Annotated in this window: 49 protein-coding genes (2 of these 49 cut by a window edge); 25 read left to right on the forward strand and 24 right to left on the reverse strand. The window is 40.3% G+C overall.

Annotated elements, in window-relative coordinates; all coding sequences use genetic code 11:
* The 4 genes from HH219_RS05220 to HH219_RS05235 all read right to left on the reverse strand — a co-directional run.
* On the reverse strand, window positions 1–241 hold the beginning of the coding sequence (locus HH219_RS05220) for a helix-turn-helix transcriptional regulator (RefSeq protein WP_169326836.1). 563 nt of this gene lie to the left of the window's left edge; only the first 241 of its 804 coding nucleotides appear in the window; it begins with the start codon at window positions 239–241; the stop codon falls past the left edge of the window.
* Between the two features lie 8 nt (window positions 242–249).
* Window positions 250–1,038: a type I methionyl aminopeptidase gene (map, locus tag HH219_RS05225; protein ID WP_054204918.1), complete on the reverse strand. Its 789-nt coding sequence runs from the start codon at window positions 1,036–1,038 to the stop codon at window positions 250–252.
* Window positions 1,031–1,237, reverse strand: coding sequence for a ParD-like family protein (locus HH219_RS05230; RefSeq protein WP_054204917.1), 207 nt, complete (start codon window positions 1,235–1,237; stop codon window positions 1,031–1,033). Before HH219_RS05230 ends, map begins: the two co-directional genes overlap by 8 nt.
* A gap of 113 nt (window positions 1,238–1,350) precedes the next feature.
* A complete protein-coding gene (locus HH219_RS05235) occupies window positions 1,351–1,626 on the reverse strand; it encodes an accessory factor UbiK family protein (protein ID WP_169326837.1) in 276 nt (91 codons plus the stop codon).
* Window positions 1,627–1,739: 113 nt separating this feature from the next.
* Between HH219_RS05235 and rep the strand changes: the two genes are divergently transcribed.
* On the forward strand, window positions 1,740–3,758 hold the full coding sequence (gene rep / locus HH219_RS05240; protein WP_054204953.1) for a DNA helicase Rep: 2,019 nt from the start codon (window positions 1,740–1,742) through the stop codon (window positions 3,756–3,758).
* A 30-nt stretch (window positions 3,759–3,788) separates the two neighbouring features.
* On the opposite strand, the gene HH219_RS05245 is transcribed toward rep, so the two are convergent.
* The 3 genes from HH219_RS05245 to elbB all read right to left on the reverse strand — a co-directional run bounded on the left by HH219_RS05245 (window position 3,789) and on the right by elbB (window position 8,159).
* Window positions 3,789–6,368, reverse strand: coding sequence for a diguanylate cyclase (locus tag HH219_RS05245; protein WP_169326838.1), 2,580 nt, complete (start codon window positions 6,366–6,368; stop codon window positions 3,789–3,791).
* A gap of 197 nt (window positions 6,369–6,565) precedes the next feature.
* Complete coding sequence (locus HH219_RS05250) at window positions 6,566–6,955, reverse strand: cytochrome c5 family protein (protein ID WP_054204914.1); 390 nt, start codon at window positions 6,953–6,955, stop codon at window positions 6,566–6,568.
* Between the two features lie 553 nt (window positions 6,956–7,508).
* Window positions 7,509–8,159: an isoprenoid biosynthesis glyoxalase ElbB gene (gene elbB, locus HH219_RS05255; RefSeq protein ID WP_054455775.1), complete on the reverse strand. Its 651-nt coding sequence runs from the start codon at window positions 8,157–8,159 to the stop codon at window positions 7,509–7,511.
* A gap of 804 nt (window positions 8,160–8,963) precedes the next feature.
* Here elbB and polA point away from each other — a divergent pair.
* Complete coding sequence (polA, locus tag HH219_RS05260; RefSeq protein ID WP_169326839.1) at window positions 8,964–11,699, forward strand: DNA polymerase I; 2,736 nt, start codon at window positions 8,964–8,966, stop codon at window positions 11,697–11,699.
* 61 nt (window positions 11,700–11,760) lie between these two features.
* Here the strand turns inward: polA and HH219_RS05265 are convergent, their stop codons facing one another.
* Both HH219_RS05265 and HH219_RS05270 read right to left on the reverse strand, forming a co-directional pair.
* Window positions 11,761–12,567, reverse strand: a complete 807-nt coding sequence (locus HH219_RS05265; RefSeq protein ID WP_082379026.1) for a lipase secretion chaperone — start codon at window positions 12,565–12,567, stop codon at window positions 11,761–11,763.
* 3 nt (window positions 12,568–12,570) lie between these two features.
* On the reverse strand, window positions 12,571–13,491 hold the full coding sequence (locus HH219_RS05270) for a triacylglycerol lipase (protein WP_054204910.1): 921 nt from the start codon (window positions 13,489–13,491) through the stop codon (window positions 12,571–12,573).
* 444 nt (window positions 13,492–13,935) lie between these two features.
* Here HH219_RS05270 and HH219_RS05275 point away from each other — a divergent pair, with 444 nt between their 5' ends.
* Window positions 13,936–14,520, forward strand: a complete 585-nt coding sequence (locus HH219_RS05275) for a YceI family protein (protein WP_169326840.1) — start codon at window positions 13,936–13,938, stop codon at window positions 14,518–14,520.
* Window positions 14,517–15,041 (forward strand): DUF1285 domain-containing protein, encoded by a 525-nt coding sequence (locus HH219_RS05280; protein WP_054455769.1) that lies wholly within the window; start codon window positions 14,517–14,519, stop codon window positions 15,039–15,041. Before HH219_RS05275 ends, HH219_RS05280 begins: the two co-directional genes overlap by 4 nt.
* A 19-nt stretch (window positions 15,042–15,060) precedes the next feature.
* On the opposite strand, the gene yihA is transcribed toward HH219_RS05280, so the two are convergent.
* Window positions 15,061–15,726 carry a ribosome biogenesis GTP-binding protein YihA/YsxC gene (yihA, locus tag HH219_RS05285; protein WP_054204907.1) on the reverse strand — a complete coding sequence of 222 codons (666 nt, stop codon included), beginning with the start codon at window positions 15,724–15,726 and terminating at the stop codon, window positions 15,061–15,063.
* A gap of 280 nt (window positions 15,727–16,006) precedes the next feature.
* Between yihA and HH219_RS05290 the strand changes: the two genes are divergently transcribed.
* From HH219_RS05290 to HH219_RS05300, 3 genes are all read left to right on the forward strand, one after another.
* Window positions 16,007–16,639: a c-type cytochrome gene (locus tag HH219_RS05290; RefSeq protein ID WP_054204906.1), complete on the forward strand. Its 633-nt coding sequence runs from the start codon at window positions 16,007–16,009 to the stop codon at window positions 16,637–16,639.
* Window positions 16,640–17,393: 754 nt separating this feature from the next.
* A complete protein-coding gene (gene yihI, locus HH219_RS05295; RefSeq protein ID WP_054204905.1) occupies window positions 17,394–17,981 on the forward strand; it encodes a Der GTPase-activating protein YihI in 588 nt (195 codons plus the stop codon).
* Window positions 17,978–18,493 (forward strand): DUF2489 domain-containing protein, encoded by a 516-nt coding sequence (locus HH219_RS05300; RefSeq protein ID WP_099458989.1) that lies wholly within the window; start codon window positions 17,978–17,980, stop codon window positions 18,491–18,493. The genes yihI and HH219_RS05300 overlap by 4 nt, the downstream gene beginning before the upstream one ends.
* 65 nt (window positions 18,494–18,558) lie before the next feature.
* On the opposite strand, the gene hemN is transcribed toward HH219_RS05300, so the two are convergent.
* Window positions 18,559–19,932, reverse strand: coding sequence for an oxygen-independent coproporphyrinogen III oxidase (hemN, locus tag HH219_RS05305; RefSeq protein WP_169326841.1), 1,374 nt, complete (start codon window positions 19,930–19,932; stop codon window positions 18,559–18,561).
* A 114-nt stretch (window positions 19,933–20,046) separates the two neighbouring features.
* Window positions 20,047–22,074 carry a methyl-accepting chemotaxis protein gene (locus tag HH219_RS05310; protein WP_054204902.1) on the reverse strand — a complete coding sequence of 676 codons (2,028 nt, stop codon included), beginning with the start codon at window positions 22,072–22,074 and terminating at the stop codon, window positions 20,047–20,049.
* 129 nt (window positions 22,075–22,203) lie between these two features.
* On the opposite strand from HH219_RS05310, the gene HH219_RS05315 reads away from it, so the two are divergent.
* Complete coding sequence (locus HH219_RS05315; protein ID WP_054204901.1) at window positions 22,204–22,974, forward strand: NADP-binding protein; 771 nt, start codon at window positions 22,204–22,206, stop codon at window positions 22,972–22,974.
* Here the strand turns inward: HH219_RS05315 and hutH are convergent.
* From hutH to hutC, 3 genes are all read right to left on the reverse strand, one after another.
* Entirely contained in the window at window positions 22,971–24,503 is a 1,533-nt protein-coding gene (gene hutH / locus HH219_RS05320) for a histidine ammonia-lyase (RefSeq protein ID WP_169326842.1), read from the reverse strand. The genes HH219_RS05315 and hutH overlap by 4 nt on opposite strands.
* A 2-nt stretch (window positions 24,504–24,505) precedes the next feature.
* A complete protein-coding gene (gene hutU, locus HH219_RS05325; protein ID WP_054204899.1) occupies window positions 24,506–26,179 on the reverse strand; it encodes a urocanate hydratase in 1,674 nt (557 codons plus the stop codon).
* A gap of 81 nt (window positions 26,180–26,260) precedes the next feature.
* Window positions 26,261–26,968: a histidine utilization repressor gene (gene hutC, locus HH219_RS05330; protein ID WP_054204898.1), complete on the reverse strand. Its 708-nt coding sequence runs from the start codon at window positions 26,966–26,968 to the stop codon at window positions 26,261–26,263.
* Window positions 26,969–27,078: 110 nt separating this feature from the next.
* Here hutC and hutI point away from each other — a divergent pair, with 110 nt between their 5' ends.
* Together hutI and HH219_RS05340 are read left to right on the forward strand one after the other, a co-directional pair.
* Window positions 27,079–28,326, forward strand: a complete 1,248-nt coding sequence (hutI, locus tag HH219_RS05335) for an imidazolonepropionase (RefSeq protein ID WP_169326843.1) — start codon at window positions 27,079–27,081, stop codon at window positions 28,324–28,326.
* A gap of 130 nt (window positions 28,327–28,456) precedes the next feature.
* Entirely contained in the window at window positions 28,457–30,115 is a 1,659-nt protein-coding gene (locus HH219_RS05340) for a GGDEF domain-containing phosphodiesterase (protein WP_169326902.1), read from the forward strand.
* On the opposite strand, the gene HH219_RS05345 is transcribed toward HH219_RS05340, so the two are convergent.
* Both HH219_RS05345 and rraA read right to left on the reverse strand, forming a co-directional pair.
* Entirely contained in the window at window positions 30,112–31,170 is a 1,059-nt protein-coding gene (locus HH219_RS05345; RefSeq protein WP_169326844.1) for a formimidoylglutamase, read from the reverse strand. The two genes, HH219_RS05340 and HH219_RS05345, sit on opposite strands and share 4 nt — an antisense overlap.
* Window positions 31,171–31,172: 2 nt before the next feature.
* Window positions 31,173–31,670, reverse strand: coding sequence for a ribonuclease E activity regulator RraA (rraA, locus tag HH219_RS05350; protein WP_054204895.1), 498 nt, complete (start codon window positions 31,668–31,670; stop codon window positions 31,173–31,175).
* Window positions 31,671–31,886: 216 nt separating this feature from the next.
* On the opposite strand from rraA, the gene HH219_RS05355 reads away from it, so the two are divergent.
* From HH219_RS05355 to HH219_RS05370, 4 genes are all read left to right on the forward strand, one after another.
* On the forward strand, window positions 31,887–32,420 hold the full coding sequence (locus tag HH219_RS05355) for a phosphatase PAP2 family protein (protein ID WP_054204894.1): 534 nt from the start codon (window positions 31,887–31,889) through the stop codon (window positions 32,418–32,420).
* Window positions 32,417–33,445: an MJ1255/VC2487 family glycosyltransferase gene (locus HH219_RS05360; RefSeq protein WP_054204893.1), complete on the forward strand. Its 1,029-nt coding sequence runs from the start codon at window positions 32,417–32,419 to the stop codon at window positions 33,443–33,445. The genes HH219_RS05355 and HH219_RS05360 overlap by 4 nt, the downstream gene beginning before the upstream one ends.
* Before the next feature lie 122 nt (window positions 33,446–33,567).
* A complete protein-coding gene (locus tag HH219_RS05365) occupies window positions 33,568–35,448 on the forward strand; it encodes a methyl-accepting chemotaxis protein (RefSeq protein ID WP_169326845.1) in 1,881 nt (626 codons plus the stop codon).
* Between the two features lie 489 nt (window positions 35,449–35,937).
* On the forward strand, window positions 35,938–36,351 hold the full coding sequence (locus tag HH219_RS05370) for a hypothetical protein (RefSeq protein WP_249118457.1): 414 nt from the start codon (window positions 35,938–35,940) through the stop codon (window positions 36,349–36,351).
* A gap of 327 nt (window positions 36,352–36,678) precedes the next feature.
* Here the strand turns inward: HH219_RS05370 and HH219_RS05375 are convergent, their stop codons facing one another.
* From HH219_RS05375 to priA, 5 genes are all read right to left on the reverse strand, one after another.
* The gene (locus tag HH219_RS05375; protein WP_169326847.1) at window positions 36,679–37,053 is read right to left on the reverse strand and encodes a gamma-butyrobetaine hydroxylase-like domain-containing protein; all 375 of its coding nucleotides are present in this window, start codon (window positions 37,051–37,053) and stop codon (window positions 36,679–36,681) included.
* 70 nt (window positions 37,054–37,123) lie between these two features.
* Window positions 37,124–38,452, reverse strand: a complete 1,329-nt coding sequence (gene hslU, locus HH219_RS05380; protein ID WP_054204889.1) for an HslU--HslV peptidase ATPase subunit — start codon at window positions 38,450–38,452, stop codon at window positions 37,124–37,126.
* An 11-nt stretch (window positions 38,453–38,463) separates the two neighbouring features.
* Window positions 38,464–38,982, reverse strand: coding sequence for an ATP-dependent protease subunit HslV (gene hslV, locus HH219_RS05385; RefSeq protein WP_145238496.1), 519 nt, complete (start codon window positions 38,980–38,982; stop codon window positions 38,464–38,466).
* 80 nt (window positions 38,983–39,062) lie between these two features.
* Window positions 39,063–39,593, reverse strand: coding sequence for an SPOR domain-containing protein (locus HH219_RS05390; RefSeq protein ID WP_054454770.1), 531 nt, complete (start codon window positions 39,591–39,593; stop codon window positions 39,063–39,065).
* Window positions 39,594–39,611: 18 nt separating this feature from the next.
* Window positions 39,612–41,798, reverse strand: coding sequence for a primosomal protein N' (gene priA, locus HH219_RS05395; RefSeq protein WP_064435814.1), 2,187 nt, complete (start codon window positions 41,796–41,798; stop codon window positions 39,612–39,614).
* A gap of 234 nt (window positions 41,799–42,032) precedes the next feature.
* Here priA and rpmE point away from each other — a divergent pair, with 234 nt between their 5' ends.
* Together rpmE and HH219_RS05405 are read left to right on the forward strand one after the other, a co-directional pair.
* Entirely contained in the window at window positions 42,033–42,245 is a 213-nt protein-coding gene (gene rpmE, locus HH219_RS05400; protein ID WP_054204885.1) for a 50S ribosomal protein L31, read from the forward strand.
* Window positions 42,246–43,108: 863 nt separating this feature from the next.
* Complete coding sequence (locus tag HH219_RS05405; protein ID WP_054204884.1) at window positions 43,109–44,350, forward strand: malic enzyme-like NAD(P)-binding protein; 1,242 nt, start codon at window positions 43,109–43,111, stop codon at window positions 44,348–44,350.
* A 101-nt stretch (window positions 44,351–44,451) separates the two neighbouring features.
* Here HH219_RS05405 and metJ read toward each other — a convergent pair whose 3' ends face one another.
* Entirely contained in the window at window positions 44,452–44,772 is a 321-nt protein-coding gene (gene metJ, locus HH219_RS05410) for a met regulon transcriptional regulator MetJ (protein WP_054204883.1), read from the reverse strand.
* Window positions 44,773–44,969: 197 nt separating this feature from the next.
* Between metJ and metB the strand changes: the two genes are divergently transcribed.
* Both metB and metL read left to right on the forward strand, forming a co-directional pair.
* Window positions 44,970–46,232 carry a cystathionine gamma-synthase gene (metB, locus tag HH219_RS05415; protein ID WP_054204882.1) on the forward strand — a complete coding sequence of 421 codons (1,263 nt, stop codon included), beginning with the start codon at window positions 44,970–44,972 and terminating at the stop codon, window positions 46,230–46,232.
* A gap of 6 nt (window positions 46,233–46,238) precedes the next feature.
* Entirely contained in the window at window positions 46,239–48,584 is a 2,346-nt protein-coding gene (gene metL / locus HH219_RS05420) for a bifunctional aspartate kinase/homoserine dehydrogenase II (RefSeq protein WP_169326848.1), read from the forward strand.
* 88 nt (window positions 48,585–48,672) lie between these two features.
* Here metL and HH219_RS05425 read toward each other — a convergent pair whose 3' ends face one another.
* Window positions 48,673–51,189, reverse strand: coding sequence for a PBP1A family penicillin-binding protein (locus HH219_RS05425; RefSeq protein WP_169326849.1), 2,517 nt, complete (start codon window positions 51,187–51,189; stop codon window positions 48,673–48,675).
* 132 nt (window positions 51,190–51,321) lie between these two features.
* On the opposite strand from HH219_RS05425, the gene HH219_RS05430 reads away from it, so the two are divergent.
* The 7 genes from HH219_RS05430 to aroB all read left to right on the forward strand — a co-directional run.
* Window positions 51,322–52,401 (forward strand): pilus assembly protein PilM, encoded by a 1,080-nt coding sequence (locus HH219_RS05430; RefSeq protein ID WP_169326850.1) that lies wholly within the window; start codon window positions 51,322–51,324, stop codon window positions 52,399–52,401.
* Window positions 52,389–52,955, forward strand: a complete 567-nt coding sequence (locus tag HH219_RS05435) for a PilN domain-containing protein (protein ID WP_054204878.1) — start codon at window positions 52,389–52,391, stop codon at window positions 52,953–52,955. Before HH219_RS05430 ends, HH219_RS05435 begins: the two co-directional genes overlap by 13 nt.
* A complete protein-coding gene (locus HH219_RS05440; protein WP_169326851.1) occupies window positions 52,952–53,572 on the forward strand; it encodes a type 4a pilus biogenesis protein PilO in 621 nt (206 codons plus the stop codon). Before HH219_RS05435 ends, HH219_RS05440 begins: the two co-directional genes overlap by 4 nt.
* Window positions 53,569–54,105, forward strand: coding sequence for a pilus assembly protein PilP (locus HH219_RS05445; protein WP_054454778.1), 537 nt, complete (start codon window positions 53,569–53,571; stop codon window positions 54,103–54,105). The genes HH219_RS05440 and HH219_RS05445 overlap by 4 nt, the downstream gene beginning before the upstream one ends.
* Entirely contained in the window at window positions 54,092–56,179 is a 2,088-nt protein-coding gene (locus tag HH219_RS05450; protein ID WP_169326852.1) for a type IV pilus secretin PilQ family protein, read from the forward strand. Before HH219_RS05445 ends, HH219_RS05450 begins: the two co-directional genes overlap by 14 nt.
* A gap of 454 nt (window positions 56,180–56,633) precedes the next feature.
* Entirely contained in the window at window positions 56,634–57,152 is a 519-nt protein-coding gene (gene aroK, locus HH219_RS05455) for a shikimate kinase AroK (RefSeq protein WP_054204874.1), read from the forward strand.
* 25 nt (window positions 57,153–57,177) lie between these two features.
* A protein-coding gene (gene aroB, locus HH219_RS05460) for a 3-dehydroquinate synthase (RefSeq protein ID WP_169326853.1) crosses the window boundary here: on the forward strand, window positions 57,178–57,671 show its beginning. 577 nt of this gene lie beyond the right edge of the window; only the first 494 of its 1,071 coding nucleotides appear in the window; it begins with the start codon at window positions 57,178–57,180; its stop codon lies beyond the right edge, outside the window.

The raw sequence follows: 57,671 nt of genomic DNA on the forward strand, positions 1-57,671 counted from the left end.
AGGTTTTTGCAAGAGTATGGCGATTGAACGTGAAACTAACGATTGGCGTATCATGGCTAAAATCAATGGTTAAGCTTGCGCCTGCATCTGGGTAGAGTTTTTCGTCAAACAATTGCGCTGTTTGCGCGCCCGAAGAGCCAATTTTCCAGTAACACTGCACCCAATCAGCTAAGCGTTGATCGGGCGAGAATTTTTCAAAGCTCAGGTGAGACAGTTGATTATTTACCAATAAAGTGGGCATTGTTTAGTTTAGTCTACACAATCGTTGGTGAGCTCTTCTTCTCGCAAGGTTAGTACTTCATAGCCATCAGCAGTGACAACAATAGTATGTTCCCATTGTGCAGAGAGTTTCTTGTCTCGGGTGATCACAGTCCAGCCATCTGGTTTGGTTTTTACCTTTGCGGCACCTTGATTGATCATTGGCTCAATAGTGAAGGTCATCCCTTCTTTTAGTTCAACCCCGGTGTTGCGTTTTCCGTAATGCAAAACTTGCGGTTCTTCATGCATTTGCTCACCAATGCCATGGCCGCAGTATTCACGAACAACACTGTAACCATTAGTGTGGGCAAAGTTAGCAATGGCGTTGCCAATATCGCCTAACCTTATTCCAGGCTTAACAAGTTTGATCCCTTGCCACATTGCCTCATAGGTTTTCTCAACTAAGCGTTGCGCTAGCGGTGAGACTTCACCAAGCATATACATTTTACTGGAATCAGCGATATACCCATTTTTTTCAAGAGTAATATCTAGATTAACAATATCACCCGACTTTAATGCTCGTTTAGCGTCAGGAAAACCATGGCATACAACTTCATTTACAGAACTATTTAATACATAAGGGTAATCGTATTGACCTTTACTGGCAGGGCGAGCGGCGAGTTCGTCAACAATATAGCGCTCGACTAAATCGTTTATTTCCATCGTTGTGATGCCGATTTTTACCTGCTCGTCTAAATAAGCAAAGACCCGAGCGAGCAAACGACCAGACTCTCGCATCAGTGCAATTTGTGCGGGCGTTTTAATAATTATCTCACTCATGTAAATTTTCTCCCACTGTTACATTGGCATGTGCGAGTTGTTGTTTGATAATTTCGGCGTAGGTCATGGTTGGATTAAGCTCGGCCAACATGCCAATTTTTATCCAGTATTCAGATTGAGAGTTAATTGAACGCACCATAGTGGTACTAGCTTTACGAATTTCTTCGTGGAGTTGATCGCTGATTTTTACAATGCCCATGCGCTTGCCAATATATAAAACGTATACACATCGTATATAGGCAAGGATGTAAATGCAAGAGCTAAAACAAATCAGGCAGCCGAAGCTGCCTGAAAAAATAATTTTGGGCGTTATTATACTTGCGAGTCATTGTTGTCATTGCTGCTAGTGAGTTGCTGCTCTAATAAGGCAACTTTGGCTTCAAGCTCGGTTAGCTTTTCACGGGTGCGAATAAGTACTTGGCTTTGCACATCAAATTCTTCGCGGCTGACAAAGTCCATCTCAGCAAGCTTATTTTGAATAGCTTGTTTGGTTTTTGCTTCAAACGTATCGGCAAGGTTTTTAACACCTTGTGGCATGTTGTTAGAAATTTGCTTGGCAATTTCTTCAAGTTTTGCTGGGTTGATCATGTCTGTCCCTTACTCTCGCGTAAATGATAATGACCAATATTACCTTATTGGCTAGGCGTATTGTAGTGATTACGTTAAAATTGCCTGTCTTTAATGCAATCTCTTTGGTCGATATGAAACTCAATCCTAAACAAGATGAAGCGGTAAAATATATTAGTGGTCCATGCCTAGTGCTGGCAGGGGCTGGCTCAGGGAAAACCCGTGTAATTACTAATAAAATCGCTTACTTAGTACAAAAATGTGAGTATCAAGCACGTAATATTGCAGCGGTAACCTTTACCAATAAAGCGGCAAAAGAGATGCGTGAGCGCGTTTTTCAAACCTTAGGTAAAAAAGAGTCTAAAGGCTTGTGGGTTTCTACGTTTCATACCCTAGGGCTTGAAATCATTAAAAAAGAGCTAACAACACTGGGATTTAAACCAGGTTTTTCACTGTTTGATGATCAAGATACCAGCCAGCTGATTGCTGATTTAACCGAAGAAGAGCTCAAAAAAGACAAAGATTTACTCAACTTATTAAAAATGCAAATAGGTAGCTGGAAGAACGAATTAATTCTACCAGAGCAAGCCATTCGCGAAGCGCGAGATCCACAAAAAGCGTTATTTGCACAGTTGTATGCGCGTTATCAAATTCAGCTACGTGCTTACAACGCGCTGGATTTTGATGATTTGATTATGATCCCAACGTTGCTGCTTACCAATAATGCAACGTCGCGTGAGCGCTGGCAGCAACGGTTCCGTTACCTGTTAGTGGATGAATATCAAGATACTAACACCAGCCAATATCAATTAGTTAAGCTGTTAGTTGGTGAGCGTGCGCGTTTTACAGTGGTAGGTGATGATGATCAATCTATTTATTCATGGCGTGGCGCTCGGCCACAAAACTTAGTACTCCTTAGCAAGGATTACCCAGGTTTAAGGTTAATCAAGTTAGAGCAAAATTATCGTAGTGTGAAGCGCGTTTTAAAAGCGGCTAATATTCTGATTGCCAATAATCCTCATGAATTTGAGAAAAAGCTGTTTAGTGATTTAGAAAATGGTGAGCCGTTAAAAGTAATTGGTTGTCGTGATGAAGAGCACGAATCAGAGCGCGTTGTTGCAGAAATTATCTCGCATAAATTTATGAAGCGCACCAGTTACAAAGATTACGCTATTTTATACCGTGGTAATCATCAGGCGCGTGGTTTTGAAAAATCACTCATGAGTAACCGCATACCGTATAAAATTAGTGGCGGTATGTCGTTTTTCTCACGTTCAGAAATTAAAGATATTATGGCGTACCTACGCTTATTGGTTAATCAAGATGACGATAACGCATTTTTACGTATCGTAAATACCCCGCGACGTGAAATTGGTACAGTGACGCTTGAAAAACTGGGCACTTTGGCCAATGAAAAGCATGCGAGCTTATTTGCTACTTGTTTTGATAATGACTTGGGTTACCGTTTAAAGGGACGAGGTTTGAACTCGCTGGCAGGATTTGCTCGTTGGGTTGTTGAGCTTTCAGATAATGCAGTACGTGGCGATACGTTAGAAGCAGTAAAAGATTTAGTGAGACAAATAAATTACGAAGCCTATTTGTACGAGTCATCTCCAAGTGCAAAAGCGGCTGAAATGCGTATGAAAAACGTCTCTGAATTATATCGTTGGATCACCGATATGTTAACCGGCGATGCTGATAATCAACCTTTAACGCTTGCTGAAGTTGTGAGTAAGTTAACTTTACGCGATATGCTAGAGCGTAATGAGGAAGAAGACGAAGCCGATGCCGTGCAGTTATCAACGTTACATGCATCAAAGGGTTTAGAGTATCCTTACGTGTTTATGGTCGGTATGGAAGAAGGGTTACTGCCGCACCAAGTAAGTATTGACGAGGATAATGTAGATGAAGAGCGCCGTTTGGCGTACGTAGGTATTACCCGTGCTCAACAGGAGTTGACCATGACCTATGCAAAAATTCGTCGTCAATTTGGCGAAACATCACAAACCGAGTTGAGTCGATTTATACAAGAACTACCGCAAGATGATTTAGAGTTTGAGAATCGAAAGGCACCAAATACCCAAGCTCAGCGGATGGAAAAAGGCCAAGCTCGTGTTGCAAATTTAAGAGCGATGCTTAAAAAACCAGAGTAGTGGTTTGGGTATATTTATCCAAAACTGGGGCTAATTAAGTATCTGTTCGTTATTGAGAGGATCATTTTTTATAAGGGGAATGTTTATCGCATGTTGTTTCCCAACAAAAAGTGATAATCCATGGGTATCGAGTAGGGCTCTAAAATTAAGAATTGAAGGGCCCTTTGCAATGACTTTTATTTGTTTTATTTTCGTAATTGCTAACACGCCTTGCAGCTGTAAATCGTAGCTTTCTTGCTGCAAAACACGTTTGCTAAAAGTAGAGCTAAGCAATAAATAATCAAACTGTAACTCGGTCAATAAATTTAGCTCGCAACGGTCTTTGGCAAAGTCATTTAAGCCAATTGAATATCCTTGTTCGCTTAAAGTTTTTAGGTTACTTACTTGTACCGCCGATGCATAACGAATTTCTTGTTCGTTAAATAACAGGCAAATATGGTTTTTAATATTCAAGTTTTTAAGTGATTGGCATAAGGCCCTAAATTCCGTTTTTTCTAGTAGTAGTCCTGAGCAGGGAAATAAAATCATCGCTAATTGTGCCGATTTAGCTTGCTCGCATGCATTACGCAGTAGTTGTAACTCAACCTCTAATTGTTGCGCTTTATCAGCTGCAAATTTCTTGAGTATGTCAAAACTGGTACTGCCAAGTACAGGATGCTCTCCAAATGCTTCAAGTAATGTTTCTGACTGATATTGTTCACTAAGGGTAACAATTTCAGAGCTGCGAAAATTCATCGGGAGTGAGTCTAAATGGTGGCTTGATTCAAACACATGATGACTTGAACCTGCATTAACACTCAGCAGAGGATGATAAAATTCAAAACGGCTACGACCTGCATTTTTTGCGTAATACATCGCGGCATCGGCATCTCTAATAATTTCATCGGTATGTTTATAATTCTTTTTTGAATATGTAATGCCTATACTTGCACCACTTTGTACGCAAATTCCTTTCATACAAAATGGTTTTTTCATTATTTTAATCAATCTTTTAGCAATGTCTTCGGCTTGCTGGCGACAGGTTAAATGCGTTAATAAGATAACAAATTCATCGCCTCCTAATCGCGCTAATAAATCGTGTTCGCGTATACATTGGGAGAATGACTCACCAACGCCGATTAAAAATTGATCTCCAGCCTGATGGCCGAGTTGATCATTTATGTCTTTAAATTTATCCAAATCAATAAACAGTACTGCAAACTCTTGCTCAGGGTAGCGCTGATAATGCTGTAATGTTTTTTCTAACTGGGTTAAAAACAAACTACGATTTGGTAGTCCTGTAAGAGGATCATGATGAGCGTCATGGTACAATTGTTGTTCTATTTTTTTACGCTCTTCGATTTGCATATGCAAATGCATATTTGTTTGGCTGATTTCTTTTGTTTTTTCTGCAACGCGAAGTTCAAGATCTTGATGGCTTTCTTTTAATGCTTGGTTAGCTAAATGAGCCTGTAATACGGTCGCTATTTGATGTGAAACAAATGTAATTAGTTCAAAGTCATCTTGGCTAAAGTTATGTTTGTTACTATAGGCTTGGCAAACAATAAGACCAATAACACCTTGTGCTGTTTTCAGTGGAGCGCCGAGCCAGCTTGTTGCAGTCTGTGATTCAGGTACTTGGGTTGGTCGTTCAATTATACCAGAATCAATGAGAATGTTTGCTCGCTTATCATCAATTAACTGCGTTTGTTCAGTGCTGATCACTAATTCGCTGTAACCCTTAGCAAAGGGACGAGGTTGGGTATTGTGATTAAACTCATCAATGCAATAGGGGAAGCTTAGCCAACCAGACTCTCGGTCATGCAAGGCTATATATAAGTTATCAGCATAAGTAATTGATTTTATTATTTCATGTACTTGTTGGTACACTTCTTCTATGTGTTTACTCTGTGTTGCAAGCTCTGAGATTTTAAACAAAATATGCTGGCGTTCTAGGGTTTTTTTATGCTGCTCTACTTCTAAGTTAAGTGCTTCGTTACTTTGAGTGAGTGCGCGCGTTCTAATTTTTACTTCTGACTCGAGTAGTTCTCGTTTTTTAACCCGCTCGATTGCTGTTGATAGGTATAGCGACATTACTTCAAGTAGCTCTATCTGTTGTTCGCTATAGCTTTGTTGCTTATCGTAACTCTGCGCAACTAATACACCAATTATGCTTTGCTCTCGGTAGACGGGCACACCAACCCAATGTTCCGCAGGCGTACCAAGCACGCGGAATAAACCTTTATCAGCAGCAGCCTGCATTTCATCACCTTGATAGTAGGTGGTTTTTCCGCATTTAAATACATAACCGGTAACCCCATAGCTAAAATTATGGTCTTGATGAAGAGGCACCGAAATACCATCTTTTTCATCTGCAAAATAAGACAGCTCAAGTGTATTGGTAAATTGATTTAGTAGAACAACATAAAAGCTTTTACTTGGTACGTAATCTTGCAAAATGTTATGTATGGCGGGGTAGAGCAGGCTTAATTCGGCAACAGTACTGGCTTGCTCTGATAATTGTATCAGGGCATTTTGCAAGTGATGTGATTGCTTGTACTTCTGTACTAGTGCATTTAAACGTGCATTCTTGTGCTCTAGTTTTTGTAGTAAAGCTGCTTTATCTTCCACTAACGTTGGACCGATTGTTATTATTGTATATTTATTATTCTTATATTTTCATTTTTTAGCTTAATCGTCAAGTGGATAATAGTATTAGAAAGGGATAATGAAAAATAATGATATAAGACTTTGTTTTTATACTTCGGCAATAAAAAAGGCTGATAAAAATCAGCCTTTCATAATTTAGTCTAAGTAATTAAGTATTACTATTTAGTCATGAACGTAATAGCTGCTTGAATCTCATCATCAGAGCAGTCCATACACGTGCCTCTAGGAGGCATTGCATTAAAGCCATTAATAGCATGTTCTAAAAGTGTGTCAGCACCTTTAGCTAAGCGAGGCGTCCAATCGTCAGCAGATTTAGGTGCACCTAATGCACCTGTACCGTGACATGCAAAACATGATGCTTGGTAAACTTGCTCGCCAGTACGAGGGCCTGTAGGCACATCAGCAACTGCTGCTTTAGCGCCTTCAAAGTAAACGGCACCAATAGGTGCGATACGTTTTTTGATTGCATCTTCAGTCATAGAGTTATCATATGGCTGTGCGTATGCGGTAGTTGTTAGCAATAATAATGCAGCTGATAGTTTTTTCATTTTGCCTTGCTCACTTCGATTTGAACGTGATCAATCACGATAGATGACGGAATTTAGAACGATTATAACGCTTAGCCACCATTTATAAAACGCTACGATGGATTTTTATTATGAAAAAACAATATTTTTTGCGTTAGCGCAAGAAATGACACAATGGAACTTGTCGGTTTAAGGGGCTTGGCTGGTATTTTAGGCACGTTAGGCATGATGAAGTTTATAGTGGAATAACTTAACCACGCTAAACGTCTAACTGGCTAAGTTATTCTAATTATTATACCCAAACCACCTCAAGATGCGAGCGTCGTTGGAATTTAAAGCGATTTAGGCAAGGTATTGGTTGCAAGTAATAGTCGTTCTATTGTTAAAATCAATCTTTTATAAAAGTAACGCAGTATAAATCTCTTTAAAAACAACCAACCGGGTGTTTTAAAGGTACTTACTCTCATCGTTGTTACTTCTTAAAAGGGACTGCCATTGTTGCAAAATAACGCCTTGATATTAAGCCCCTGTGAAACGCTGAATTCTGTATCTTGAGGTGGCTCGGGTATGGTTGCTAGCTCATGCGTAATACTGCGCCAACTAGCTTTTCAATTCCAGCATCTGCTTCTAAAATCGATTGCGCTAACATGTAAGCAGGGGTGCTCACGAGTTTGTACTGTTCATCAATTACGATGTCACTTACTGCGCAATCAACGTGCTGAGCACCTAATTTTTGCATGGCGTGTGCTGTATTAGCATCATTACCAATTGTTGCTTTTACGCCAGTATTATAAATCAATGGGATCATTGCTGGGGCGATGCACATATAGCCTGCTGGCTTATTAGCATTAGCAAAGGCTTGGCAAGCACGTAACATCTGAGGATTCACCTGTGCATCAGATCCTTTTATAGCAAAATCACATAGGTTTTTTGCTGCACCAAAACCACCAGGAATAATTAAGCCATCAAAGTCATTTGCAGTGAGCTCTGTGAGAGCTTTTATATCACCGCGAGCAATACGTGCGGCTTCCACTAACACATTACGGTTAGGTTGCATTTCTTCACCATTGAGGTGATTAATGGTGTGCAATTGATCAATATCAGGAGCAAAACATTGATAACTAGCGCCTGCTTTAGCTATATGTAATAAAGTTAATACAGCTTCGTTGATTTCTGCGCCGTCATAAACACCACAACCAGCTAAAATTACAGCTATCTTTTTCATGCCTTTACTCTCCTTTAGTTTTAGTCGTATCAGTTTAGCATGGTCAACTAACTTGAGCTTTGGAATCGAGCGGGCTCGATAACTGTTCCTGCGTTATTCTACTGGCTCACATCCTGAGAATAAGTAAAAACCGAGCAAAGCTTCCGCGTCCTGCTCACGCCCTTACCTACATCGGTGTAGGCAACAAAGAGTTAATCGCCCCTGGGAAGAACCCTTTGGGCAGCGCATGTTTGGCATTTATAATGCGTTATCGTCTATTTATGGGGAACAACCACACGCCCTAGTCCAAAGCGCAAGTTAACTAATCGTAGTCGTGATTTCTATAAGATCACTGATGATCTTAGAAAGTTAATTTAAAATAATTTTACTTTTAAAATTAACTTTAAGCGGAGTAAAAGCACGCTATATACTTTTTTTTAAGTTTGCTAATAGGAAAAAATTATAAAGGATCGCTATGATCTTTGATCCATTGTGGTAGAATGCTCGTCCGGTTATTTAGAAGCTTTAAAATAATCGAGAAACTAGATTGAATGAACAAAGACTTAAAAATTTTTTCCACATTCAGCTAATAAAATAATAAAAAAGAACATCGTATTATCTTTTTAAATAAAACAATAACTTACATTTTTTCTAAGTCGTTTTTACTACTTTGGAAGAATTTTCCGTGGTTGTTATCTACATAGTTATCCACAACTTACTCTTTTAATGATTACTTGCGTAACTAATTCACAGTCGTTTTCTGTACTGCCTTATGGCATGCTTGTAATTATTTAGTTTTTATCTCATTTAGGATCCAATTACACCATGGCTCAGATCCCCGAAAACCCACTTATTTTAGTTGATGGTTCATCGTATTTATTTCGTGCTTATCATTCTCCGCCACACTTAACAAACTCTAAAGGCGAAGCCACTGGCGCTATTTATGGCGTAGTTAATATGATGAAAAGTCTGATCAAGCAGTATGATCCAAGTCATATGGTGGTGATTTTTGATGCCAAAGGTAAAACCTTCCGTAACGATATGTACAGTGAATATAAAGCCAATCGCCCGCCTATGCCGGATGATTTGCGCACTCAGATAGCGCCACTACACGATATTATTAGAGCGATGGGCTTTCCGTTGATCAGCATTGAAGGTGTTGAAGCCGATGATGTGATTGGTACGTTTGCACGTATTGCTTCTGAGCAAAAACGTCACGTATTAGTGTCAACGGGTGATAAAGACATGGCTCAGCTTGTTAATGAGCATGTTACTTTGATCAATACGATGACTGATAGCATTTCAGATCCCGTCACTGTGGTTGAAAAGTTCGGTGTTGGCCCTGAATTGATCATTGATTATTTAGCTTTGATGGGTGATAAAGTTGATAACATACCAGGTGTAGATGGGTGTGGACCAAAAACAGCGGTTAAGTGGTTACAAAAATATGGATCATTACAAGGTGTATTAGATCATGCTAGTGAGATCAAAGGTAAAATAGGTGAAAAGCTGGCAGCAGCAGTACCTCATTTACCATTGAGTTATGAACTTGCGACAATAAAGTGTGATGTTGAGGTTGAATCAGATCTAGATACGTTCAAGCTACAAGAACCTGATCGTGATGCGTTGATTGCTTTATATGGTGAATGTGAATTCCGCCGTTGGTTGGCTGAGTTACTCGACAATCCAAAAGATGCTGAGACTCATTTAGCCGTGCCAAGCGAAGTGAGTGAATTGCCGCAAGTGGTAGACGCTCACTATGAAACAATCCTTACTGAAACACAGCTTGATACGTTAGTTGAGCAATTAAATGCTGCTGAATTATTTGCTTTTGATACTGAAACAACCAGCTTAGATTACATGCAAGCGCAGTTAGTTGGCATGAGCTTTGCCATAAAGGCCGGTGAAGCGGTTTATTTACCCGTTGCCCACGATTACCCCGGCGCACCGCAGCAATTAAGTTTAGAGACTGTGATGGCGAAGATTGGGCCAATTTTAGCAGATGAAAATAAAGCCAAAGTAGGGCAAAACCTTAAATACGATAAAAGCGTATTAGCGAATGCTGGTTTTGAACTAAAAGGGATTAAGTTCGATACCATGCTTGAGTCATACGTGTTTAACAGTGTAGGCACACGCCACGATATGGACTCTTTAGCATTAAAATATTTAGGTCATAAGAATATCAGCTTTGAAGATATTGCAGGTAAAGGCAAAAAACAGCTAACGTTTAACCAAATTGAACTTGAAAAAGCCGCGCCGTATGCAGCAGAAGATGCGGATATAACCCTACGATTGCACCAAGTACTTTGGCCTAAAATTGAAGCCGACGATAAGCTTAAATCAGTATTCGAAGAAATTGAATTACCATTAATTAGTGTTATTTCAGATATAGAACGCACCGGCGTAGCGATTGATAGCAAGATGCTAGCAGCGCATAGCCAGCGTTTAGGTGAGCGACTTATTGAGCTTGAAAAAGAAGCGCATGAAATAGCAGGCGAACCATTTAATTTAAGTTCACCTAAGCAGTTACAAGTATTATTGTTTGAAAAGCTTGAGCTGCCAGTTATTAAGAAAACGCCAAAAGGTGCCCCATCAACCGCTGAAGAAGTGCTGCAAGAATTAGCGCATGATTATCCGTTGCCTAAAGTTATTATTGAGCACCGTGGTTTATCTAAGCTTAAATCGACCTACACTGACAAACTACCGCTAATGGTCAATGCGCAGACTAATCGCGTGCATACCTCGTATCATCAAGCAGTGACAGCAACAGGGCGTTTAAGCTCGACGGATCCAAATTTACAGAATATTCCAATTCGCTCAGAAGAAGGGCGTCGTATTCGTGAAGCGTTTATAGCCGCTGAGGGTTATAAAATTGTCGCTGCCGATTACAGTCAAATTGAATTACGTATAATGGCGCATTTATCGCAAGATAAAGGCTTATTGAATGCGTTCGCACAAGGCTTAGATGTTCACAGTGCAACTGCGGCTGAAGTGTTTGGTGTTGACTTAGATGATGTAACCACAGATATGCGCCGTAAAGCGAAAGCGGTAAACTTTGGTTTGATTTATGGTATGTCAGCCTTTGGTTTAGCACGTCAACTTGATGTGCCACGCCATGAAGCACAGCACTATATCGACAAATATTTTGAGCGTTTCCCGGGGGTATTAGAGTACATGGAATCAACGCGAGAAAAAGCCGCTGAAAATGGCTATGTTGAAACCATTTTTGGTCGTCGCTTACATTTACCTGAAATTAATGCTCGCAACGGTGCTCGTCGTAAAGGTGCTGAACGCGCAGCGATTAATGCGCCAATGCAAGGCACTGCGGCAGACATCATTAAAAAAGCTATGCTGACAGTTCACAAATGGGTGCATGAACAAGCACCCAATACAGTGAAATTATTGATGCAAGTACACGATGAATTAGTATTTGAAATCAAAACAGAATGTGCTGAAAAATACACGGTAGAAATTTGTAGATTAATGTCAGAAGCTGCGAAGCTAGATGTGCCATTAATTGTTGAAGCCGATGTTGGTGACAACTGGGAGCAAGCACATTAATAGATAAATAAGCTCTGAGGAGTTTACAGAGTGAAAAAACGCGGCTAGAGCCGCGTTTTTTTTATGTACGAGGATAAATTGCCAAAAATCGTCGCTTTTGGTTAGGTGTTAAATGTTCATCAAGTAAAGCCGTAATTTTTTGTTTGGCTTGTTCTTTATCATATTGCTCATTTAATAAATTTATTTGAGAGATTAATTGCTTACTCAATGCTTGCCATTGTTCTCGCTGTTGCTGTAATGCGATTAAACGTGTTGCGCTCGCATCACCAAACTCGCTCGCCAGTTGGTTGTAATCGGAATTGATGAGTGCCTTTTCAAATTCATTATTCAATGCCTGTAACTGTTTGCTGGGTTTTAGTGCTTGAGTAAGGCGTTCAGGTAATGCACTTTCAAGATTCACTAGTAGCTGTTGTTTTAACTCATCGCTTATTGTTTCATCTTCGTTAATTTCAAGCTTAGCAATCGTATAGCGTTGCCATTGGTTGTCGTCATCGAATAGTAAAGCGATTTCATCGTCGCTAAAAAAGCGGCTTTGAAAAGCGATCATTGTTTTTAATTGCTCTGACAGTGGTAGCGCAATCAGCGTATATTGCAACTGAGCAAGTTCCTGCTTAAAGCTTAAGTAACGTGTAAATAAAGCTGCATGTTTTTTACATTGTACTATTTGCGTGCAGGCGTGTTGTGTTTGTTCAATATTAAAATGCTCGCGTTCTTGCTCAGCTAAAATAACGTGTTCAAATATGTCGTCAACCGCTGTGGGTATTGTTACAGCTGGCAAGGAGGCCCGTTTTTCAGCGGGGTAGAGAAAGTAACTAACAACAAGGACTGTGGTGATTACCACAAGTCCTATTCGATATGAGCGAGACATACTCTATAAGCCCATTCTTTTTAAACGGTTCGCATGTTGGCGGTAAACCGTTAATGGGTCAGTTTCAAAAATATGATGAAAGCCAATCATCTGATTTACTTCATCAAGGTGGTTCATTTTATAGTTGTCCTTCAAAACATAACCAAGGTGGCTGCTACAACGAGATACTAACCCATCATCGTCCCCAGGGATAAGGAGTGATGTGATTGCTAATGCGGCATCTGACGGGTCAAAAATATTAGTAAGTGTACGCGTCCCACTCCATGAAAAATAGTAAACCCCATTACTTGCTTGCATAGGGCCTTGTTCGCATTGTGATGCAGGCAAACCCTCAGGGTATTTTAGATTAAACGCGAGTGCACCTTCAGTGGTTAAGCTCTCAAGTGCACCCACCGCATTTTGTGGCAAACCACTATTACCTGAAAGTAAGGCTATTAACCCGCCAAAAGCATTGAATGCTGTTTTGGCTACTCCCTCAAGCTTTGAGCCGGGGGTAAGACCTTGACGAACAACGTCTGCAACAGGGCTACCAAAGTTAACGCCTCCAACGCTGGTTGCTGAAGCTACAATGTCTGGGCGAATAGATGCTACATAACGAATACTCTGAGCCCCTTGACTATGGCCAATTAAATTAACTTTACTCGCCCCTGTTAATGCCATTATTTGCTCGACTTGCAGCAATAATTGTTCACCTCGTTGCTCAGAACTATTTACAGAGGAAACCGAAGTGACATAAACGCGTGCGCCATCTTTACTTAAATTTGTTGGTAGACGATAGAAGTAATCAATCCCTAATACATCATCAAAACCCATAATCCCATGTGCTAACACGAGGGGGTATTTAGTTTGGGTATAACCTGCACTTGCTGCAGAGCTAAAAATAAACAATAAGCTACAAATAGATAGAACGATTATTTTTTTCATTAAGAGTACTCTTTTTGTGTGTTTTATAATCACACTATTAAATTGCGCTGGGCAGTAAAATGGTGTGGAGCTTTTATTCTATTATTGCCAATAGAGCAAATTATCACCGCTTTATCAATGTTAATTTTAAGTTAAATTAAAATATAATTTGTAGGATTAGTTATATGTTTATCAATTCTTTCAATTCGTCTGTGTATTTAGTTTATTTATGTGAACTAGTTTGGTAAAGTCCGCGCCGTCCTCATCCTGTAGGACATCCTGTTGATGATGCACTCGAAAGGGTGCAACGTATTGATAGCTTCTCCCCAGTTTGCTATGCCGGCCCCGCATTAATTTACGGGGCCGTTTTTTTGTTATTTAGATGTTAATTATCAAGACGTTGATTGCACTTAATAATGCAAGTGATACTATTAAGACTCATTTTCATTTTTAAAGAGTTGCGTCATGATTAAGTCATTTGCGATTATTGGTTTATCACTCACTAGTTTATTTTCAGCCAGCTTTGCGCATGCAGATTGGCAGCTTGATAACGAGCATAGTAAAGTTAGTTTTGTATCAATTAAAAGTAATTCAATTGCTGAGGCGCATCACTTTAAGGCATTAACGGGTGAGCTTTTGGAGCAAGGTCAATTTAAATTAGAAATAGACCTTAATTCAGTTGAAACGCTTATTCCTATTCGTAACGAGCGCATGAGTAAGTTGCTTTTTGAGGTTGCTAAATTTCCTGCTGCGACACTTAGCGCCGATTTATCAAGCGCAGTAAAAATACTAAAGCCAGGTTTGCACCTTCTTGAAGGAAAAAAAGCAGAGCTGAATTTTCATGGTCAAACAAAAACATTGAACATTGATGTATTAGTGACAGTATTAGAAAACGGCGATATGACGGTAAGTTCGTTTACACCTGTGATTATTAATGCCGCTGACTTTAGTGTGACTGAAGGCATTACACAGTTACAAAAGTTAGCTGGATTACCCTCTATAGCAACCGCAGTACCCGTCACGTTTACACTAACACTTAAAAAACAGTGATCTCACTCAAAGAGTTGGCTGCCCAATTGAGTCAGCCAAGCAAGCCGTTTGATAGTTGGCAACCGGCTCATTGTGGGGAGCTGCCCATTGTTATTGATGCGCAAGGCAAATGGCATTATGCAGGTAGCGAGATAACACGCAGTGCAATGGTTAAGCTATTTGCTAGCGTATTATGTAAAGAGCAAGGTCAGTTTTACTTAAAAACACCCGTTGAGAAAATCGCAATTACAGTTATTGATGCGCCTTTTAATATTATTGCATGGCACATGGAGCAGACAGCGCAAGGCACAGTACTGTGTTGTCGTGACAACATAGAAAGAACGTGGTTGGTCAGTGCTGATTTACCATTGGTAATGCAAAACTATCAAGGCAATGAGATACCTTATTTACAATTACCAAATGGATGTAGTGCACGAATAGCGAGAAGTGTATTTTATCAGTGGGCTGAAGAAATAGCACAAGCTGATGAGCAAGGCTATTTCATTCAATCTGCAGGGCAGCGTTTTTATTTAAATGTGTAGTTGTTTAACTAAGCTGAGTTTAACTCGCATCTGATTCAGGTGTTTGTTCTGGTTCTTGTGGCGGGATAGCGATGATAGGCCCTAAGAACCATTCATCTAATTTTTTAGCAACTTCAGGTAAGCCTGTGCCTTTTAATGATGAAAAGGCATGCACAGTGATATCACCATCAAGTGTGCTAAGTTCACGGCGAACTTGCAATACTTGTGCTTTACGTGCACCTTGTTTTAGCTTATCAGCCTTTGTTAAAAGCGCTAACACAGGAATTTCACTGCCAATAGCCCAGTTAATTAAATCACGGTCTAAATCTTTTAATGGGTGGCGAATATCCATTAAAATCACGATACCTTTTAAGCTTTGGCGTTTTTGTAGATACTCACCTAATGATTTCTGCCACTTCTTTTTCATTTCGATTGGTACTTTAGCAAAACCATAACCAGGTAAATCGATTAAACGCATATCATCAACATCAGCAAGCTCAAATGTATTGATCAGCTGTGTACGACCAGGCGTTTTACTGGTACGTGCTAGTTTTTGATCTGTTAGTGCATTTAGCGCACTCGATTTACCTGCGTTGGAGCGACCAGCAAATGCAACTTCAATTCCCGTATCAGCAGGTAATTTAGTGATGTCTGGAGCGCTGGTAACGAACGACGCAGTGTTATATTTGATACGAGATTTGAGCACAGGCTTTCCTAAGTACATAAATAAAGAAGAAGAGTAAACTAATTTTACTCAAGGCGCGTATTTTATACTATTACAGCCGTATTAAAAAGCGTCTTTAGGTCTTCAAAAGGGCTTAAAATTGAGTAAAACTATGCAACTAAAGCTTAATCTAGGTCAAAACCCTATAATTTATAAGTTTAATGTGAGTAGAAAACGTGCCAGAGAATTTATTATCGTGTAGAATATACATATCACAACATCCATATTGTAGATGATACAGGGTCGGAACAGAGAATTCACCATGAAAAAAATAGCACTATCTTTAACTATATTGCTTGGTGCGTTGTCAGCAAGCAACGCAACAGCATTTGATGGCGATGTAAACGCAGGTAAAGAAAAATCAGCAACGTGTGCGGCTTGTCACGGCCCAGACGGTAATGCACCGATTAATATCTACCCGAAAATTGCAGGCCAACACGCAGATTACATATACAAGCAACTTACCGAATTTAAACTTGGTATGACTTCGGGTGGCAAAAGCGGCCGAATGGATCCTGTTATGAGCGCAATGGCAATGCCATTAAGCGATCAAGACATGAAAGACTTATCAGCTTATTTTTCGTCATTAAACATGTCTGAAGGTGAAACACCTAAAGATGTAGTTGAAGTTGGCGCAATGCTTTTTAAAGCTGGAGATGCTGAACGTGGTATTCCATCGTGTGCATCATGTCATGGTCCACGCGGCAATGGTTCTTCATTAGCTAAGTTTCCAAAAATTTCTTTCCAACATCCAGAATATATCAAAGCACAGCTTGAGAAATTCCGTGATGGCTCACGTGAAAATGATTTAAATGGAATGATGAAAGATATTGCTCAAAAACTAACAGATAAAGATATCGAAGTACTTTCTAAGTACTTAGGTGGTCTACACTAAAGTAGTATGGAATAGCTTGGTTTTTAGTACTAAGCTCCATACTAACGATAAAAAGCAGCATTCGCTGCTTTTTTTGTGTCCAGAATTTGCCGATATAACCTACTCACCTGTGAGACATTGACCATACTGCGTTGTAAGCTAAGTCTTATTTTAATTTCACTTATTGAAGTAACCTATTGTAATTTAATGTTTTCGTCATGTTGCAATTTGAGCTGTGCAATAAATATTATATAAATTAGTTGTAACAAATTTATTAATGCGTAAATTAACCCCTGTCGCTGAAACAATAAAAACAATATGGATTTAACTATACGGAAAGTAGTACGGCGATAATACTGGGGTTAAAACATCGATTGATGTTCTCAAAGGAAATACTAAAAAAGTGTCAATGAAGACCGATAATAATAAAAAGTCATGGAAGTTAAAAAATAATAATAAAATGGAATGCCACACGGAAGGTAAATATAATAAAAAAATGGAACAACAATAATAACAATAAAAATAAAGACTAAAAAGTCGAAGGGAGAAGTGTCCAGTTAAATGGCGCTCAGATTAGCAGGCGGTAGAGATGTTTTCTCTACCGCCTTTTTATTTGTCCTGTTACAATGGCAACCGTTTATACTTAAAAGTATAAAGTGCGCTAGTAGTCGAGTTACCCAACCTCAATCCGCACAAACCAAATTCTTCTGGCAAGGCCAGCATCGCAACGCTAAATGAGTGTTGCTCAAAACCTCTTAAGTGAGATGATCAAGATATGAGTAGAACGAAAAAATCACGTAAAAGCCCATCAAATGGCCCTGTTCGTTTAAGCCAAGATAAGCTTAAAGAAATGCGTGCACTGAAAGAACAACGTGTTAAAAAAACCAAAGGCGCTAAGTCAGGTTCACGTAATTCGATTGAAGCTTTAAAGCCTGATACAAAAAGTAATCAGCATAATAAAGATAAGCGTGTTGGTAGTAAAAAGCCAATATCTTTAGTTGCTGTTGCACCAGAGCCTGTCATTGAATTAAAGCGTAACTTAAAGCCACAAGTTGAGTTGAAAAAAGTTGTGCAGCCAGAGTTTACGCCAGAGCAAGAACTGGAAGCGCTAGAAAATGATGAGCGTTTGTTAAAACTAGTTGAGATACATGAAAGCGGTACTCTATTAACAGGTAAAGATGCAAAATACTTCAACAGTCGTATCGACCGTCATCAAGAGTTATGTGAATTGCTTGGTATAGAAGACGAAGACGGGGATGACTTTGATGATGAAGATTTCATCGAAGAAAGTAACAGTGACTTTGATAATTATTTATCTAATGATTTAGCCAATGAATGGCTAGATGATGAGGACGATAAATAATGAATGTGATGATCTTAGCTCTGTGTGTGGGCGCTGTGATCATCGCAGGGTTGGCATTTTATGCAGGGCAATTGCTGTATAAGGTGAGTGCGCAAAAGAAGCTCATAGCTAAAGAGCAGGCTAAGCAGCAAGCAAAGCTTGCTAAATCTCGTTTAGAGCGCAATGCTAAGCTTGCAGATAGTATTCATTTGATTGCTCGAGCAATGCATCAAGAGCAGTGTGAGTTCTCTGAAGGCTGTTTACGTATTTGGGTGTTGATGTCGCAATATAGCTTTGAACATGATGATGACCTTACTATGCGTTATCCTGGTATTTTTGCGATGTATGAAGTGGTTAAAGAAATGCCGACTCATGATGCGCGTAAAAAGTATTCAAAGAAAGAAATATTTAAGCTAGATAGTGCACGCTGGCGTGCTGAAGAAAGTAACGCTGATGCGATTAAAGCTGACTGTGAGAAAATCATTGAAGACTTCAAAGCTGCTCCGGGCAGCGAGAATGTCGTTTTTAACTAACTTGTTCACAATAGCTAAATTGAAAAAGCAGACCTAGGTCTGCTTTTTTGTTTTGACCATTTAGGCTAAATTACTCGTGAGAATCGCGTCGCGTTTATTTGTTTTTGCAAATGAGCATCAAAGCACATACAAATTATACGAATAAACAAATTACCACGAGCGGTGACAATAATACGTTTGCCGTCAATAGCTACCATACCGTCGGCAATTAGTGGCTCTAGAGCTTTGAGCGAGCTTTCAAAGTAGTGCTCAAAGTCGAGTTGATATAGATCAGCAATGCTTTGCATATTGAGTTCAAAGTGACAAATAAGCTGTTTGATGACAGCTGCGCGTATCACGTCATCGCTGTCCAGTTGCATTCCTTTAGTTATTGCACAGCCAAGTTGATGATCTAGGGCGTAATAATAATGCTTTAACTCTTTTTGGTTCTGTAAAATGGCAGTGCCGATTTGTGAAATAGACGATACGCCTAACCCCAGTAAATCACAGTTTCCATGGGTGGTATAGCCTTGAAAGTTACGATGTAATTGTTGACTATTTTGCGCGACGGCTAATTCATTTGTGGTTTTAGCAAAGTGATCCATCCCTATAAATTGATAACCAGCATCGCTCATTTGCTCTAAGGTATTTTTAAACATGGTAAGTTTATCGTGCGCGTTAGGTAGATCGGCATCTTTAATTTTGCGCTGCGCGGCAAAGCGATCGGGTAAATGTGCATAATTAAATACAGAGACACGATCAGGACTAAGGGCAATAAGCTGATCTATCGTTTCTTTAAAGCTCTGGGGTGTTTGCAAAGGTAAGCCATAAATCATATCAGCGTTAATTGATGTAAAGCCAAGCTTGCGGGCTTCACTAATCAAGCCTTTCACATCATCGGCACTTTGTGGGCGATTGACTGCAAGCTGTACTGCATCATTAAAATCTTGAATTCCAAACGACACGCGATTAAAACCAAGTGTGCGTAAGTGGCTGAGCATACCATCAGCTAGTGATCGTGGATCTATTTCAATACCACGCTCAGCATTGGCTGTAAATTTAAAGTGTTGGTTTAATAACGAGATTAAGCGACTCATTTGTTCGGCGGTTAAAAAAGTGGGTGTGCCCCCCCCTAAATGTAGCTGTTCAACATGATATTGTTCAAATAACGGTGCTTGCGCAATGATTTCTTTTTCAAGGTAATCAAGATACAGATCAGCTTTTGATTGATGGCGGGTAATCACTTTGTTGCAACCACAGTAATAGCAAAGCTGGCTACAAAACGGGATATGAATATATAAAGATAAGCTGCGATTATTGGATGAATTAATTGCACGGAGCAAATCTTGCTGTTGGTAGCCATCATCAAACGACAATGCCGTGGGGTAGGAGGTGTACCTTGGTCCAGACACATTGTATTTATTTATTAAGCTTTGATCCCACTTGGGTAAATTAATCATCACGCGCACCTTTACGATTGTTTCAACAATTATAAAAAAGCTGTGTAATGTCAGTATTGATCTGCAACAAAAAAGAGTGCTGTAAGCGCACTCTTTTTATGGTTTGTAGAGTCGTTAAAGTTTGAATTGGTTTACAGTATTGTTCAATGAGCTTGCAAGATCATTGAGATCGCGCGCTTCGTCTGCAAGTTCAAGTGCATGATCTGCAGTACTATTCACTAAATGGTTGATAGCAGCTAAGCTATTATTTATATCTTCAGCAACCACTGTTTGTTGCTCGGTTGAGGTGGCAATGTGATGACTTTGATCTTGTACCTTAGTCACTGAGTCTGCAATGTTCTGCAATGCATCTAACACCTCTTGTGTTTGTGCCACCGAGCTTTGTGCGCGCTCTTGTCCTTGTTGCATCATAGTGGAAGCTTGCTGCGCAATTTGCTGTAAGCGTGAAATCATATTGCGAATGTCATCCGTTGATTCTTGTGTACGACTTGCAAGCGATCGAACTTCATCGGCAACAACAGCAAAGCCACGGCCTTGCTCACCAGCACGCGCGGCTTCAATGGCAGCATTGAGCGCCAACAGGTTCGTCTGATCTGCGATGGCATTTATCACGTCAACAACCGCACCAATATTGCTACTTTCTTGCTCAAGGCCCGCAACCACTTTTGATGCTTCGCCAATATGCTCAGCGAGTGCCGTCATCACACTTTGTGCATTTTGCGAGCGCGATGTTCCGTCTGCGGTGATATGTTGCACTTCTTCAGCTGCATTATTAGTGTGTTGAGCGTTACGCGAGATCTCCATTACTGTAGAGGCCATTTCAGTCACTGCGGCACTAACACTATCGACCTGTTGTTTTTCCTGCTGAATTTCATCATTGGTTTTTTGCGACACTGATTTTAATTGCGCCGCGGCGTTAGTTAGTTGTTCTGCTTGAGCCGCTGTGTCGAGCATCATGGCACGCAACTTATCGATAAATGTGTTCATGTGCAACGCAAGCTGGCCAACTTCATCTTGGCTATCGATGGTGATTTTTTGAGTTAAATCACCATCGCCTGAGGCAATGTCGCGCATAATATGAGTCAGTGTAATTATCGGTTTTGAGATCATGTGAGTAGCCCACAAGATCATTGCAATGATGATCAATAGAATAACCACAACAGATGTCGTCGTCGTCATGACGGCTTCATTAACTGGCTCATCAATCATTGTTCTTGGCACTAAAATACCCACATACCAGTCTAAAGATGGCTGCTCTAATTGTAAGCGGTTATAAACAACAAAATACTCTTGGCCTTTTAAAATGACTGTAGCATCACCGCTAATAGTATTCTTCATTTGCAGATTAAGTTCAGTAAATCCTTGAGTGTCGCTGAATTGTTTTTCGAGGGCATCTAAGCCTTGTTTGCCATTGGGTCCCTCGTCAGTTACTGAAAGTTTATGATTAGTACGTTTAGATAAATGAACAACTTTTTGGTCTCCATCAAGCAAGAAGCCATAGCCTTGACCATTAAAACGAACGTCTTCAACCATTTTATTGATTTTGTTGAGCTGTAAGTCCACACCACCGAAACCAACTAATTCACCTTGTTGGTTATACACTGGTTGTTGCACAACGGCAGAAGCATTACCAGTTGTTAGATCAACTGAAATTGGGCCAACATATAAGCGATTTATTTTTAATGCATCCTGCCACCATCCTCTCTTATACGCGTAATATGGCTGACCATTGTAGTGAGTAGTCCGTTCGTGTTCTTTAAAGTATTCACCCGTTTTAGCTGAAGCAAAAAATGCTGATAAGATATTCTCATCATTGCTACTAATACGCACAAAATCTTGGTTTACTTCATCGTAGCCAGGCGCACCTGTTAGTGTTTGATCTCGTTTATCCCATGCATCAAACCAATTTACTAAATGGGGATTATTAACGAATGTATTGACCAGTTTTCCGTATTGGGCAAAATAACCTTGCATTGAGAGTTGCTCACTTTGCAGATAACTGTGAGCTTCCCGTTCAATACTTTGGCGTGATAGTGAAGCGATATGATTAACAAAGTAAGATGAAGCAGCGATCAACAGCACAGTGATAGTGCCACCGATTAGCAATAATATTTTTTTTCGCAATGATAAATTTTTTAACATAAGTGCACACATTCTTATTATTTAGTAGAGTAAGCAAGCTTATCTAATCATATATTAGTCCTAATCTCCATATTGTGAGGTAAGACAAATGAATAACATTTTATTAAATTGTAAGGACGATGTTACAAAATGGGTACAATAAAAGAACGTTTAATTGTATTAGGTGCAGGCTGGCTTGGGCACCCTTTATGTTTGCAGCAACTAGCACAAGGCTGGGATGTGCAAGGAACCCATCGTGGTATTGAACATCAACATGCATTTCAGCGCCGATTGGTGTTTGAAAATAATCAGTTAAGTCATCAACTCGATTTACAAGATGCTTGGTGGGTGTGTGCTATACCCCCCCGTAGTCGTCAGGCTGATAGCCATTATTTAGAGACTTTAAAGTTAGCGATTGAACTTGCTGGTAATATGAATGCGAAAGGTTTTTTATTATGCTCATCAACGGCAGTGTATGGGCCAGATAACTTAATTTATGATGAGCAAAGCCCGATCGTAGTAACTAGCCCACGCCAACAACCGTTACTTGAGGCTGAGCAGTGTGTTTTAAATGCGGGCGGAAAAGTACTTAGATTAGGTGGTTTGATCGGGCCAGATCGAGAGCCTGGTCGTTTTGTGGCTGGTAAAGAACTACAAAGCTCAAGTAGACAAAGCGTTAATATGGTGCAGCAGCAAGATGTGATTAATGCGATTATTAGCGTGTTGGATAAATGGCAAATTGCAGCGCCAATTTATAATGTAGTCAATCCTGCTCACCCTACAAAAGCAGATTATTATCAACAAAAATGCCAGCAATATGGTACTCAGACGCCTACCTTTATTAGTGACGAAAGTGCCGAACGCATCATTGATGGTTCGGCTATTGAATCACTTGGTTTTAACTACCAGTTTGATATTTAAAACGATGGTAATACGCCTTTAGGTAATAAATTACACAGCTCGCCTTGTTGTAATAACAAGTTAGCTGCTTCGATATCGGGGCCGAAATAACGGTCTTTGTCGTAGTAGCTAACTTTTGTGCGCAGAGTTGCTTTGGCTTGTTCAACTTTTTCAGATGCGAGTAATGGCTTTCTAAACTCTAGACCTTGTGCTGATGCCAGCCATTCAATTGCTAGTACGCCTTGCGTGTTGTCGGCCATTTCACCTAGACGGCGTGCCGCAAAAGTTGCCATCGACACATGATCTTCTTGGTTTGCTGAAGTAGGTAAACTATCGACTGACGCTGGATGTGCCAGTGACTTGTTTTCTGATGCTAATGCTGCAGCTGTAACTTGCGCAATCATAAAGCCAGAGTTAACACCGCCATTTTCAACTAAGAAAGGTGGCAGTTTTGATAGGTTTGAATCAATTAATAACGCGATACGGCGCTCAGCGAGTGCACCTATTTCGGCAATCGCTAATGCTAAGTTATCAGCTGCCATTGCGACTGGTTCTGCGTGGAAGTTACCACCAGAGATAATATCGCCCACATCTGCAAATACCAGTGGATTATCAGTCACTCCATTTGATTCACACAATAATACTTCAGCGGCTTGGCGAATCTGCGTTAAACATGCGCCGAGTACTTGTGGTTGGCAGCGTAGGCAATATGGGTCTTGTACTTTTTCACAATCAACATGGGCTTCACTGATCTGTGATTGCTCACCTAACATCTCGCGGAAAATTGCAGCGGTATCTATTTGCCCACGTTGGCCACGTATATCATGGATACGCGCATCAAATGGTGAACGACTGCCCATTGCGGCTTCAATGCTGATAGAGCCAATCGCACAGCTTTGCGCATATAAATCCTCAGCACGAAATAAACCTTGTAATGCAAATGCAGTTGAAGCTTGAGTGCCATTTAATAGTGCTAAACCTTCTTTTGCGGCTAAAGTCAGTGGCTCCAGGTTGGCAATTTTAAGGCCTTCAACAGCGCTAATTAGTTTACCTTGGTAGCGCATTTCGCCTTCACCAAGCAGTGGTAAGCACATGTGTGACAATGGCGCTAAATCACCTGATGCACCCACTGAACCTTTTTTTGGTACGCAAGGGTAAACTTGTGCTTCAAGCAATTGCATAAAAAACTCAATGACTTTTAAGCGAATGCCTGAAAAACCACGAGATAATGAATTAATTTTCAGTACCATCATTAATCTTACGGTACTGTCATCCATGTAGGCACCAATGCCGGCAGCATGCGAAAGCACAATTGAGCGCTGTAACAGCTCTAATTCATGTTCGGCAATTTTGGTATTAGCGAGTAAGCCAAAACCGGTATTGATACCATACACAGTACGATGTTGATCAATCACGTCTTGAACAGTTTGTGCGCTGGCAGCGATTTTAATTTCGCTATCTTGGGCAAGCGTCAATTTTACTGGCGATACATTAATTTGGCGTAGTGTCGCTAAATCAAGTTGGCCAGGTGTGAGAGTAAGTTCAAACATGATTATTCCTTATTTAACATTGGTAGATCGAGGCCTTGCTCGGTAGCACAGTTAATTGCAATATCGTAACCAGCATCAGCATGGCGCATTACGCCTGTTGCAGGGTCGTTCCATAATACACGGCCAATACGTGCAGCTGCTTCGTCAGTACCATCGGCAACAATAACCACACCAGAATGCTGGCTAAAGCCCATACCAACCCCGCCACCGTGATGCAAAGAAACCCACGTTGCACCGCCTGCAGTATTCAGCAATGCGTTAAGTAATGGCCAATCTGATACAGCATCTGAGCCGTCTTTCATTGCTTCGGTTTCACGGTTTGGACTGGCCACCGAGCCTGAGTCTAAATGGTCGCGACCAATTACAACCGGTGCTTTTAGTTCGCCATTTTTAACCATTTCATTAAACGCCAGAGCTAAACGCGCTCTGTCTTTTAGCCCAACCCAGCAAATACGCGCGGGTAAGCCTTGAAATTGAATACGCTCACGGGCCATATCAAGCCAATTGTGTAAGTGCTTATCGTCTGGGATAAGTTCTTTTACTTTTGCATCAGTTTTGTAAATATCCTCTGGATCACCAGAGAGTGCAACCCAGCGGAATGGGCCAATGCCTTCACAAAATAATGGGCGAATATAAGCGGGCACAAAACCTGGGAAATCAAAGGCATTTGTCACGCCTTCTTCAAACGCCATCTGGCGAATGTTATTACCATAATCAGTGGTTGCCGCGCCTGCTTGCTGTAATGCCAACATAGCAGTTACTTGCACCGCCATAGATTGCTTTGCAGCTTTAACCACGGCTTGTGGTTCTTGCTCACGCATTTTTGCAGCATGGTCCATGCTCCAACCTTGTGGTAAGTAACCATTGAGTGGGTCGTGAGCTGAGGTTTGATCGGTTACAACATCAGGGGTAATACCACGCTTAACTAATTCACTAAATACGTCAGCGGCGTTACCGAGTAAACCAACAGATAGTGCTTCACCTTTGGCGCAAGCAGCGTTGATAAGTTCAAGAGCATGATCTAAGTCAGTCGCTTTAACATCAACATAACGGGTTTTTATTCTAAAATCGATGCGAGTTTCGTCACATTCGATAACTAAAGCACTAAATCCTGCCATGGTTGCAGCAAGAGGTTGTGCACCACCCATGCCACCTAAACCACCGGTAAGTACCCACTTTCCAGCGGCATTACCATTAAAGTGTTGTTTTGCCATCGCTACAAAGGTTTCGTATGTACCTTGTACAATACCCTGTGAGCCTATGTAAATCCACGAGCCCGCAGTCATTTGACCGTACATCATCAAACCAAGTTTATCGAGTTCGTTAAAATGCTCCCAATTAGCCCAATGCGGCACTAAGTTTGAGTTTGCAATTAAAACCCGTGGTGCATTACTGTGAGTTTTGAATACCCCAACTGGTTTACCTGATTGCACGAGTAACGTTTCGTCGTCTTCGAGTCTGTCGAGGGTTTCGATTATTTTATCGAAACAAGGCCAATCACGCGCTGCTCTGCCAATGCCACCGTATACCACTAACGAGTGCGGGTGCTCAGCAACCTCTGGATCTAAGTTGTTCATTAACATGCGCTTAGCGGCTTCTGTGAGCCAGCTTTTAGCGCTGATTTTATCGCCGTGTGGCGCGCGGATAACGCGAGATTCATCAAGTCTGTTGTTCATGGAGTACTCCTGTTGTATATACAACTGATTTTGTTTTAAAAAATACGCAATTAAGCGCATCTTTTTGATTCGTGTATTATTTTATTTTTTAAATGTTAAATGGCCACCTAAGCGATATTTACTCCCTGGTGACACTAAACGTGCAAAGCTAACAATGCCTGATGATGACCACGTACGGCGTATAACCTGTAAGCAAGGTTCTTCATGATATAAGTTTAGCCATTGGCACATTTCGCTGTTGGGCATTATCGCTTCCACTGTGTGGCGAGCTTCTGTTAACGGCGCAACGCTCGATAAATATTCGTGCGGCGTTAATACGGTAAAATTTTGTTGTAGGTAACTTTTTGCCAAAGCAGGATTAACAAAGCGTTCTTCTACTTGCAGCGGCTGATCATTTTCGTTGTGCACCAATACACTGCGATACACTAGGCTATCTACTTCAACACCTAAAGCAATGGCAATAGGTGCAACGGCGCTGATAGATTCAAGTACTAACACAGTGCAACTGTAATTACCGCTGCGGGCTTTAACTTCATCTGCAATATTTTTAATTTCAAGCAATGATGATTGTGATTTAAAGCTGGCAACAAACGTACCTAAACCTTGGCTACGAGTGAGGATATCCGCTTCTGTAAGTTCACTCAATGCTCGGCGTGCTGTCATCCGACTGACACTAAATTGTTCAGCTAATTCGTTTTCTGAAGGCACGCGTTGGTTTTCTTGCCATGCGCCGGATCGAATATTATCAACAATAAACTGCTTTATTTGTGCGAATTTAGGTGTCGTCATTAGAGTTTTTACAATCTTTTTAAATTACCTATTAACTATAAGATGACATATTTATCTTGTATATACAAGATGGCTTGCTAGACTAATAAAAAAGAATTTTAGGAACCGATATGACCACATTAACCGCGACAGATAACAGCAATGACTGGGACTTACTGATCACTGATGCCAATATAGCCACTATGGATAGCAATATTGATGCACCGTATGGTGCAATTGAAAATGCGGCGCTGGCGGTTAAAGATGGTCATATCGCATGGCTTGGTAAGCAAAGTGACTTACCAACATTTGATGTGTTAGCAACACCGACAGTGTCTGCTAAAGGGCAGTGGCTAACACCCGGTTTAATAGATTGTCATACTCACTTAGTCTTTGCTGGCTCACGGGCTGAAGAGTTCGAACAGCGTTTGCAAGGTGTTAGTTACGAGCAAATTGCCGCGCAAGGTGGTGGTATTGCCAGCACTGTAAGGGCAACACGAGAGGCTGACCATGAAGCGTTATTTGTGCTGGCGAAAGATCGCCTCAATGCACTCTATGCTGAAGGTGTAACTACGATTGAAATCAAGTCGGGCTACGGACTTGACTGCGAAAATGAAGTAAAAATTCTCGAAGTAGCGCGCCTACTTGGTGAAAATCATCCCGTTGATATAAAAACCACTTTTTTAGGGGCACATGCATTACCACCTGAGTATAAAGGTCGTAGTGATGAGTATATTGATTTGGTGTGTAACGAAATGTTAGATCAGATTGTTGCAGCTAATTTAGCTGATGCGGTTGATGTATTTTGTGAAAATGTTGGTTTTAGTAATGAGCAAACACGTCGCGTGTTTGCAGCCGCAAAAAAACATAGTTTGCCTGTAAAATGCCATGCCGAGCAGTTATCTAACCAACATGGCACAGAGCTTGTTGCTGAATTTAAAGGTTTATCGGCAGATCATATAGAGCATTTAGATGAAGCGGGAGTAAAGGCTATGGCCGCAGCGGGTACTGTGGCTGTTTTATTACCCGGCGCATTTTATTTTTTACGTGAAACTAAGCAGCCGCCAATTGAGTTATTAAAGCAATACAATGTACCAATGGCTATTTCAACAGACTTTAACCCGGGCACCTCACCCTTGTGTTCTTTGCAATTAATGATGAATATGGGGTGTACATTATTTCGTTTAACGCCAGAGGAAACTCTAGCTGGAGTGACGTGCAATGGAGCTAAAGCACTTGGTTTAAAAGACCGTGGTGAATTAAAAATAGGGCTACGAGCTGACATTGCACATTGGCAAATTTCTCACCCAGCGCAATTAAGTTATCAATTAGGCGTAAATAAACTGTTAAATCTGTGGATATTGGGTAGACTTAATTAGTCTATTTTAATGTTGTACTTACTCAATGTCTTTAATTGCGCTATTAACAAATACTGGATTTGAATACGCAGCAAGGAGCGCTTTTTTAAACAATACACAGTTACCCGTTTTTTTAGCCGGTATGGTATTGATGGCGATGGTTTGCGCTTTGTGTGTAGTTAATAAATCGCAGTTGCGATTTAGCTATATACTCAACGGGGTTATTTCGCTAGCGATATTAAGTGCTGCATTTCCTTATTTAGAATTGTTGTTAGCATTGAGCATTTGCCTTCACTTATGGCAAGCATCTAAACAAAATAACTCAACGTTACTCACGCTAAGTTACTGCGCAGCAATAATATTCATAATATTATTTGCTGCTAATTTGCTTTTAGGCATACCCTTATTTTTAGTCACATTGGCAAGTATTATACTGGCAGCATCTGGCTATTTTGATGAGCAAGATTTAGAACCGCACAGCACCGAAACACAAAGCTTAGAGCAAGAAGGCTTTGCTGCAGCATCCCCGTTAATGAGTCTTCCTAGTTGTAAGCAATTACGTAATAGTTATTATGCGTGGCGTGAGCCACAGCATTATCGCGGTGTATTAATAATTATTCGCTTAGAAGGGTTTAAAGAAGTAAATCAACATATAGGACGAGATTTTGGGGATTTATTATTAGCTCAATCGGCAAACCGTATTAAAGAGTTTTTGAATATGGATGAAGTTGTTAGTTTAGGTGGGGACCAAAAGTTAGCACATTTAGGTGGGTTAAATTTCGCATTTATATGTAATTTGGAGCAGCAAAAGCACCTGCATGAACAGCTAATTAGTCAAATATTAGGTGCTACTCTAAAGCCTTTCAATGTCGCAAATTGTACAATTGAAGTGAAGGCACGTGCGAGTTATGTAGATTGTGATGAACAGGAGGGTAGTTTTGATAATCTTATCTCATGTGGTTACTTAGCGCTTGATAGTGTAGAGCCTCAGCAGGTAGTTGCTTATCACCAACAAATGAAAATAGAGCAGCTAGAGCAGCAGGCGCGCTTAAAAGAGTTGACTAATATAGACTTTGCACGAGAGCTTGAGCTCTATTTTCAGCCAGTGATAAGAAATACAGATGAAAAAATTGAGTTCTTAGAGCTGTTACTACGCTGGCAACACCCAAAGCAAGGGATATTATCAGCACACCGTTTTATTGATGACATACGTATTGCAGGGCTTGCTTTCCCACTTGCTACATTTGTGATTGAACGTGCGGCAGAATTGGCAATGGCACTGCGTGTGGAGGGTATTAGGATACCCTTGAGCATAAATGTGTTTGGTTCGGAAATGCTTAATGAAGAGTTTATTGATTTTATTGATGATGTTTTTACTGAGCACCAGCTTCAGCCTGGGGATTTGATAATTGAATGCCCGTTAAATTTATTTATGAGTTTAGATGATCAAGGCAAAGCAATGGTTGCACGCCTTAATAGTATTGGTATTAAGGTATGCGTTGATGGTTTAGGTGATAGCCCGGTTTGGTTAGCTAAATTACCAAATTTAGCGGTGGAGTATGTAAAGGTTGCACCAGCATTGACTGCCGACTTTAGTCATCAAGGTCATATTCGCAGTTTAGTTGGTGGTATGGTCGAAATGCATAATAAACAGAATGCCAAAGTGATTTGCGAAGGGGTAGAAACGATTGAGCAGCTCAATTTTGTGAAAAGTTTAAATGCTTACGCTGCACAAGGCTATTACTTTAGTCATCCGCTAAGCAGTGTAGGGATGATTACATGGTTAAAACAATGGCAGCTTGAGCATTAAACGCTTTTTACATTTTCCCGCGCTTGTAAATACGCATTAGTTAGTGCACAAATGATTTGTCCGGCATCGTTAATACCTGCTTGCAATCCACTAGGGTGCTGGTTTGGTGCTGCTTCACATAGATGTAAATAGTGACTATTTGTTTGACTAGCAGCTAAATGCACAAAATGTTCTGCGTCGCTAACACTAAAACCGCAATTGGTATACGCGCTAACGGGCATTAATGAAATGCTATCAAGGTCGACTTCAACACCAAGGGGTGCATCTGTTAAGTTTTGCAAAGCTTGTTGGCATGCATCGCTAAGTGTTTTTTCACGTCTTACTTGCAGTGACTGATAGCTATCATAGTTAAAGTTGGCAGCAGCTAAAGCATCAATAATTGCTTGATTGTTTTTTAGCTCGTGCATACCAATAATATGATAATTATTTAAGCGTTGTTCATGATAAGCATAACGAAAGCCATTACCACTATGACGACCTTCGCAATCGCGAAAATCAGCATGAGGGTCAAAATTAATCGCATTAATAGGGTTATTTTTATGTTTACTTAATGCGCGAATAATACCCAGACAATTATTATGACCACCGCCAATAACAATTGGCTCTAAACCTGCTGTAAATATTAAACTTAAAACTTGCTCAACACGCTGATCAAGTTGGGCACATAAGTCACGTAATTGCTCAAGTTGCCTTGGGTGTTGATTGCTTAAGCTTGATGCAGCAAGGGTTAAATCGGCAACATCAACTTCGCCTAAAAGTAATACCTTATCACTGGCTAAAAATTGGTTGTCGGGTTGGTTTAAGAAACGTTTAACAAATGCTTGCCAGCCATCTTGTGCACCACCATTACCTACATTAGCGCGAGGACCGATATCTTCGCAAATGCCAATGAGCACATAACGGATACCAAATTGGGCGGCATCTTGCATCGCTTGTAATGGGTCAACATGGGTGTCGAGGAGGGCGATTGACTGCCATGCTTTTTTTTCATTTGCACGACTGTTGCACCAAGGTTTAACAGTCGCTTCATCGTAGATATTTAAGTAGGCGGTCACTTTTAGTCTTCTATGATTTCCAGTTCAAGTTCTTCACCAGATAAAATAATACCAGTGCTATCTGCATAAACATAATCATCATCGAAAAAAGACACGCCAGCGAAATTAACGCCAATGCCATCTTCGCCAGCGCCTTCGCTATCAGCAGCGACAGGGATAGATGCAATTGCTTGAATACCTAAATTAATCTCTTCAAGTTCGTCAACATGGCGCACTGCACCATAGACAACAATACCTTGCCAGTTATTTTCTGTGGCTAACTCTGCCAGCTCTATATCAATAAGTGCCCGACGTGTAGAACCACCACCGTCAATGAGCAATATGCGATCTTCGCCTTCTTGAGAGAGTATCTCACGGATCAGTTCATTATTTTCAAAACATTTAGCTGTTTTGATGCGACCACCAAAGCTATGACGGCCACCAAAATTGATGAACATAGGTTCGAGCACGTCGACCACGTCGGCAAAGTGATCGCATAAATCTGAAGTGCTGTAATCCATTTTTATTATCCTCTAAAGATACGTTAGCTTGTACTTCAGTATACCTTGCTGAAACGCAATAACAACGACTTAATACCAGTAAATAGCGCTCTTTTTAAACAAATAATGCGCTAAAACAGTAAAAGCAATATTAGTGTCTTAAAACTTTCACCTAATTGTTATTTCTAGCACCTATGCTGAAATTGTGCACAGGTTTGCATGAAAAAGGAGCAAGTAATGAGTGAGTACAATATATTAAAGAAGGTTGCGCAGCTGGATGAAAATTTATTTCTTAAGTTGTTTAATGGTAATTCCCCTTTATGGCTAAAAAATTCCGCATTAGGGTTATCTAAAAGTGGTAACGGAGGCTTGTATCTCGTTATCGCTTTTGCTGTTAGCTGGCTAGGTAGCGAACAAGAGCTGTTGGCGGTTACTTTATTACTGGGCTTTTTAATCGAGCGTCCTATTTACTATATCGCTAAAAATGGGTTTGCACGCGTACGTCCTTGTGATTGCTTAGTGAAAGGCGCGTATATTGTGCCGGGTGACAAATTTAGTTTGCCATCAGGCCATAGTGCGGGGGCTTTTTTAGTGGCAATAATTCTTGCTCAATATTTTCCACAATTAAGCGTTGTGTGGTTTTTATGGGCGGTAGGCGTTGCTGCATCCCGAGTTGTGCTAGGTGTTCATTTTCCTGCCGATGTTGTACTGGGAGGGTTAATAGGTTCAAGTTGTGGTTTGGCAGCCATACTAGTGGTGGGTTATTTATGAGGGTATTGTACGGTATTCAGGGAACTGGAAACGGCCACATAACACGAGCTCGCGTGATGGCAAACGCATTTAGTAGTATGAATATTGACGTTGATTATGTTTTTTCAGGACGAGCTCAGGAAAATTATTTTGATATGGAGGCATTCACTAACTATCGCAGCTTTCGCGGGTTATCTTTCTCAACACAAAATGGCCAAATAAATAGTTATCGTACAATTAAAAATGCGCGAATGTGTAAATTGTTGTCTGATATAAAGCAGTTGGACTTATCTGGTTATGATTTTGTTTTTAATGATTTTGAACCTATCACTGCTTGGGCTGCAAAGCGCCAAGGCGTACCTGTTATTGGCATGAGTCATCAAGCTGCCTTTTTATCACCAAAGGTGCCAATGTTTAGGCACGGGCTATTCCATCGTTCATTAATTAAGTGTTATGCCCCAGCAGATATTTACTTAGGGGTCCATTGGCAGCCATTTGCCGATAATATTATTCCACCTTTTATTGCTAATCATCCTCATGAAAATCCTGTAAGTGTCGATAATAAAGTGTTGGTGTATTTACCTTTTGAAAATCTGACTAGCGTGGTCGATTATCTAAAAGATTTTCCTGAAAAAGAATTTTACTGTTACCACCCCAATGCAAGCAATGAGTCTTGCTCTCACATTCATTTGAGAGGGTTATCACGCCAGGGGTTTTTAAACGATTTAGCTAACGCAAGTGGCGTAATTGCTAATGCTGGTTTTGAACTGTCAAGTGAAGCGCTTAAATTAGGTAAAAAATTATTGTTAAAGCCATTAGCTGGTCAATTTGAGCAAGATGCGAATGCACAAACGTTACTTGCTATGAAAGCGGCTCATGTAATGAGGTATTTAAATCCTTATGCATTAGATGATTGGATTAATAGTGAAAGCAAAAGGTTAATTAATTTCCCAAGCGATCCGCAGCCGTTGATTGAGTGGTTAACGGCTCGGCAGTGGGGAAGTACACACCAACTTCATAGATCATTGTGGTCAGGAGTCAGTTGAGGACTTTTGGTGCTTAAATAAGGCAACTGACTTAAATTATCTATAAATTGTTAGATAATATGCGCGAAGAAAATATTATTTAACTATACTATATGGTGAGACTAATTTAAGGGCTGTTGTTAATGAGTTTACTTCAAAATTTGACGATTAAACGTCGCTTGCAATTCAATGCGGTAGTCGTTGGTTTGGCTATGATCGTAATGTTATTTGTTATCATTTATGAAGCACGCATTATGCTTAAGTTAAATGAAACAATTCAATACGCTGAAGAGCTAGATATCCACGAACTATCTATGAGAAAGTTTGAGAAGAACTTTTTATTCTACAAGCAAGAGGAGGACTTAGCGCTATTCGAAAATGAATACCAACAACTTGAAGCTAAGATATCAAAGCTCAAAGCAGTTACTGATGAGTTAGGTGTACCAAATAAAGAAGTCGATCAATTTAAAATATTGGCTGAGCGATATTACCAAGATTTTAATACAGTTGTAGTGTTACAAAGAGAAATTGGTTTACACCCAAAAGATGCCCTTTATGGTGAGTTGCGCGGTGCCGTGCATCAAGTAGAGACGCTATTGAAAGAGCGTGAAAACTACGAACTTCTTTCGCTAATGTTGCAGCTGCGCCGTTCAGAAAAAGACTTTATGCTGCGCTTTGATCTTAAGTATCTTGATAAGTTTAATGATATTACTGAGTTACTGAATAAAAAAATAGCTCAAGCAGGCTTTGATAGTGGTTACCAAAGTCAGCTAACAAACTTACTTGGTAGTTACCAAACTAAGTTTGATGCACTAGTTCAAGCGCAAGTTGCTTTAGGCCTTGATTTAAATTCAGGTGCATTAGGTAAAATGAAGTCAAGCGTAAAAGAAAGTGATGCGGTTGTCTCTAAAATTACCAGCGATATAAAGCTGCAAGTTGAAAAACAAGCCAGTGATGCGCAGATGTTTGCAATTATTATATTTATTTTTGCCAGTATAATCGTAATGGCGCTCGTTTACTTTACAAGCAAATCTATCATTATTCCTATTGAACGGGTTTATCATACAATTAATGAGATTCGTCGTAACAATGATTTAAGCCTTACTATTGAGCAGATAGGAAAGGATGAAGTAACCACGATGACAATTGACTTTAATAGTTTGATTAGCGACTTTAAAAAACTTATTTATGAAGTTAATACGGCGCTAAAAACGCTTAATGTAGCAACAGAGCATTTATCAGAAACAACTGCGGCAACAAGTTCAGGTATGCAAGAACAACTTCATGAAGCTGATATGGTGGCAACCGCTGCAACTGAAATGCAGGCAACCATTCAAGATATTTCACATAATACAGAAGCCGCAGCTAAAAAAGCTGAATCAACGAATGTGAGTGCCCAGCAAGGCCGCCGTGAAGTTGAATCAACAGTTAATCATATTAATCAATTATCTGAATCTTTAGGTAAAGCCTCTAGTGTTGTATCACAGCTTGAAAAAGATGGTGAGACTATAGGGTCTGTACTTGATGTAATTCGAGCGATAGCTGAACAAACTAATCTATTGGCATTAAATGCCGCAATTGAGGCTGCTCGTGCGGGTGAGCAAGGGCGAGGCTTTGCTGTAGTTGCAGATGAAGTTCGTTCGTTGGCGCAACGTACTCAAAGCTCAACGCAAGAAATAGAAAGTATTATTTCAACGTTACAAGAGCGCACTCAAGAAGTGGTTAGCATCATGCAACAATGCCGTACACAAGGTGGAGAAAGCGCAGCACAAGCGACTAAAGCGGGTGAGTTACTGAGCTCGATTACTGAAGATGTACAAACGATTATGGATATGAGTACGCATATAGCAACGGCAATTGATGAGCAAAGCCAAGTCGCCTCAGAAGTAAATAAAAACGTGGTACGGATACGTGATATTGCTGAAGATGCATCGGCTCATTCAGTGACCAATGCACAAACAAGTGAAGAAGTATCTGAACAAGCACGTGTACTTCATAAAGCGATTGATAAGTTTAAGGTTTAGCTGTCAGTTTTAAGCTTTAAGCTTTAAGCTTTAAGTTATAAGCCATAAGTTTTAAGCTTTAAGTTATAAGCCATAAGTTTTAAGCTTTAAGTTATAAGCCATAAGTTTTAAGCAGCCTTGAGTTGCTTTGAGCTTATGGCTTTTTTGTTTGGATAATTAAATGGGCGCAGCGCCTCTTAATCTCTTTGTGAATAATTCAGTTAAAGATCTTTTGCACAAAGAGAAGGGAATGAGAAGTAAATGAGGGGAAACTTAGCGCTTAATTAGTATTGGCATGTTTAAATAATCGATAATCTAACACGAGTATTACTAAGCGATTGAATCAAAATAGCAACTCAGCTATGGTTATGCCATCAATAACAATAAATTAAAAACGAGTTAATCTACAGGCTCGTTATTTATAGTACTAGGTAAATTTTGAGTCCTTACTTTGAAATTAAAATAGAGCCCAGCGTGGATTACTTTTTGTGGATGCTCCCCGCGTTATTTTTGTTTGCTATTTTGATCAGGTTTTCGGCTGTTTCAGACCTTGCAACGAGTTTAGTAAATATTTCTCGCAATTGGCTTTTAACTATTATCGGGTTCATTTTTTTCATCGGACTGTTTGTAACATACTCAGAGTTGAAACGAGATCGCGAGATTAAAAAGCAGATCGATGCGGGAGATTTTTCAGTTGTATCAGGCTGCATTCAAAACTATAGGTTAGACAAGGTTAAGAGGCAAACAGCTACATTCGAAGTTGAAGGGGTTGAGTTTTCATTTAATAGTTACACAAAAACACCTTTTTTCTATGAAAAAGAGTTACCTGGTAAAGTTGTAAAAAATGGTGGCTGCTTAAAAGTTAGCTACTTACCAACAATCAAAGAAAACAAAATCATAAAAATCGTAAAGCTAACAAAGTAATTAAAAAAGGGCAGATAACAGTTGGTTTTTGCTCCTTCTGCACATATTCTAGTCAACTGATATTTTTCTATTATTTGGGCGTTAATGAGTTGATACCGCAGTACAAGCTCGACTGTCAGGTTTGATTGAAGCTTATTAATCTAAAACTTGTCCAGACTATTTTAGAGCTTATGAAAACCTAGAATCTAGCTACCTAGCGCCTTCTGATTATCTTCGTTGCACTCAACCAGAACCACATAGTTAACTTTAACGCCGAGCAGCTTAAAACTTATCGCTTAAAACTTAAAACTTACCACTTAAAACTTACCACTTAAAACTTATAGCTCATTAAGGCACAAACTTGATCGGTACGCTGTCTTTGCTAGCTTGATGCTCTGCGATGCGTTGTTGGTAGGTTTGCCATAATTCATCATGTTGGGCTTGTAGGTGGCTGAAGTATGCCCAGCTGAATAAGCCGCTGTTGTGGCCATCGTCAAAGTCTAAGCGCAGTGCGTAGTGGCCGACGGGTTCTATGTATTTAATACCGACGGATTGCTTATTAAGTACGAGTTTCATCGGTTCGTTGCCGTGGCCTTGCACTTCTGCTGAAGGGGAGTGAACACGTAAAAACTCACAGCTAAAAGTACAATGGCTGTTATCGTCAAAATAAACATCAAGGTTTTTACTAACACTGTGATAATGAACTTTAGTGACTTGTTTCATGGCTAAACTCGCGTAAATAAAAAGCCTCCAACTGGAGGCTTTAAAGTATATCTTAAAATAAGAGAGGAAATTAAAGAATAAAGCGGCTTAAGTCTTCATCTTCAACCAATGCGCCTAGGTGTTTTTCAACATATGCGGCATCAATAACAATGCTTGTACCGGCCTGCTCTGATGCGTCGTATGAAATTTCTTCCATTAACTTTTCCATCACAGTGTGTAGGCGGCGAGCGCCGATATTTTCGGTTTTCTCATTTACTTGCCATGCGGCTTTAGCAATGCGCTCTATTGCGTCGTCGCTAAACTCTACTGTAACTTGCTCAGTTTTAAGTAGCTCACGCTGTTGCTCAGTAAGCGATGCGTGTGGCTCTGTTAGAATGCGTTTAAAGTCATCAGCGGTGAGCGCTTCAAGTTCAACGCGAATAGGTAGGCGACCTTGCAGCTCTGGGATCATGTCAGATGGTTTAGACATTTGGAATGCGCCTGAGGCAATAAATAACATGTGATCTGTTTTAACCATGCCGTGCTTAGTGCTAACGGTTGAACCTTCAATTAGCGGCAGTAAGTCACGTTGCACGCCTTCACGGCTCACGTCAGGACCTGAAGAGTCACCGCGCTTACAAATTTTGTCAATTTCATCGATGAAAACAATGCCGTTTTGCTCTGCGGCAAAAATAGCTTGTTCTTTTAGCTCTTCAGGGTTAACTAATTTTGCAGCTTCTTCTTCAATTAACAGCTTAAACGCTTCTTTAATTTTAAGTTTGCGTTTAGTGCGCTTGTCGCCCGACATATTTTGGAACATGCCTTGCAATTGATTGGTCATTTCTTCCATACCAGGAGGTGCCATGATTTCAACATTGGGCTGTGCTTGCGCTACATCAATATCGATTTCTTTGTCGTCTAACTGACCTTCACGTAATTTTTTGCGAAAAACTTGACGAGTCGACGAGCCTTCATCACGCTGGTTTTCACCAAATGAATCTTTTGCTGGTGGCAGTAGGGCATCTAAAATGCGTTCTTCTGCGGCTTCTTCAGCGCGGTGCTTAAATTTTTTGGTTTGTTGTTCACGTGTCATTTTGATTGATACGTCAACTAAGTCACGAATAATCGTTTCTACTTCTTTACCTACGTAGCCCACTTCAGTGAACTTCGTTGCTTCCACTTTAATAAAAGGTGCGTTGGCAAGTTTAGCTAAGCGACGTGCTATTTCAGTTTTACCTACGCCGGTTGGGCCGATAAGTAAAATATTTTTTGGTGTTACTTCAGCACGCAAATCTTCATTTAATTGCATGCGGCGCCAGCGATTACGAAGTGCAATAGACACGGCTTTTTTTGCTTTTGCTTGGCCAATGATATGTTGGTCAAGTTCATGGACGATTTCTCTGGGAGTCATAGCAGACATAGCAGTTCCTATTACAATTCTTCGATGGTTTGGAAGTTATTTGTGAATACACAGATATTGCCGGCAATTGTTAGGCTTTTTTCTACAATTTCACGGGCACTTAAATCGGTGTTTTCTAATAATGCGGTGGCGGCGGATTGAGCAAAATTACCACCGCTGCCGATTGCTATTAAGTCATTTTCTGGCTGCACTACATCACCGTTACCTGTAATGATCAGTGAGGCGGTTGAATCTGCAACAGCAAGGAGGGCTTCTAATTTTCGCAGCGCGCGGTCACTTCGCCAATCTTTAGCCATTTCTACTGCGGCTTTGGTTAGGTTACCTTGGTGCATTTCAAGTTTGCTTTCAAAACGTTCGAATAGGGTAAAGGCATCAGCAGTGCCGCCAGCGAAACCAGCGATCACTTTGCCATTATAAAGGCGTCGAACTTTGCGGGCATTGCCCTTCATTACGGTGTTGCCAAGCGAAACTTGGCCATCGCCACCAATGACGACTTTATCGCCGCGACGTACACTTACAATAGTGGTCATGTTATTCCTCATCATCGAGCCGCAGGGGCGACTCGTTAAAAGCGATTGATGATGAGTTAATATGGGTTAATGGGCTAAATTCAAGTCCAAAGCCAAATTCCGCAGCCAGTTATTTTGCTACGCTTGAGTTTGTTTTTATCGCTTTCAGCTAAGCGCTTGGTTTTATAGGGGCCTAAACGTACTTTATACCAAATACCATTGGTGCCAGTGGTTTCACGTATCTCAGCAATTAAACCAGCAAAGGCAATTTTAGCTTTGAGGGTTTCAGCTTGACCATGGGTTCTAAAAGATCCGCATTGCATGACATAAGGACCTTTTTGCTCAAGCTCTTTTACTTCAACTTGAATTTCGTGTTCTTTTATTTCTTTAATAAACTCAGGGGGACGCGGTTTTGCGGGCTCAACTTTTACTGTGGGTTGCGTTGGATTTGCCTGCTGCTCTACAAGTTTTGGATCTGCATTATTTTTTACGTACCACAGGCCAAAACTAAAACCACCAACAAGAAGCATAGTTAGCAATACTAACAATACTGGAAATGGCTTTTTTGGTGGGGCTTGTTTTTTACTGGAACGTTTGCCTGGTTCTTTATTGATAAAATCGTGTCGTGCCATGGCTTTTTGTTTCTTACCTTAAATCATATCTATTGGGTCTACATCTAAGCTCCAGCGCACCTTCTGTGCTAATTTACTGGTGCTTAAATAATCGACCATCTGCGCGAGATATTGGTGTAAAAGAGGGCGATCGTGCGCTTGAATGTGTAATTGAAAACGATACTTACCTGCTACTCGCTCTAATGGAGCAGGAATTGGACCTAGCAATTGTATACCAGTTAGACCATGCACTGGAACTAAATCTGTTAAAAAATCGACGACTTGTTTTATGCTGTGTCCTTCTGCTCGCACAATTGCCATGTTGGTAATGGGGGGCAATAGTGCGTCCTCACGTTCTTGTATCGCAAAGCGGGCAAAATCTTGATAACCATTGTTTACCAAATCTTGTAATAGTGGGTGTTCAGGAAAATGAGTTTGTAGCAATACTTGCCCAGGCTCCCCGCTGCGTCCAGCTCGCCCAGCTACTTGGGTAACTAGCTGTGCCAAATGTTCTGTAGCACGAAAATCACAGGAATATAAACCGCTGTCTACGTCTAAAATCAGCACTAAGCTTACATCCGGGAAATGATGCCCTTTAGCGAGCATTTGTGTACCAACCAAGATGCGTGAGCCGCCTAAGTTAATTTCATCAAGGGCTTTTTCTAGGCTGCCTTTTCGCCGTGTTGAATCGCGATCGATGCGGCTTATCGGTGTGTCTGGAAATTCACCTGTTAAAAATTCTTCAATTTGTTCAGTGCCTTTACCGTTAGGGAATATTTGTGTACTCCCGCAATCAGGGCATTGATGGGGTACTGGGTGTTGTTCACCGCAGTGGTGGCAAATCATCTGACCAATTGCTTTATGAAAGGTTGCGCTAGTGCTACAGCGCGTGCACTCACTTAACCAGCCACATTCATGGCAGATTAGCGTGGGCGAAAAACCACGGCGATTTAAAAAAACCATGACTTGTTTGTTGCGCTTTAAGTGTTGGCGAATGGTTGCAAGGCTTGCATGTGCAATGCCTGCTTGATCTGGTTGGCCTTTCATATCAAGCAATTGAAATTTATTGTCGGTACTGGTTTGCGCGCGCTGAGTAAGGCTTAGTAATTGATATTTATTATTAATCGCTTTATGCAATGTTTCTAGAGCTGGCGTAGCAGAGCCGAGTATGAGCGGTATCTTATGCTGGAAAGCGCGATACGCAGCTAAATCGCGAGCGTGATAGCGTAAGGTATCTTGTTGCTTGAAAGAGCTATCATGTTCTTCATCAACAATGATCATCCCAAGTTTTAAAAAAGGCAAAAAAATGCTCGAACGAGTACCAATTACGATTGCGCAGCTGGCTTTTTCACAAAATCGCCAGGTTTGCAGGCGTTCGTTATCGGTTAATGCTGAGTGCCATAGCATAATAGGCGTGTCGGGAAAACGACGGCGAAACCGGTTGACTGTTTGTGGTGTTAGGCCAATTTCAGGCACTAATACGAGTGCTTGTTCTGCGCGTTTTAACACCTCTTCAAGGCACTGTAGGTAAACCTCTGTTTTCCCGCTGCCGGTCACGCCTTCAAGTAAAAAACTATTAAAGCCAGTGCTTTGATTTATTGCTGTGCAGGCGACTGCTTGTTCTTTATTCAGCGTTGGTTTAGTACCGACTGTTGGTGCTTGCTGCTGCCACAAGTTGTCGTGCTCAATGCTTTGATTAATGAGCTCTTTGCTGATCAGACTATCAATGGTTTTTTTATTAAACCCTAACGCTTTTAATTCTGTTAAGGATGATTTACCTGATTGCGCTAATTGTTTAAGTAAATTTAATTGGCTTTTTGCTTTTAACGAAGGAAGTTTGGCGCCTTTTTCAGTTAACGCGACCATAGAAATACTCGTTTTATCAGGGCAATGGCCTTGGCGTAGTGCACTTGGCAACGCTATATGGATTGTTTCACCTAGTGGGTAGCAATAATAACGAGCAGTAAATCGTAATAGATCTAGGTGGCTTGTGGTTAATATTGGCGCGTCGTCAATAACTTCAAAAATACTTTTTATTTTATTTAAAGGCACCTCGGTTGTGTCTTTAAGTGCTAAAACCACCGCAACCTTTCGTTGATTACCAAAAGGGACTAATACGCGTGAGCCAACATGTAGCTGTGAATTCAACCCATCAAGTTGCTCAGGTAGGCGATAATCAAAGGTGCGATGTAATGGCACCTTTATAGCAACTTCAACAAAACTCATAACAACTCAAATAAAAGCAAGTAAGAGTGATAATGTACTAAAATTGCAGAAAAAAGCCTACCAGCAAATAGGCTGTTTATTTTTTTTGTTTATATTATTAGCAAATAATGTATTTAAAGCTTGTCGTAGGCAGGGTTGTTGCTTAGAATACGCGTCCTAATTATTTTGATTTTAACGACGTATGGTGCCAGACTTCGGGTTTGGAGAGCGATGCGGCCTTAACTAGAGGTTTCTATGAAAGAAGGTATTCACCCTAAGTACGAAGTAATTTCAGCATCTTGTTCATGCGGAAATAAGTTCGAAACTCGTTCTACTTTGTGTAAAGACATTCACCTAGACGTATGTTCTGCGTGTCACCCGTTTTACACTGGTAAGCAAAAGATTTTAGACACTGGTGGCCGTGTTGATCGCTTTAACAAGCGTTTCGGTGCACTTAGCAGCAAGTAATTATTGCTGTTGTGTCGGAAAAAGCACCTTAGGGTGCTTTTTTTATGCCTGCAATTTAATTAAAACTGGTTAGGGCGTGTGACCTTTCGTGATTAATTTTGCAGCATGTTTGGTATTTAAGCAAGGCAGCGCCTATGCAGTGTGGTGTTCCCCATAAATAGGCGATAACGCAGTATAAATGCCAAACATGCGCTGCCTAAAGAGTTATTCCTTGGGGCGATTAACTCTTTGTTACCTACATGGAGGTAGGCAAGGGGCGTGAGCAGGACGCGGAAGCTTTGCTCGGTTTTTACTTAGCCCACTCGATTCCAAACCTCGCGCCGCGATTAAATCGCCCCTAGATTGAACAAATTTCAATCCACAAAGGACAACACGCCCAAGTATCAGCGGTTAAATTCACCCTTTTTTACCCCTGCCTAAAGTAACCATCATTTTTAGTTTTTATAGTGACTATAGCCACTAAATAACAGACAAACAGTTAGATTTTAACTATATTCAGTAATATATTTTGTTTAATTAATTGATGTTATGTTGATAAAAAGTCATTTAATGAGCCTAAATGACGCTAACGTCGTATATTTATATCTTTTATAGGGAATGTGTATTTTAGGTGTAATAAAGTACTATTTAGATGATTTTAGAACAGGTTTTTTGATGCTTTCTTGGCGTGTTATTGCTGGATTTTGAGGTTTTTTTACAAAACTGGTCGATAAAACGCATAAAATTAACAGATCTAGCTTATAACAGGATAGACCTGATATTGCTTGAATTTAATTATAATATAGGTATCGTTCCAAGATACAGACTATAGAATAGAACTGCTTACTCTCACTTTTAACTTACTTGCAGGATAAAATCGCGTTATGTCAGACTTTCGTGAACAAGCTTTACATTACCATTCGCACCCCGTTCCAGGAAAAATCAGTGTTGAGCTTACTAAGCCAGCCGAAACCGTACAAGATCTCGCTCTAGCTTATAGCCCTGGTGTGGCTGAGCCTGTGCGTGAAATTGCCGCAGATCCAGCTAATGCTTATAAATATACTGGCAAAGGTAATATGGTTGCAGTAATTACCAATGGTACTGCTATTTTAGGCCTAGGTAATTTAGGACCTCTTGCTTCAAAACCAGTTATGGAAGGCAAAGCTTTGTTGTTTAAACGCTTTGCTGGCCTTGACTCAATTGATATTGAAGTAAAACACACAACCACAGAAGATTTCATCAATACCGTTGCAAATATTGCTGATACTTTTGGTGGTATCAACCTAGAAGATATTAAAGCCCCAGAGTGTTTTGAAATTGAAAAAGCATTGATTGAGCGCTGTAGTATTCCAGTGTTTCATGATGATCAACACGGTACAGCTATTGTAACTGCTGCGGGTATGATTAACGCACTTGAAGTGCAGGGTAAAAGCATTGAAGATGCGATTATCGTTTGTTTAGGTGCCGGTGCGGCCGCTGTTGCATGTATGGAGCTATTAATTAAGTGTGGCGCATTGCGTGAGCACATTTATATGCTTGATCGTAAAGGTGTTATTCATACGCGTCGTGATGACTTAAATGAATATAAACAGTTGTTTGCTAACAATACAGATAAGCGCACTTTGCAAGATGTTATTGCTGATGCTGATGTATTTGTTGGTGTATCAGGACCGAACCTGCTTGCACCGGAAGATCTTAAGCTGATGGCTGATAGGCCAGTTGTTTTTGCATGTTCAAACCCAGATCCAGAAATTGCACCTGCGCTTGCTCATGGTGCGCGCGATGATTTGATTATGGCAACGGGTCGTTCTGATTATCCAAATCAAGTAAATAACGTGTTGTGTTTCCCGTTTATTTTTCGTGGTGCATTAGACGTACGTGCGAGCAAAATAAATGATGAAATGAAAATTGCCGCAGTTGAGGCAATTCGCAGTATTACTAAAGAGCCAGTGCCTGCTGAAGTATTAAAAGCAGCAGGTGTTGATAAACTTGAATTTGGACCACAGTATATTATCCCTAAACCAATGGACCCGCGTTTATTACCGCGCATTGCAAAAGCAGTGGCGCAAGCGGCTATTGATTCAGGTGTTGCACAAATTGATATGCCTGAAAACTATATGGCGTAATAGGCACTATTTGGCAATAAAAAACCTCAATTCACTGAATTGAGGTTTTTTTGTATCCAAATCATTGCCTGAAACAGGTGCACGTTATTTACAGGTGAAGATCAGTCTTCATTCAGGATAGGCACTTCTAAACCCATCTCTTGCATAATCTTTTTAACTTCTTCTGGTACTTTTTCTGGATTATCTTTACGTAAGTCTTCATCGTTTGGCAATGGTTGGCCAGTAAATGCGTGTAAAAATGCTTCGCAAAGTAATTCACTATTTGTTGCATGTCTAAGGTTATTAATTTGACGGCGAGTACGCTCATCAGTTAAAACCTTTAATACATTTAACGGGATCGAAACGGTGATCTTCTTAACTTGTTCTGATTTTTTCCCGTGTTCTGCATATGGGTGAATATATTCACCATTCCATTTAGCCATAAGATGTATCGTTGCCTCAGGTTGTTAATTGTTTGCGCGACCATTTTGTAGCGCAAAGATGCGGAAATTCTATCGTTTTAAAAAAGATAGTCAAATACTAGTTATTTAGCCATCTAGGGGTATAAATGTTTTGACTTCTTAAATTTGATCATCTAACCTTTTAGACGTCTAAACATCCAGTTAATATAGGTGACGGTATGAGCAAAAAAAATAAAGCGACAATCGCAGTACGTAATGGCATTGATGCTGATAAACATCACGGTGCTGTTGTGCCTCCTATCCACCTATCGACCACCTATTCATTTGCCGATTTTGATACTAAGCGCGAATATGATTATGGCCGTAGCGGTAATCCTAATCGTGATTTACTTGGCGAAACACTCGCAAAGCTTGAAGGCGGTGCCAAAGGCATTATAACTGCTACCGGCATGGCGGCAGTGCATTTAGCAACACAACTACTAAATAGTGATGATACGTTAGTCATTCCACATGATTGTTATGGCGGCAGCTACCGTTTGTTTACTTCGCTTGAAAAGCGCGGCTTATTAAAATTAGTGGTTCTAGATTTAACAAACGCTGAAAACCATCAAAAAATACTTGAGATTAAACCTAAGCTAATTTGGATTGAAACACCAAGCAACCCAATTTTACGTTTAACTGATATTAAAGCGATTACGACAATTGCAAAGCAGTGCGGCGCTTTAGTTGGCGCAGATAACACGTTTTTATCACCGGCCTTACAAAATCCAATTGAATTTGGTGTTGATATTGTTGTGCATTCAACCACTAAATATATTAATGGCCACTCCGATGTTGTTGGCGGCGCTGTCATTGCAGCAACACAAGAGCTGGGTGACGAGCTTGCTTGGTGGGCAAATAATATTGGTATTACAGGTGCACCATTTGATAGTTATTTAACATTACGTGGCCTGCGGACTTTAAATGTACGTTTACGTCAGCACCAAGAAAATGCCTTTATCATTGCGCAATATTTAGAAAGTTCACCCTATGTGAGCCAAGTATATTACCCAGGTTTAGAATCTCATCCACAACATCAGTTAGCAAAACAACAACAACGTGGTTTTGGTGGCATGGTAAGTTTTGATATTGCTGGTGATGTAAATGATGCAGCAGCATTTTTAACGAGCCTAGAAGAATTCAGTTTAGCGGAATCGTTAGGCGGTGTAGAAAGCCTAATATGTCACCCTGCAACGATGACTCATGCTGGTATGGATGCAACAGCTCGCTTAGAGGCGGGTGTGGGTGATACGTTGATCAGAATTTCGGTGGGTATTGAAGATGTAAAAGACTTAGTTGCTGATTTAGAACGTGTGTTTAACAAAGTTAAGCCAGGCCAAGGTAATTGTAGTTCGACGACTACTAAGAGTAACTCGACGCAGCAAAGTACAGAGCAAACAAATTCATTCAAATTAACGCCTGCACATACGGCTTTGTGGTAATAGAAAATGGTAAATATAGTTCATAAATTTGGCGGTTCAAGCTTAAGCTCCGCGGAGCGTTATCAAGCCGTAGCAAATATTATTTTAGCACACACCGAAGCAGGTGACTGTGTCGTTGTGTCGGCAGCAGGTAAAACAACCAATACGTTGGTTAAGTTATGGCAAAGTTATCAGCAAGGTGATCAACAAGCCGTAAGTGATATTTTATTACAGCTTGATAATCATCAGCGTACTTTGATTGAGCAGCTATTAAGCCCAACAGCGCAATACGACGCAATTGATGTGTTAAAGCAAGAGTTAGCCTTAATAGCACTGCAAGCTCAACAGCAAAGCTTACAGGAAGCTTCATTGCTTGCTCACGGTGAAGTATGGTCAGCCCGTTTATTGGCTGCTTATTTACAGCAACTAGGACTTGAGGCGAAAGATATTGATGCGCGCCAGTTATTTACACTTAATGACGGGCAGTTGCTGCACCAAAAAAATCAACAAGCATGTGCAGACTTGGTTTCGGCTAACTGTATTAATGTTGTAACCGGTTTTATTGCGTCAGATTGTCAGGGCAATACGATTACTCTCGGGCGCAATGGCAGTGATTACAGTGCCACTTTATTAGGGAGTTACTGTCATGCTAATCAGGTGTCAATTTGGACCGACACGCAAGGTGTATTTAGTACTGATCCGCGTAAAGTTAAAAAAGCGCTTAAGTATTCTAAGGTCTGTCGTGGTCAAGCTAATTTACTTGCGCGTTTAGGTAACCCTGTTTTACATGCTAAGACGTTATCACCTTTGAAAAATACCGACATAAAACTAGTGGTACGCAGTAGTTATGATACGGATGCCAGTGCCACAGAAATTGTTAAAGAAGGTTACAGTAAAGCTAAACGGTTTATTACGACGTTGGAGAATATTGATTTACTGCGCATTGATCAGCTTCGTGCTGGTGAAGTGGGAGAGTTAAGTCAGTTAATTCAACATAGCCTGCATCATTTTATTCAAAATGGCGATACATACCTATTAGTACCAGCAGAAGCGACGCATCAAGTCGTCAGCCACCTGCAAGGGCGAGCTAATATTATAGAATCAAATTTACATGGTTGTGCGGTTGTTGCGCCACGCAATGATGTAACTCAGTTACTTGAGCAAGCAACGCAGGTGCTGAGTGAGCAAAGTTTAGCGCCGCGTTTTAGTCATCAAGATAATGATTATTTATTACTGCTTACCGATCAATCTATTGATAGCGATGTACTTACATTACTGCATGACAAGTTAATAAATAAAGGTCAAGAGCTCGCGATCATTGTTGCTGGTATTGGTAATGTAGGTGAGGTATTTATTGATCAATTAAGTCAGCAGCTTAATCGCTTACAGCAGCATTTTAGTGTCAAGCTCGTTGGTTTATTGCGTTCACGTTCTATGTTATTTAGCCCAAGTGGTATAACACTTGAACAGTGGCAAACGCAATGGCAAAACGAGGCTGTAGACTACCAAGAAGCAGATCTGTTAGCACATATTGGTGAATTAGATTACGAACATAAAGTAGTGATTGATATTACAGCGAGTGAAGCGTTTAGTAAGCTTTACCCTGCGTTTGTTAATTTAGATTGTCATATGATTAGTGCTAATAAATATGCCGGTACAGCAAATAACGACTGGTATCAAAGTTTGCGTCAAAACTTAGCTGAGCGTAACTTATTGTGGCGTTATAACACCAGTGTGGGTGCCGGTTTACCGATTAACTTCGCATTAGCTGATTTACAAAACAGTGGCGATTGTATTACTCATATCGAAGGGGTTTTTTCGGGTACTTTATCTTGGTTGTGCAGTAGCTATGACGGTAGTGTAGCATTTTCAGATTTAGTATTAGAAGCGCAGAAGATGGGCTTTACTGAGCCTGATCCGCGCGAAGATTTATCTGGTCGCGATATGCAGCGCAAGTTGCTTATTTTAGCGCGTGAGCTTGGACTTACGCTTGAGTTAGATGATATCGCATTAACACCGTTAATGCCTACAGAGTTAGCACAAGGGGATTGGCAGTCATTCTTGGATAAAAAACACTTACTTGATAATTTTATTGCTGAAAAAGCGCAAGACGCGGCCAAAGATAATAAAGTACTGCGCTACACTGGCGCATTATCAATTCTTGGTGGCAAAGTAACGGCTAAAGTTGGTTTAGCCTATGCAACACAAGGCGATGCACTTGCTAATTTAACTCCAGGCGATAATATTTTTGTGATTAACAGCCAGTGGTATAGCGATAATGCGTTAGTTATTCAAGGCCCCGGCGCAGGTAAAGAAGTCACCGCTGCGGGTGTGCATTCTGATTTATATTGGTTAGTACAAAACTTAAAGTGATGCCAAGTTAAGTTATGAGAGTTATGAGAAACATAACAAAAAAGCGCCAAGTTGGCGCTTTTTTAGTTTAAAAGAGACTATATTCTGTTTAAAATAGCTCTTCTTCCGTTTTTGTGTCTTCTTCAAATATATTTTCTACATCTTGCAGTACATATTTAGTAGGTGCAGTACCTTTATCAAAATATTCAAAGCGGCTAGTGTAGTCATTCTTTTTACTTAATAGTCCTGTTGCTAAGTCGATACGTACCGACACTAGATCTTCAGGCGGTTCGATCGGCGCCTCAGGCTTACCATCAAGCGCTACACGCATAAAATCAACCCATGCAGGCTGTGCTGTTTTTGCACCAGACTCAGCACCGGAGATTTGAGCACTGGATAAGTTATTGTTGTAAGTTGAGCGTCCAAGTGGATTGCCTGGATTATCAAAACCTACCCAAACGGTTGTTAATACGTTTCGATTGAAACCACTAAACCAAGTATCAACAGAGTCATTGGTTGTACCAGTTTTGCCAGATAAATCGCGTCGATCTAATGCTTGTGCGCGCCAACCTGTACCACTCCAGCCTGTTTTATGACTCCAACTGCCACCACCCCATATAGCGCTGTTCATAGCGTCAGCAACTAAGAATGCATTTTGTTTAGAAATGACACGCGGAGCACAGCGGGGGAGGGCGGGTATATCTGCGTTATTTTGGTCGTGTTGATTTAATTGTGTCGTTGTTAACGTTTGATCTGCAAATAGCTCATTTTCTATAGCATCACAGGTTAACAAAGGCTCAGTTTTAAATAGTACTTCACCAGTAAAGTCTTGGATTTCGCTTATAAAATAGGGTGAAATCAAATGGCCACCGTTTGCAAATGCGCTCATACCACGGGCAAGTTCTATCGGTGTTATTGAAGCACTGCCTAATGCCAAAGATTCACTGCGATTGATATCTGTATTTTGAAAACCAAACTTAAGTAAATGATCCGCTGTACGCTGCAAACCAACACCACGTAATAAACGCACTGAAATAACGTTTTTAGATTGTGCTAAGGCGCGGCGAATACGAATAGGACCATTATATATCGCAGGGCTATTTTTAGGTCGCCATGCAACACCTAGGCTTTTATCCCACTGATTAATTGGCGCATCGTTTAAAATTGAGGCCAGCGTATAACCACTATCAAGCGCAGCAGAGTAAATGAAAGGTTTAATATTTGAGCCGACTTGTCGTTTTGCTTGAACTGCACGATTATATTGGCTTTGTTCAAAGCTATAGCCGCCGACAATGGCCTTAATTCGGCCATCATTAGGGTCTAAAGACACTAATGCACTTGATGCTTCAGGAAGTTGGCTAAGTACATAGCTATTGTCTTTATTTTTGCGAAGCCAAATTTGCGCGCCTGGGTTGAATATATCGCTTACTTTTTTAGGCGGAAAACTTTGGCGGTAGCGCGTAATGTATTTACGCGCCCATTTTAAACCATCCCAATCAAGCGTCACTTGTTCGCCATTTTTGAGTAACGCAGTTGCTGTTTTTTCATCAACGCTCAGTACGGCTGCTGCCAGTAATGGGCCAATTTCCTTTACTGATTTGAGTTTATCTATAATATCAGCGTGGCTTAATGCGGTTTGAGTCTCAAAATCCCACAGTAACTGCGTTATACCTCGGTAGCCGTGGCGCATATCGTAAGCATGTAAATTATCAACAATTGCTGTTTGAGCTGCTTTTTGTACATCAGACTCAACGCTGGTATAAACTTTAAAACCAGTGTTGTAAGCGCGTTCATAGCCATAGCGTTCGACCATTTCTGCGCGTACCATTTCAGAGATGTAAGGTGCGTATAACTCAATCTCAGCACCATGGAAACGGGCTGTAATTGGCTCGTTAATCGTACTTTCGTAGAGTTCACGCGTTATGTGTTTTTCATCAAGCATTCGGCCAAGTACAACGTTTCGTCGAGCTTTAGCACGTTCAGGATTACGAATAGGGTTTAAGGCAGAAGGGGCTTTTGGTAAACCTGCTAGCATCGCCATTTGTGCTAAAGTTAATTCCTTCAGTTCTTTTCCGTAGTATACTTGAGCTGCAGCACCAATACCGAAAGCACGATTGCCTAACTCAATCTTATTAAGATACAAAGCAAGTATTTCATCTTTGGTTAGTAAGTTCTCAATATGCAGTGCAATGAAGATTTCTTTAACTTTACGAATATAGGCTTTTTCTCTTGTTAAGAAAAAGTTACGAGCAAGCTGCATTGTAATAGTACTTGCGCCTTGTTTTTTCTCGCCAGTTGAAACAAGCACTAGCGCTGAGCGTACGATACCGATAGGATCAATGCCTATATGATCGTAAAAACGGGAGTCCTCAGTAGCCAAAAGTGCGTCAATTAATGGTTGAGGGATCTCATCTATCGTAACGGGAATACGTCGTTTTTCACCAAATTGGTTGATGAGCAGTCCGTCGCGAGAAAAAACTTGCATCGGTGTTTGCAGTTGTACATCTTTTAAAACTTGCACACTGGGGATGTCAGATTTAACGTAATAATAAAGGCTTAGTAAAGTAATAAGCCCAAGAAATGTGCAAATGATAAAAAATTGTAAAGTTCGTTTGAATAAAATCACGTATATTTTCCCGAAATGGACTCCCAATTAGAATCGTAGACTGATAGTATATATTGATTAAAAAATGAATAATATTTTTTCAGACAAAAATTATAACTTGTTTATTATTAAAACAAAGGCAAAGTTGCAAACATGTTAAGCCAACTCTTTAATAAGTCGTCATCTGTGATGATAGGGATAGACATCGGTTCACACGCTATCAAAGCGGTGTTACTGAATGAAACGGACAGTGGCTATCGGCTAGAGGCGTTAGCAATTGAGCCCATGCCCAAAGGCGCAATGTCCGAACGTAGCATTCAAGATATTGAAGCTATTGGGAACATTATAAATAAATTAAAGCGCAAATTGCCTAAAGCTGTTCAATATGCAGCGGTTGCAGTATCTGGGCAAACCGTTATCACGAAAGTGATTTTTATGGATGTTACGCTCAGTGATGCCGAACTGGAATCACAGATAGAAATAGAAGCAGATAGCCTTATTCCCTATCCACTTGATGAAGTTAGCCTTGATTTTGAAAAACTGGCAACCAATGAAGCAGACCCATCAAAAATGAACGTATTGCTTTCAGCAGCTCGAACAGAGAGTGTTGAAGCGAGGGTCGGTGCACTGGAGACTGCAGGTTTGATTGCCAAGGTTGTAGATGTTGAAAGCTACGCATTAAGCCGTGCTATGGACGTTTATTATCAACAACTACCAAGTGATGCATTTAACAAATGTGTTGCTGTGGTTGATATAGGTGCGGTGTTGATGTTGGTCAGCGTGGTGCTCGGCGGTGAAACAATTTATACGCGAGACCAAGTTTTTGGTGGTGATCAATACACTAATAGTATTGTAGCTTACTATAACAAAAGCTTTGATGAGGCCGAGATAGGTAAAACAACGGGGGATTTACCACCTAATTATACCTTTGAGGTTCTAGCGCCTTTTCAAACTTCGTTGTTACAGCAAGTTCGACGTGCGGTACAAATGTTTTTAACCACCAGTGGCAAAGATCAAATAGATTACATTGTTTTGACTGGTGGCACAGCCATGATAGATGGTCTTGATAGATTGTTAATTGAAGAGTTAGGTATACATACTATTGTTGCTGAGCCTTTTGAAAATATGGATGTTTCACCTAAAGTTGACCGCAATGTGCTCAAGCGTCATCGTACGCAGTTTGCAATTGCAACAGGACTGGCATTAAGGAGTTTTTCATCATGCCACATATAAATCTGCTGCCATGGCGTGAACAGCAACGAAAGCAATCACAAAACAAGTTTGCTACGATCTTATTTTTGGTGGTGTTTGTGAGCTTTTTGAGCATGTATATGCTGAGCACGTATTATGGCAATCTTAGAGATGGTCAAAATATTAAGAATAACTATTTAAGTACTGAAATAACTCAGTTAGACATGCGGATTCGTGAAATACGAGAGTTAGATAAAAAGAAAGAAAGCTTGCAGCAGCGTATGCGACTAATTGAAGAGTTGCAGAGTAACCGAAATCTTGGCACCCAAATTATGGATGAAGTTGCCAAAATTGTACCAGCCGGAGTTTATCTAACGAAGTTAGAGCGCCGCGGTAATACAATTCATGTGGTTGGGCGTAGTGAATCTAATAATCGTCTATCGACAATGCTACGCGAAGTGCAAGGCTCCTATTTATTAGAAAAGCCCACCATGCAAGGTATTGTTGCGGGTGAAACGTCATCACGTCTGTTGAGTGATTTTAATATGGAATTTTATGTAAAAGCCTTTGATAAAATCGGAGAGGTAAAGCAATGAGCCTTGATATCAAAGCATTGACAGAAATCGAATGGAATGAGATCGAATTAGAAAACATTGGTGATTGGCCAATTGTAGTGAAAATAATTTGCTGTGCATTTATTGCTGCCTTAGTCTTGTTTTTTAGCTACAGTTTATTAGTTTCTGATGAGATTGACAGTTATCATAGCTCTGTTTCGCAAGAAGTTGAGCTGCGAAGTACTTATCGTGTTAAGTACGCTGTAGCCAGCAATTTAGAAATTTATCGCCAACAAATGGTTGAAATGGAAGAGAAGTTCTCTCTACTTTTAAAGCGATTACCCACCTCGAATGAAACGCCTGGTTTGCTAGATGACTTATCATATGTAGGCACTACAAGTGGTTTAACCTTTTTAAAAATTGGTTGGCTACCAGAAGTTGAAAAAGAATTTTATACCGAGTTACCGATTAAAATTGAAGTGGTAGGGACTTATCACGAATTTGGAGACTTTGTCGGAAAGGTAGCTCAACTGCCGCGTATTGTAAGCCTACATGACTTTTCTGTTAATAGTTTTAGCTCAGGAAAGCTAATATTTAGTGTTGTAGCGAAAACATACCGCTACGAGAGTGACCCCAAAAAAGTAGGGGCTAAAAAATGAAAAAGTTAGCGCTTATCTTTTTTGCCACCGCACTGATCACAGCATGTAATGATGATACCTCTGAACAAAAAGAGTTCATTGATCAGGTTAAAGCCAGTACAACGCCAAAAGTTGAGGCAATCCCTAAGCTAATTCAGTTTGAGCATTTTGAATATAACTCGCGACAACTACGTAGTCCTTTTGTTGCACCACAGCCTGAAATTATTCAAAATAATATGATACAAGTAAAAAACTGCCTACACCCAGATCCAAAGCGTATGCGTGAACCTTTAGAAAAATATCCTTTGGATAATTTAGCGATGAAAGGAACATTGGGGTCAAGTGGTGAAATGTGGGCATTAATAAGAGCCGCAGACGAAACCTTGCATAGAGTGACTATTGGGGATTATTTAGGTTTGTATCATGGCGAAGTTCAAAATGTTAAAAGTGATTTTATAGAATTGTTAGAATTAATTCCCGATGGGTCTGGTTGTTGGAAAGAGCGCCTGACGAAGCTTGAAATGTTAGAGGCGCCAAAGAATGACGCGAGTTAAAAATCAAAAAGGTAAAAATAAAATGTATAAGGGAGTATCTTGGAGTCGTCGCATTCATCATGTCATGTTTGTTGTTGTAGCCCTTTTTATAACACAGTCGGCGATCGCAGCACCGCTGTTATATGATATTCGCTATAATCCTTTATTAGCTGGAGAAACGGAATTACAGCTAGTATTTGACGAAGAGTTAAAACAAGCACCTAAAGTTCAGGTGTTTAATAACCCAGCTCGCATTGAAATGCGTTTTAACGCAATGGATGTTGACGATGATCTTGGTGACGTGCAAATCAACCAGTCAGGTATTGTGAAAGTAAGCAGTGTTGCCACTGATGGTAATTTAGTTGTTACTGTTCACTTAGAGCGATTAAAAATTTATCAAACCAAAGTAAAAGATAACCTTTTATCACTGCATGTTTCAGATAACCCTTTAGCAATAGAGGCGACTCCAGAAGGTGAGGCTAGTGACGCCAATGGTAGTTATATAAACAGTATTCAATCGATTGATTTTCGCCGTGGCGAAAAAGGGGAGGCGCGCGTTCTTGTCTTCTTAAAGGATACTCAAGCGGCTGTTGATGTACATGAAAGTGGTGGTAAGATTATTGTAGACTTCCATCATACAGATATTCTCGATGAGCTTTTGTATGAGTTAGATGTGCTTGATTTTGGTACGGTCGTCAGCTCAATTGAGACATTTAAAGAAGGTAGTGTAAGTAGAATGGTGGTTGCACCTAATGCAGCTTTTAAATTTACTTATCAACAAATAGAAAACATTCTTACTTTAAGTGTAGAAAAAGATAATACTCAACGTTCATATTTAGATGGTGGCAAGGAATATCAGGGTCGTCCTATGACTCTAAATTTTCAAGACATCTCAGTACGCGCCGTTTTGCAAATTATTGCAGGGTACAACGACTTTAACTTGGTAACGAGTGATTCTGTTGAGGGAAATATTACTTTGCGCTTAGATGGCGTTGCCTGGGATCAAGCCTTAGATGTAGTCTTAAGAGTTAAGGGCCTAGATAAGCGTATGGATGGTTCAATCTTAATGGTTGCTCCATCAGAGGAATTTGCAGAGCGTGAAGCGAAAGAGCTTAAAGCAAAGCAACAAGTTGAAGAGTTAGAGCCGTTATACAGTGAGTACATTCGTTTAAATTATGCAAAAGCAGAAGAGTTTGCTGATTTATTAAAAACGGATACTAACAGTATTATAAGTCAGCGCGGCAGTGTATCTGTTGATAAGCGTACTAATACGCTTCTAATTAAAGATACGGTTGGTAGTATTGAAAGTATTCGCCGAATGGTTGAAACGCTAGATATCCCAGTAAGGCAGGTTTTAATAGAATCTCGTATGGTAACAGTGCGTGATAATGTAAAAGAAGATTTGGGTATTCGTTGGGGATTCAGTGATCAGCAAGGCAGTGATGGTATTTCAGGGACTTTAGAAGGCGCTAATACAATTTCTAATGGCACAATACCAGGTGTATCCGATCGCTTAAATATCAACTTACCTATTGCGAACCCAGCGGGCAGTATTGGTATGCACGTTGCTAAACTGGCAAATGGTACTTTGATAGATTTAGAGTTAACGGCGTTGGAAGAAGAGAATCGCGGTGAGATTATCGCAAGTCCACGTATTACGACTGCAAACCAACAAAAAGCGAGGATTGAACAAGGTACTGAAATACCTTATGTCGAATCAGCTTCAAGTGGTGCAACAACCGTAACATTTAAAAAGGCAGTACTAAGTCTCGAGGTGACGCCTCACATCACACCAGATAATAAAGTGATACTCGATTTAGTAATTACCCAAGATACACGTGGTGATACAGTACAGACGGGAACAGGCCAAGCGGTTGCTATTGATACACAGCAAATTAAAACGCAAGTATTGGTAGAAAATGGCCAAACAATTGTACTGGGTGGAATATTCCAACAACAGATCATTAATTCAACCAAAAAGGTACCATTATTGGGCGATATTCCTTATTTAGGCGTATTGTTTAGAAGTACCAGTGAGTTTAATGAGAAAAAAGAGTTGTTGATATTTGTAACACCTAAGATTCAGGTTGATTAATTTCGCTCTCGACTTGTGTTAGTTTAATATTTTTGTAGCGTTTTATTTTTTAGTTGGTGAGTACTTAAATACTCACCAACTTGGATTTTAAACGGCTATAATATGAGAATGTTTTTACCCATATTGAAATGTAAATGTGGGTAAAAATAGAGAGAATGGTGGAAATATTGTGTTATTAAGCCATAGAAAAGTTATGGCTTAGGTATCACACCACAATAAAAGCACTTTGGGTTGGATGTTTTTTAACCGCAAAATGTTAGCCGAACCTATTTTTGGTCGGTTTTTTCTTAATCAATGAGCATTTATTCACTTTAATTGCTCGTTAGTTGGCTTTTTGTTCTATTTGACTTGAAATACCTAATCAATTACTGAGATAATCCCCTCCTTAATTTTGGGGCCAGGTCGTTAGGCGGGGTTTTATTTCAAATTTTAGAGTTCGTTTGTACTAAAAGATATGGCTGAGAAACGTAATATATTTCTAGTTGGTCCTATGGGGGCTGGCAAAAGCACAATTGGTCGTCACATTGCTGACCAATTGCACCTTGAATTTGTCGATTCTGATCAAGAAATCGAACGCCGTACCGGTGCAGATATTGCCTGGGTGTTCGATCTTGAAGGTGAAGAAGGCTTTCGACTTCGTGAAGAAGGCGTCATTGGTGACTTAACCGAAATGCAAGGTATTGTACTTGCTACTGGTGGTGGTTCCGTGATGAGTAAAGAAGTTCGAAATAAGCTTTCGGCTCGAGGTATCGTTGTATACCTAGAGACACCTATCGAAAAGCAAGTTGCACGCACGCAGCGCGACAAGCGTCGCCCATTACTGCAAACAGAAGAAGCACCTCGTGATGTATTAGAGCGCTTAGCTGAAGAACGCGAACCGTTATATAAAGAAGTTGCTGATTTTACTGTACGCACTGATGAGCAAAGCGCTAAAGTTGTTGCTAATCAAATCATTGAGAAATTAGATTTTTAAATACCAATAAGAAAGGATACTAGCGATGCTTGAATTAACTGTTAATTTAGACGAGCGAAGTTATCCTATCTATATTGGTCAATCTGCACTTCAACAGACTGACAGGCTACTTCATCATATTGGTGATTGTCGACCTATCATTATCACTAATGACACCATTGCACCTTTATACTTAAGTGATGCAATGGCGTTATTAGCTGATTTAAATCCGCTAAGTTTTATAATTCCAGATGGTGAGCAATATAAATCACTAGAATGGTTTGAGAAAATTTCAGCATTCCTACTTGAAAATAATTGTGGCAGAGATACCTGTTTAATCGCTCTTGGTGGTGGTGTTATAGGTGATCTTACTGGCTTTGTTGCTGCGTGTTATCAACGCGGTGTTCCGTTTATTCAAGTACCAACTACATTACTATCGCAAGTTGATTCATCAGTTGGCGGTAAGACAGCGGTTAACCATCCTTTGGGTAAAAACATGATTGGGGCATTTTATCAGCCACAAGCCGTGTTTATCGATAC

This window comes from Pseudoalteromonas sp. NEC-BIFX-2020_015, assembly GCF_012952265.1.
Classification (GTDB): domain Bacteria; phylum Pseudomonadota; class Gammaproteobacteria; order Enterobacterales; family Alteromonadaceae; genus Pseudoalteromonas; species Pseudoalteromonas neustonica.

Excerpts from the sequence above, each read along its gene's own strand:
- hutH (WP_169326842.1), bottom strand. The coding sequence starts at position 24,503 with ATGTTTGAACTTACTCTCACACCTGGCCAACTTGATTTAGCGACACTA.
- HH219_RS05275 (WP_169326840.1), top strand. The coding sequence starts at position 13,936 with ATGATTAAGTCATTTGCGATTATTGGTTTATCACTCACTAGTTTATTT.
- map (WP_054204918.1), bottom strand. The coding sequence starts at position 1,038 with ATGAGTGAGATAATTATTAAAACGCCCGCACAAATTGCACTGATGCGA.
- HH219_RS05405 (WP_054204884.1), top strand. The coding sequence starts at position 43,109 with ATGTCAGACTTTCGTGAACAAGCTTTACATTACCATTCGCACCCCGTT.
- HH219_RS05340 (WP_169326902.1), top strand. The coding sequence starts at position 28,457 with ATGGCGATGGTTTGCGCTTTGTGTGTAGTTAATAAATCGCAGTTGCGA.
- HH219_RS05270 (WP_054204910.1), bottom strand. The coding sequence starts at position 13,491 with ATGAAAAAAATAATCGTTCTATCTATTTGTAGCTTATTGTTTATTTTT.
- HH219_RS05375 (WP_169326847.1), bottom strand. The coding sequence starts at position 37,053 with ATGAAACAAGTCACTAAAGTTCATTATCACAGTGTTAGTAAAAACCTT.
- HH219_RS05445 (WP_054454778.1), top strand. The coding sequence starts at position 53,569 with ATGAAAAAGTTAGCGCTTATCTTTTTTGCCACCGCACTGATCACAGCA.
- HH219_RS05315 (WP_054204901.1), top strand. The coding sequence starts at position 22,204 with ATGGGTACAATAAAAGAACGTTTAATTGTATTAGGTGCAGGCTGGCTT.
- polA (WP_169326839.1), top strand. The coding sequence starts at position 8,964 with ATGGCTCAGATCCCCGAAAACCCACTTATTTTAGTTGATGGTTCATCG.
- hutI (WP_169326843.1), top strand. The coding sequence starts at position 27,079 with ATGACCACATTAACCGCGACAGATAACAGCAATGACTGGGACTTACTG.
- HH219_RS05290 (WP_054204906.1), top strand. The coding sequence starts at position 16,007 with ATGAAAAAAATAGCACTATCTTTAACTATATTGCTTGGTGCGTTGTCA.
- HH219_RS05365 (WP_169326845.1), top strand. The coding sequence starts at position 33,568 with ATGAGTTTACTTCAAAATTTGACGATTAAACGTCGCTTGCAATTCAAT.
- elbB (WP_054455775.1), bottom strand. The coding sequence starts at position 8,159 with ATGAAAAAGATAGCTGTAATTTTAGCTGGTTGTGGTGTTTATGACGGC.
- rraA (WP_054204895.1), bottom strand. The coding sequence starts at position 31,670 with ATGGATTACAGCACTTCAGATTTATGCGATCACTTTGCCGACGTGGTC.
- metL (WP_169326848.1), top strand. The coding sequence starts at position 46,239 with ATGGTAAATATAGTTCATAAATTTGGCGGTTCAAGCTTAAGCTCCGCG.
- HH219_RS05230 (WP_054204917.1), bottom strand. The coding sequence starts at position 1,237 with ATGGGCATTGTAAAAATCAGCGATCAACTCCACGAAGAAATTCGTAAA.
- HH219_RS05360 (WP_054204893.1), top strand. The coding sequence starts at position 32,417 with ATGAGGGTATTGTACGGTATTCAGGGAACTGGAAACGGCCACATAACA.
- HH219_RS05310 (WP_054204902.1), bottom strand. The coding sequence starts at position 22,074 with ATGTTAAAAAATTTATCATTGCGAAAAAAAATATTATTGCTAATCGGT.
- rpmE (WP_054204885.1), top strand. The coding sequence starts at position 42,033 with ATGAAAGAAGGTATTCACCCTAAGTACGAAGTAATTTCAGCATCTTGT.
- HH219_RS05355 (WP_054204894.1), top strand. The coding sequence starts at position 31,887 with ATGAGTGAGTACAATATATTAAAGAAGGTTGCGCAGCTGGATGAAAAT.
- yihI (WP_054204905.1), top strand. The coding sequence starts at position 17,394 with ATGAGTAGAACGAAAAAATCACGTAAAAGCCCATCAAATGGCCCTGTT.
- HH219_RS05435 (WP_054204878.1), top strand. The coding sequence starts at position 52,389 with ATGCCACATATAAATCTGCTGCCATGGCGTGAACAGCAACGAAAGCAA.
- rep (WP_054204953.1), top strand. The coding sequence starts at position 1,740 with ATGAAACTCAATCCTAAACAAGATGAAGCGGTAAAATATATTAGTGGT.
- metB (WP_054204882.1), top strand. The coding sequence starts at position 44,970 with ATGAGCAAAAAAAATAAAGCGACAATCGCAGTACGTAATGGCATTGAT.
- aroK (WP_054204874.1), top strand. The coding sequence starts at position 56,634 with ATGGCTGAGAAACGTAATATATTTCTAGTTGGTCCTATGGGGGCTGGC.
- priA (WP_064435814.1), bottom strand. The coding sequence starts at position 41,798 with ATGAGTTTTGTTGAAGTTGCTATAAAGGTGCCATTACATCGCACCTTT.
- hslU (WP_054204889.1), bottom strand. The coding sequence starts at position 38,452 with ATGTCTGCTATGACTCCCAGAGAAATCGTCCATGAACTTGACCAACAT.
- HH219_RS05450 (WP_169326852.1), top strand. The coding sequence starts at position 54,092 with ATGACGCGAGTTAAAAATCAAAAAGGTAAAAATAAAATGTATAAGGGA.
- HH219_RS05265 (WP_082379026.1), bottom strand. The coding sequence starts at position 12,567 with ATGTCTCGCTCATATCGAATAGGACTTGTGGTAATCACCACAGTCCTT.
- HH219_RS05440 (WP_169326851.1), top strand. The coding sequence starts at position 52,952 with ATGAGCCTTGATATCAAAGCATTGACAGAAATCGAATGGAATGAGATC.
- hemN (WP_169326841.1), bottom strand. The coding sequence starts at position 19,932 with ATGATTAATTTACCCAAGTGGGATCAAAGCTTAATAAATAAATACAAT.
- hutU (WP_054204899.1), bottom strand. The coding sequence starts at position 26,179 with ATGAACAACAGACTTGATGAATCTCGCGTTATCCGCGCGCCACACGGC.
- metJ (WP_054204883.1), bottom strand. The coding sequence starts at position 44,772 with ATGGCTAAATGGAATGGTGAATATATTCACCCATATGCAGAACACGGG.
- hslV (WP_145238496.1), bottom strand. The coding sequence starts at position 38,982 with ATGACCACTATTGTAAGTGTACGTCGCGGCGATAAAGTCGTCATTGGT.
- HH219_RS05390 (WP_054454770.1), bottom strand. The coding sequence starts at position 39,593 with ATGGCACGACACGATTTTATCAATAAAGAACCAGGCAAACGTTCCAGT.
- HH219_RS05235 (WP_169326837.1), bottom strand. The coding sequence starts at position 1,626 with ATGATCAACCCAGCAAAACTTGAAGAAATTGCCAAGCAAATTTCTAAC.
- hutC (WP_054204898.1), bottom strand. The coding sequence starts at position 26,968 with ATGACGACACCTAAATTCGCACAAATAAAGCAGTTTATTGTTGATAAT.
- HH219_RS05250 (WP_054204914.1), bottom strand. The coding sequence starts at position 6,955 with ATGAAAAAACTATCAGCTGCATTATTATTGCTAACAACTACCGCATAC.
- HH219_RS05430 (WP_169326850.1), top strand. The coding sequence starts at position 51,322 with ATGTTAAGCCAACTCTTTAATAAGTCGTCATCTGTGATGATAGGGATA.